General features: G+C 63.0%; 53 protein-coding genes (2 of these 53 running past the window's edge). 14 read left to right on the top strand and 39 right to left on the bottom strand.

Annotated elements, in window-relative coordinates; all coding sequences use genetic code 11:
- From fliM to CAG22_RS06970, 21 genes are all read right to left on the bottom strand, one after another.
- Positions 1 to 753: the 5' portion of a flagellar motor switch protein FliM gene (gene fliM / locus CAG22_RS07070; RefSeq protein ID WP_013973595.1), read on the bottom strand. Its footprint begins 216 nt before the window's first position; the window shows 753 of its 969 coding nt (coding positions 1–753); its start codon is at positions 751 to 753; its stop codon lies beyond the left edge, outside the window.
- 9 nt (positions 754 to 762) lie between these two features.
- Entirely contained in the window at positions 763 to 1260 is a 498-nt protein-coding gene (gene fliL / locus CAG22_RS07065) for a flagellar basal body-associated protein FliL (protein WP_025340078.1), read from the bottom strand.
- A 218-nt stretch (positions 1261 to 1478) separates the two neighbouring features.
- The gene (locus tag CAG22_RS07060; protein WP_085705051.1) at positions 1479 to 2747 is read right to left on the bottom strand and encodes a flagellar hook-length control protein FliK; all 1269 of its coding nucleotides are present in this window, start codon (positions 2745 to 2747) and stop codon (positions 1479 to 1481) included.
- A 72-nt stretch (positions 2748 to 2819) separates the two neighbouring features.
- Positions 2820 to 3167, bottom strand: a complete 348-nt coding sequence (locus tag CAG22_RS07055) for an Hpt domain-containing protein (RefSeq protein WP_025340080.1) — start codon at positions 3165 to 3167, stop codon at positions 2820 to 2822.
- A 48-nt stretch (positions 3168 to 3215) separates the two neighbouring features.
- The gene (locus CAG22_RS07050; protein WP_085705049.1) at positions 3216 to 4907 is read right to left on the bottom strand and encodes a fused response regulator/phosphatase; all 1692 of its coding nucleotides are present in this window, start codon (positions 4905 to 4907) and stop codon (positions 3216 to 3218) included.
- A gap of 8 nt (positions 4908 to 4915) precedes the next feature.
- The gene (locus CAG22_RS07045; protein ID WP_013973600.1) at positions 4916 to 5221 is read right to left on the bottom strand and encodes an STAS domain-containing protein; all 306 of its coding nucleotides are present in this window, start codon (positions 5219 to 5221) and stop codon (positions 4916 to 4918) included.
- A gap of 244 nt (positions 5222 to 5465) precedes the next feature.
- Positions 5466 to 5918, bottom strand: a complete 453-nt coding sequence (gene fliJ / locus CAG22_RS07040; RefSeq protein ID WP_046614584.1) for a flagellar export protein FliJ — start codon at positions 5916 to 5918, stop codon at positions 5466 to 5468.
- A 6-nt stretch (positions 5919 to 5924) separates the two neighbouring features.
- The gene (gene fliI / locus CAG22_RS07035; RefSeq protein ID WP_085705047.1) at positions 5925 to 7283 is read right to left on the bottom strand and encodes a flagellar protein export ATPase FliI; all 1359 of its coding nucleotides are present in this window, start codon (positions 7281 to 7283) and stop codon (positions 5925 to 5927) included.
- A complete protein-coding gene (fliH, locus tag CAG22_RS07030) occupies positions 7273 to 8067 on the bottom strand; it encodes a flagellar assembly protein FliH (protein WP_085705045.1) in 795 nt (264 codons plus the stop codon). Before fliH ends, fliI begins: the two co-directional genes overlap by 11 nt.
- Positions 8068 to 8249: 182 nt before the next feature.
- On the bottom strand, positions 8250 to 9269 hold the full coding sequence (gene fliG, locus CAG22_RS07025) for a flagellar motor switch protein FliG (protein WP_003257289.1): 1020 nt from the start codon (positions 9267 to 9269) through the stop codon (positions 8250 to 8252).
- Entirely contained in the window at positions 9262 to 11040 is a 1779-nt protein-coding gene (fliF, locus tag CAG22_RS07020) for a flagellar basal-body MS-ring/collar protein FliF (RefSeq protein WP_085705043.1), read from the bottom strand. Before fliF ends, fliG begins: the two co-directional genes overlap by 8 nt.
- 15 nt (positions 11041 to 11055) lie before the next feature.
- Positions 11056 to 11388, bottom strand: coding sequence for a flagellar hook-basal body complex protein FliE (gene fliE / locus CAG22_RS07015; RefSeq protein WP_013973606.1), 333 nt, complete (start codon positions 11386 to 11388; stop codon positions 11056 to 11058).
- 209 nt (positions 11389 to 11597) lie between these two features.
- Positions 11598 to 12953, bottom strand: a complete 1356-nt coding sequence (locus CAG22_RS07010; protein WP_085705041.1) for a sigma-54 dependent transcriptional regulator — start codon at positions 12951 to 12953, stop codon at positions 11598 to 11600.
- Positions 12953 to 14170, bottom strand: a complete 1218-nt coding sequence (locus CAG22_RS07005) for a PAS domain-containing sensor histidine kinase (protein ID WP_085705039.1) — start codon at positions 14168 to 14170, stop codon at positions 12953 to 12955. The genes CAG22_RS07010 and CAG22_RS07005 overlap by 1 nt, the downstream gene beginning before the upstream one ends.
- Before the next feature lie 297 nt (positions 14171 to 14467).
- The gene (gene fleQ, locus CAG22_RS07000; protein WP_046614590.1) at positions 14468 to 15943 is read right to left on the bottom strand and encodes a transcriptional regulator FleQ; all 1476 of its coding nucleotides are present in this window, start codon (positions 15941 to 15943) and stop codon (positions 14468 to 14470) included.
- Between the two features lie 166 nt (positions 15944 to 16109).
- On the bottom strand, positions 16110 to 16406 hold the full coding sequence (locus tag CAG22_RS06995) for a flagellar protein FliT (RefSeq protein WP_075045931.1): 297 nt from the start codon (positions 16404 to 16406) through the stop codon (positions 16110 to 16112).
- 14 nt (positions 16407 to 16420) lie between these two features.
- Positions 16421 to 16816, bottom strand: coding sequence for a flagellar export chaperone FliS (gene fliS / locus CAG22_RS06990; protein ID WP_003257284.1), 396 nt, complete (start codon positions 16814 to 16816; stop codon positions 16421 to 16423).
- A 134-nt stretch (positions 16817 to 16950) separates the two neighbouring features.
- Complete coding sequence (gene fliD, locus CAG22_RS06985; RefSeq protein WP_085691644.1) at positions 16951 to 18369, bottom strand: flagellar filament capping protein FliD; 1419 nt, start codon at positions 18367 to 18369, stop codon at positions 16951 to 16953.
- 78 nt (positions 18370 to 18447) lie between these two features.
- Complete coding sequence (locus CAG22_RS06980; protein WP_015271224.1) at positions 18448 to 18807, bottom strand: flagellar protein FlaG; 360 nt, start codon at positions 18805 to 18807, stop codon at positions 18448 to 18450.
- 69 nt (positions 18808 to 18876) lie between these two features.
- Complete coding sequence (locus CAG22_RS06975) at positions 18877 to 19725, bottom strand: flagellin domain-containing protein (RefSeq protein WP_015271225.1); 849 nt, start codon at positions 19723 to 19725, stop codon at positions 18877 to 18879.
- Positions 19726 to 19976: 251 nt separating this feature from the next.
- A complete protein-coding gene (locus tag CAG22_RS06970; protein ID WP_085589029.1) occupies positions 19977 to 20912 on the bottom strand; it encodes a ketoacyl-ACP synthase III in 936 nt (311 codons plus the stop codon).
- Positions 20913 to 21223: 311 nt separating this feature from the next.
- Between CAG22_RS06970 and CAG22_RS06965 the strand changes: the two genes are divergently transcribed.
- From CAG22_RS06965 to CAG22_RS06935, 7 genes are read left to right on the top strand one after another with little or no spacing between them, the layout of a single operon-like run.
- Complete coding sequence (locus CAG22_RS06965; RefSeq protein WP_085589031.1) at positions 21224 to 22342, top strand: DegT/DnrJ/EryC1/StrS aminotransferase family protein; 1119 nt, start codon at positions 21224 to 21226, stop codon at positions 22340 to 22342.
- Positions 22339 to 23082 carry a WbqC family protein gene (locus CAG22_RS06960; RefSeq protein ID WP_170929277.1) on the top strand — a complete coding sequence of 248 codons (744 nt, stop codon included), beginning with the start codon at positions 22339 to 22341 and terminating at the stop codon, positions 23080 to 23082. The genes CAG22_RS06965 and CAG22_RS06960 overlap by 4 nt, the downstream gene beginning before the upstream one ends.
- Positions 23075 to 24055, top strand: coding sequence for a hypothetical protein (locus CAG22_RS06955; RefSeq protein WP_085705037.1), 981 nt, complete (start codon positions 23075 to 23077; stop codon positions 24053 to 24055). The genes CAG22_RS06960 and CAG22_RS06955 overlap by 8 nt, the downstream gene beginning before the upstream one ends.
- The gene (locus CAG22_RS06950) at positions 24052 to 24609 is read left to right on the top strand and encodes a GNAT family N-acetyltransferase (RefSeq protein ID WP_085589037.1); all 558 of its coding nucleotides are present in this window, start codon (positions 24052 to 24054) and stop codon (positions 24607 to 24609) included. The genes CAG22_RS06955 and CAG22_RS06950 overlap by 4 nt, the downstream gene beginning before the upstream one ends.
- The gene (locus CAG22_RS06945; RefSeq protein WP_085589039.1) at positions 24606 to 25385 is read left to right on the top strand and encodes a phytanoyl-CoA dioxygenase family protein; all 780 of its coding nucleotides are present in this window, start codon (positions 24606 to 24608) and stop codon (positions 25383 to 25385) included. Before CAG22_RS06950 ends, CAG22_RS06945 begins: the two co-directional genes overlap by 4 nt.
- Positions 25386 to 25390: 5 nt before the next feature.
- On the top strand, positions 25391 to 26119 hold the full coding sequence (locus tag CAG22_RS06940; protein ID WP_085589204.1) for a bifunctional 2-polyprenyl-6-hydroxyphenol methylase/3-demethylubiquinol 3-O-methyltransferase UbiG: 729 nt from the start codon (positions 25391 to 25393) through the stop codon (positions 26117 to 26119).
- Between the two features lie 2 nt (positions 26120 to 26121).
- The gene (locus CAG22_RS06935; RefSeq protein ID WP_085705035.1) at positions 26122 to 29625 is read left to right on the top strand and encodes a glycosyltransferase family 2 protein; all 3504 of its coding nucleotides are present in this window, start codon (positions 26122 to 26124) and stop codon (positions 29623 to 29625) included.
- Between the two features lie 123 nt (positions 29626 to 29748).
- On the opposite strand, the gene CAG22_RS06930 is transcribed toward CAG22_RS06935, so the two are convergent.
- From CAG22_RS06930 to CAG22_RS06855, 16 genes are all read right to left on the bottom strand, one after another.
- Positions 29749 to 32469 (bottom strand): glycosyltransferase, encoded by a 2721-nt coding sequence (locus CAG22_RS06930; protein WP_085705033.1) that lies wholly within the window; start codon positions 32467 to 32469, stop codon positions 29749 to 29751.
- Positions 32470 to 32523: 54 nt separating this feature from the next.
- Positions 32524 to 36099 (bottom strand): glycosyltransferase, encoded by a 3576-nt coding sequence (locus CAG22_RS06925; RefSeq protein ID WP_085589045.1) that lies wholly within the window; start codon positions 36097 to 36099, stop codon positions 32524 to 32526.
- 76 nt (positions 36100 to 36175) lie between these two features.
- Positions 36176 to 37759, bottom strand: coding sequence for a flagellar hook-associated protein 3 (locus CAG22_RS06920; RefSeq protein WP_085589047.1), 1584 nt, complete (start codon positions 37757 to 37759; stop codon positions 36176 to 36178).
- A gap of 13 nt (positions 37760 to 37772) precedes the next feature.
- Complete coding sequence (gene flgK / locus CAG22_RS06915) at positions 37773 to 39806, bottom strand: flagellar hook-associated protein FlgK (protein WP_085705031.1); 2034 nt, start codon at positions 39804 to 39806, stop codon at positions 37773 to 37775.
- A 12-nt stretch (positions 39807 to 39818) separates the two neighbouring features.
- Positions 39819 to 40973: a flagellar assembly peptidoglycan hydrolase FlgJ gene (flgJ, locus tag CAG22_RS06910; RefSeq protein ID WP_085705029.1), complete on the bottom strand. Its 1155-nt coding sequence runs from the start codon at positions 40971 to 40973 to the stop codon at positions 39819 to 39821.
- An 11-nt stretch (positions 40974 to 40984) separates the two neighbouring features.
- Entirely contained in the window at positions 40985 to 42094 is a 1110-nt protein-coding gene (locus CAG22_RS06905) for a flagellar basal body P-ring protein FlgI (protein ID WP_015271237.1), read from the bottom strand.
- Positions 42095 to 42106: 12 nt separating this feature from the next.
- The gene (flgH, locus tag CAG22_RS06900; protein ID WP_085589051.1) at positions 42107 to 42802 is read right to left on the bottom strand and encodes a flagellar basal body L-ring protein FlgH; all 696 of its coding nucleotides are present in this window, start codon (positions 42800 to 42802) and stop codon (positions 42107 to 42109) included.
- 50 nt (positions 42803 to 42852) lie between these two features.
- The gene (gene flgG / locus CAG22_RS06895; RefSeq protein WP_015271239.1) at positions 42853 to 43638 is read right to left on the bottom strand and encodes a flagellar basal-body rod protein FlgG; all 786 of its coding nucleotides are present in this window, start codon (positions 43636 to 43638) and stop codon (positions 42853 to 42855) included.
- Positions 43639 to 43685: 47 nt separating this feature from the next.
- Positions 43686 to 44426 carry a flagellar basal body rod protein FlgF gene (locus CAG22_RS06890; RefSeq protein WP_015271240.1) on the bottom strand — a complete coding sequence of 247 codons (741 nt, stop codon included), beginning with the start codon at positions 44424 to 44426 and terminating at the stop codon, positions 43686 to 43688.
- 274 nt (positions 44427 to 44700) lie between these two features.
- Positions 44701 to 44886, bottom strand: coding sequence for a hypothetical protein (locus tag CAG22_RS06885; RefSeq protein WP_039612679.1), 186 nt, complete (start codon positions 44884 to 44886; stop codon positions 44701 to 44703).
- A 72-nt stretch (positions 44887 to 44958) separates the two neighbouring features.
- Positions 44959 to 46314: a flagellar hook protein FlgE gene (gene flgE, locus CAG22_RS06880; protein ID WP_075045942.1), complete on the bottom strand. Its 1356-nt coding sequence runs from the start codon at positions 46312 to 46314 to the stop codon at positions 44959 to 44961.
- A gap of 31 nt (positions 46315 to 46345) precedes the next feature.
- Positions 46346 to 47050 (bottom strand): flagellar hook assembly protein FlgD, encoded by a 705-nt coding sequence (flgD, locus tag CAG22_RS06875; RefSeq protein WP_075045943.1) that lies wholly within the window; start codon positions 47048 to 47050, stop codon positions 46346 to 46348.
- A gap of 15 nt (positions 47051 to 47065) precedes the next feature.
- Complete coding sequence (flgC, locus tag CAG22_RS06870) at positions 47066 to 47509, bottom strand: flagellar basal body rod protein FlgC (RefSeq protein ID WP_003257260.1); 444 nt, start codon at positions 47507 to 47509, stop codon at positions 47066 to 47068.
- A gap of 2 nt (positions 47510 to 47511) precedes the next feature.
- Positions 47512 to 47922 (bottom strand): flagellar basal body rod protein FlgB, encoded by a 411-nt coding sequence (gene flgB, locus CAG22_RS06865; protein ID WP_015271243.1) that lies wholly within the window; start codon positions 47920 to 47922, stop codon positions 47512 to 47514.
- 348 nt (positions 47923 to 48270) lie between these two features.
- Positions 48271 to 49098, bottom strand: a complete 828-nt coding sequence (gene cheR / locus CAG22_RS06860) for a protein-glutamate O-methyltransferase CheR (RefSeq protein WP_023661396.1) — start codon at positions 49096 to 49098, stop codon at positions 48271 to 48273.
- Between the two features lie 51 nt (positions 49099 to 49149).
- Positions 49150 to 50079, bottom strand: coding sequence for a chemotaxis protein CheV (locus tag CAG22_RS06855; protein ID WP_013973629.1), 930 nt, complete (start codon positions 50077 to 50079; stop codon positions 49150 to 49152).
- A gap of 77 nt (positions 50080 to 50156) precedes the next feature.
- On the opposite strand from CAG22_RS06855, the gene flgA reads away from it, so the two are divergent.
- From flgA to CAG22_RS06835, 4 genes are all read left to right on the top strand, one after another.
- Positions 50157 to 50909: a flagellar basal body P-ring formation chaperone FlgA gene (flgA, locus tag CAG22_RS06850; protein WP_025340103.1), complete on the top strand. Its 753-nt coding sequence runs from the start codon at positions 50157 to 50159 to the stop codon at positions 50907 to 50909.
- 164 nt (positions 50910 to 51073) lie between these two features.
- Positions 51074 to 51388: a flagellar biosynthesis anti-sigma factor FlgM gene (gene flgM / locus CAG22_RS06845; RefSeq protein ID WP_025340104.1), complete on the top strand. Its 315-nt coding sequence runs from the start codon at positions 51074 to 51076 to the stop codon at positions 51386 to 51388.
- 49 nt (positions 51389 to 51437) lie between these two features.
- Positions 51438 to 51905: a flagella synthesis protein FlgN gene (locus CAG22_RS06840; protein ID WP_085705027.1), complete on the top strand. Its 468-nt coding sequence runs from the start codon at positions 51438 to 51440 to the stop codon at positions 51903 to 51905.
- A gap of 80 nt (positions 51906 to 51985) precedes the next feature.
- On the top strand, positions 51986 to 52729 hold the full coding sequence (locus tag CAG22_RS06835; RefSeq protein WP_025340106.1) for a flagellar brake protein: 744 nt from the start codon (positions 51986 to 51988) through the stop codon (positions 52727 to 52729).
- A gap of 341 nt (positions 52730 to 53070) precedes the next feature.
- Here CAG22_RS06835 and CAG22_RS06830 read toward each other — a convergent pair whose 3' ends face one another.
- Positions 53071 to 54411: an MFS transporter gene (locus CAG22_RS06830; RefSeq protein WP_003257254.1), complete on the bottom strand. Its 1341-nt coding sequence runs from the start codon at positions 54409 to 54411 to the stop codon at positions 53071 to 53073.
- A gap of 247 nt (positions 54412 to 54658) precedes the next feature.
- On the opposite strand from CAG22_RS06830, the gene CAG22_RS06825 reads away from it, so the two are divergent.
- Positions 54659 to 55240 carry a hypothetical protein gene (locus CAG22_RS06825; protein WP_085691651.1) on the top strand — a complete coding sequence of 194 codons (582 nt, stop codon included), beginning with the start codon at positions 54659 to 54661 and terminating at the stop codon, positions 55238 to 55240.
- A 93-nt stretch (positions 55241 to 55333) separates the two neighbouring features.
- Here CAG22_RS06825 and bkdR read toward each other — a convergent pair whose 3' ends face one another.
- Positions 55334 to 55819, bottom strand: coding sequence for a Bkd operon transcriptional regulator BkdR (gene bkdR / locus CAG22_RS06820; protein WP_012273540.1), 486 nt, complete (start codon positions 55817 to 55819; stop codon positions 55334 to 55336).
- Between the two features lie 198 nt (positions 55820 to 56017).
- On the opposite strand from bkdR, the gene CAG22_RS06815 reads away from it, so the two are divergent.
- Together CAG22_RS06815 and CAG22_RS06810 are read left to right on the top strand one after the other, a co-directional pair.
- Positions 56018 to 57250 (top strand): 3-methyl-2-oxobutanoate dehydrogenase (2-methylpropanoyl-transferring) subunit alpha, encoded by a 1233-nt coding sequence (locus CAG22_RS06815; RefSeq protein ID WP_085614551.1) that lies wholly within the window; start codon positions 56018 to 56020, stop codon positions 57248 to 57250.
- A gap of 1 nt (position 57251) precedes the next feature.
- A protein-coding gene (locus tag CAG22_RS06810; RefSeq protein WP_015271253.1) for an alpha-ketoacid dehydrogenase subunit beta crosses the window boundary here: on the top strand, positions 57252 to 57671 show its 5' end (the start). Its footprint extends 639 nt past the window's final position; only the first 420 of its 1059 coding nucleotides appear in the window; it begins with the start codon at positions 57252 to 57254; the stop codon falls past the right edge of the window.

Below are 57671 nucleotides of genomic sequence, written 5' to 3'. Positions count from 1 at the left end.
GTCCTCGCGCAGGGCCTTGACCCAGCGCTCGTCCTGGTCGTCCAGGTCGGACTGGAAACCGGCGTCGAGCATTTCCCGCACCGGCTCGATCATCGAGTACGGCATGGTCACGTGCAGGTCGCCGCCACCGCCGTCCAGCTCGATGTGGAAGGTGGACACCACCACCGCCTCGCTGGGGCCGACAATGTTGGCCATGGCCGGGTTGACCTCGGAGTTCATGTACTCGAAGGTGACCGGCATGATTGCCTGCCAGGCTTCCTTGAGGTCGACGAAGCACTGGTCCAGCACCATGCGCACCACGCGCAACTCGGTGGGGGTGAACTCGCGGCCTTCGATCTTGGCGTGGCGGCCGTCGCCGCCGAAGAAGTTGTCCACCAGCTTGAACACCAGCTTGGCGTCGAGGATGAACAGCGAGGTACCGCGCAGCGGCTTGATCTTGACAAGGTTGAGGCTGGTCGGCACATACAGCGAGTGCACGTATTCGCCGAACTTCATCACCTGCACGCCGCCCACTGCCACGTCGGCGGAGCGGCGCAGCAGGTTGAACATGCTGATACGGGTGTAACGGGCGAAACGCTCGTTGATCATTTCCAGGGTCGGCATGCGACCCCGCACGATACGGTCCTGACTGGTCAGGTCGTAGCTTTTGATGCTGCCAGGCTCGGATGCACTCTCGGTCTGCACCAGCCCGTCGTCGACACCATGCAACAGGGCATCGATTTCATCCTGGGACAGCAGGTCCTGTACGGCCATTGCGGACTCCTACTGCAATACGAAATTGGTGAACAGCAACTGGTCGACGACCGGCTTGCCGACTTCCTTCTGTGCCACTTCCTGAACCACTGCGGTGGCCTTCTGGCGCAGCATTTCCTGCCCCACCGGGCTGCCGGCCAGGGTGTCGAAGCCTTGCCCGGAGAACATCATCACCAGGTTGTTGCGGATCACCGGCATGTGCACCTTGAGGGCGTCCAGGTCAGCCTGGCTGCGCGCTTGCAGGGTGATGCTCACCTGCATGTAGCGCTGGCGGCCGTTCTGGTTGAAGTTGACCACGAAGGCCGGGGCCAGCGCTTCGTAGATAGCCGCTGGCTTGACGTTGCTGGCTGCAGGATCGGCGGCCGGGGCCGGCTCGCTCTTGTGCATGATGAACCAGGTAGCGCCCACCGAAAGGCCGATCGCCAGCAACAGGCCCACTACCGCCAGCAGGATCAGCTTGAGTTTGCCTTTAGTGGCGGGGTCTTTGACTGCTTCGCTCTTCGCCATGCCAATAATCCGTCGTCCATCGGGGGTTCAAGGGAGGATGGCTTGGCTTGAGCAAGTGTTATGCCAGATTTCGCAGAAGGGAGATTTCAGCACGGACAACTGTGCTGGCTTCTTCGCGGGTGAACCCGCTCCCACAGGACCTCCACAGGCTTCGAAGCCTGCACTGTACTTGTGGGAGCGGGTTTACCCGCGAAGAGGCCAGTACAGGCAATCGGGATCTACGCGTAGTAATCGACCGCACTGTCGCCAACAACCACCTGCTGCTCCACAGGCCGGGCGCTATCGACTGCCTCTGCCCCGCCCTGCTCGGCCCGGCGCGCCGCCACCCCGGACAGGTTGCTGCCCTGCGCCTGCCCCTGCTGCTGTTGTTGCTGCCCACGCGACTGGTCGGCCACGTTGACATCCGGCTGTGCCAGCCCCTGCTGGGCAAACAGCTCGCGCAGGCGGTGCACCTGGCTGTCGAGGGCGTCACGCACGCCGGCGTGACCGCTGATGAAGGTGATCTGGGTCGACTGGTCCGTCGCAACATTGACGCGAATGTCCAGGCGGCCCAGTTCTGCCGGCTCCAGCTGGATATCCGCCGACTTTAGGTTCTGGCTGGACAGGTACATGACCCGGTTGACCAGGCCTTCGGCCCAGGCGTTCTGGTTCATCGGCAGCGGTTGGTGCAATGGGCTGGCATTGGCCGGCACGGCATTGGCGGTCTTGGCCGTGGCGGCCTGGGTCAGGTTGGCCAGGCGGTTGGCGAAATCATCTACACGTGTATCGCTGCCAGCGCTCTTGGTGTCTTTCAGGCCATCTTCGAGCAAGCCGGCAAAGGCCTTGTCGCCAGGCTCGCCCGTTTCACCCTCGGCATTCTCGACCAGATTCGCCAAGGTATTGACGGCCATCTGCCCCTCTTCGCCCTGAGCCTGCGAAGGGTCCAGGGCATGCGCCGAGGTCGCTCCCTTGGCCTGGGCGCTTTGTTCCAGCGCCAGGCGCAGGGTAGGCAGGTTGGCCAAAGGGTCGGAGTCAGGGTCGAAGGCTTCCTCGGCGGCCGACTCCTCGGGCAGCTCGGCGGTGACCTGCGCCTGCGCCGCGGCGGCCTGCAACACCGGCGCCACCGCCTCGGCCTGGGCCTGGATCAGTTGTGCGCCAGGCTGGGCGTCGGTGACTTGGCCGGCCACCAGGCTGGCATCGCGCAAGCCGGTGTCGGCCTGGGCCTGGTCGTCGGCTGGCAATTGTTTGCCGTCATCGGCAACCGCGGGTTTGTCGGCAGCGGCTTTCTTGCCGCCCTGCGCCGCCTCGGGCTTGTCCTTGGGCTTGGCCTGAACGACCTTGTCGTCCTGCCCGGCGGCCTTGTCGCGGCCCTGCCGGGCCATCACCTGGCCGAAGCCGTCGCCCTTGTCGCCCGGCGCCTGCAGCGGCTTGTCGGCCTGTGCGGTGGCCGTACGCGAGGTGTTGGCAATGGCGTTGCCTTGCAACAATGGGTTGGGTGCGACAGGCATCGAGCGGTCTCCGCGCCAGAAACAAAAAAATCATACTGCCAGAGACAGGCAAGACTCGCGCCAAGTCGTGTTTCAACCCGCCGAAATGCGCTGCTGCTCACCTCGGTAGAAGCGCTGCACCTCGACGAACTCCAGGTCGATGCGGTTGATCAGGTCCTCGATGCCATACAACGGGGGCCGCCGCGCGCGCTCCTCCAGCTGCTGGCACAGGCTGGCCAATGCAACCGCGCCCATGTTGCTGCTGCTGCCCTTGAAACTGTGGGCCGCGGAGCCGAGCTCTTCGGCACTTTTGGCCGCGTGCAGCTGGCCCAGGCGCCGTTCGGAGTCGTCGAGAAAGGTTTGCACCAACTGCAGGTAGCCATCTTCCATGACCTCACGCAGGTCGCTGAGTACCTTGTGGTCAATATGCATGTCAGTCACTTGTTCACTCCTTGATCAAGCCAGATTATGCCCGAGCCAACCCGTGGCTCACCAGACGAACTCCACATGCGCGCAGCGCCCGCCCTCACTCCAGTGCGCGCTGCTGGCCAGCCGCCGCACCAGGTTCAAGCCTCGCCCGCTCAGCCCCTGCTCCAGCGAGGGCCGGGACAGCACCCGTTGCACATCGAACCCGGCACCACTGTCACGGACCTCGATCATCAGACGCCCGCCGTCGGCTTGCGGTTCAACCTTGAAATCGATGCGCACGTAACCGTCGGTCAGAACCCCAAGACGCCGGGCGCGTTCCTGATAATAGTCGGCAAAGCCCTGTACATCGCGCTTGAGCTGCGAGTCCAGGCCCAGCACGCCATGCTCCAGGGCATTGGAATACAGCTCGCTGAGCACGCTGTGCAGGTTGCCGGTACGCGCGCGCAGGCCATGAATCTCCTGCAACAACTGCACCAGGTACGGCACCGGGTTGAAGCGCTTCAGGCTCTGCCCACGCACCTCGAACCCCAGCGACCAGTCCAGCGGGCTGGAGCGGCCGCTATCAGAGTAGATCATCGGCGCCGGCACCCGCTCCTCGGCGCTGAACATACGAATGTCGCACAGGCTGATGTCATCGCGCGGGCGCCCGCCAAAGCGCTCCAGGGCCTGCATCACTTCGTCGAACAACCGCACCGGGTCCCGGTTGTCGGCCAGCACCTTGCGCAGGCGCTGCACACCAAACAGGCGTTCCTGGTCGTCGGCGGTGTCCAGCACGCCGTCCGACAGCAGCAGCAGGCGCTCGCCCGGTGCCAGCGGCAACACCTCGGTACTGTCATCGAAACGCTCGGCGTCCAGGATGCCCAGCGGCAGGTGTCGCGACGTCAGCACCGACAGCACCTGGCCATCCACTGCCAGGCGATAGCCATCAGGCATGCCGCCGTTCCACACTTCCACCGAACCGCGCTGCATGCTGAGGTTGAGCAGCAGCGCACAACAGAACATGTCCACCGGCAGGATACGTTTGAGCTTGGCATTCATCTCGCGCAGGATCTGCGCCATGCCGTAGCCCTTGGCAGTCATGCCGTAGAACACTTCGGCCAGCGGCATGGCGCCTACCGCCGCCGGCAAGCCGTGGCCGGTGAAATCGCCAAGCAGCACGCGCATGTCGCCGGACGGGGTGAACGCGGCCAGCATCAGGTCGCCATTGAACAGCGCATAGGGCGATTGCAGGTAGCGGATGTTGGGCGCGGCCAGGCAGCCGGAGTGGGCCACCTTGTCGAACACCGCCTTGGCCACCCGCTGCTCGTTGAGCAGGTGGTGGTGGTGCCGGGCAATCTGGTCGCGCTGCTCCAGCACGGTGGCCTGCAGCCGGCGCAGGCGGTCCATGGCGCGTATCTTGGCGCCGAGGATCACCGCACTGTAGGGCTTGGCCATGAAGTCGTCGCCCCCGGCCTCCAGGCAGCGCACCAGGCCTTCCTCCTCGTTCAATGACGTCAGGAAAATGATCGGCACCAGCGCTTCGCCGGCCAGCGCCTTGATCTGCCGCGCCGCCTCGAAGCCATCCATCACCGGCATCAGCGCATCCAGCAGCACCAGTTGCGGGCGCCGCTCGACGAACAGCGCCACCGCCTGCTCGCCGTTTTCCGCGGTGAATACCTGATGGCCCTGACGGCGCACGATCTGCGCCAGCAGCAGGCGGTCGGCGGCACCGTCTTCGGCGACCAGCACGGTCAACGCCTGTTCGGCCGGCATGTCGGCGCTCAACTGATATCGAAGAGTTTTTCGAAATTGGAGATGGCGAGGATCTTGCGCACATCGGAGCTGGCATGCACCACACGCACATCCGACTCATCGCCGCCCGCATGGTCACGCAGCAACAGCAGCATGCCGAGTGCGGAACTGTCGAGGTAGGTGGTGTCCTTCAGGTCGACGACCACCGAATCTGGCCGGCTGGGCTGGCGTTCGTAGGCGTCACGAAATTCCTGATGCTTGCCGAAATCGAAGCGCCCCTTGATCTTAATCGTCAGCTTTTTCCCGTCCTGCGAAAAATCAGTCTCGACTGCCATGCTAGCGATTCCTTCGATGATGGCGGATGCAACTCCTTAAAGGTTTAGCAGGCGATGACGGGGGTGGCAAGCATGCCATTCCCACATGCGGTGCACCCAGTGTAGGAGCGGCCTTGTGTCGCGAAAGGGCCGCAGAGCGGCCCCGGCGATATTTGCTGCGAAGCTGAAATCCTGGGGCCGCTGCGCGCCCCTTTCGCGACACAAGGCCGCTCCTACAGGGTACCGCGCAAGCCCAATGGGCAGCTTAAAGGTGATTCTGCCGCGGCAGGCGTTGTGACAGCTCGTCGAGCAAGCGCTGCTCGCGCTTGTCTTCGGCCCGCCGGGCTTCCTCCTGGTAGCGCTGCACCAGCTTGCGCAAGCCTTCCACCCGGGCATAGGCCTGCTGCCAGGTGCCGCGGGCATTGTTGAGGTTGTTCTGGTGCCAGACCAGGCTCTGGCGCTGCTGGGTCATGGCCGTTTCCAGTTGCCCGAGGAAGCGCTGGTAATTGACCAGCCAGCTACCGTTTACACCCTGCCCGCCACGGTTGATCCACTGCAGTTGGTAGTCTTCGCGAAACCGTTCGAGCTCGGCCAGCTTGGCCTGCGCCGTAGCCACCTGCTGCTGGAACTGCCCAAGGCGCTGGGCCGCCTGGCGCTCGGCCTCTTCGGCCATGTCCACCACCGGCGCCAGGCGCGCGGCACGTCCGGGCAGCGCCATGGCCTATCAACCGCCCGCCGGGGGCGCAAAGATCGCTCCCAACTGTTCGCGGCTTTGCGCCATGCCCACGCTCTCGCGCAGGCCCTGGCGCAGAAACTCCACCAACTTCGATTGCAGGGCAATGGCCAGGTCGGTTTCCGGGTCGCCACCCGCCACATAGGCACCCACGCTGATCAGGTCGCGGCTCTGCGACAGGCGCGACCACAACTGCTTGAACTTTTGTGCCTGGCGCAAATGGTCGGCATCGACCACCTGGGGCATGACCCGGCTGATCGAGGCTTCGATGTCGATGGCCGGGTAATGGCCTTCCTCGGCCAGCCGCCGCGACAGCACGAAGTGACCATCGAGCACACCGCGCGCCGCGTCGGCAATCGGGTCCTGCTGGTCGTCGCCCTCGGACAACACGGTATAGAACGCGGTGATCGAACCACCACCTGGCTCGCCGTTACCGGCCCGCTCCACCAGCTTGGGCAGCTTGGCGAACACCGATGGCGGGTAACCCCGGGTGGCCGGCGGTTCGCCGATGGCCAAGGCGATTTCACGCTGGGCCTGGGCAAAACGGGTCAGCGAGTCCATCAGCAACAGCACGTTCTTGCCCTTGTCGCGGAAGTACTCGGCAATACGCGTGCAGTACATGGCGGCGCGCAGGCGCATCAGCGGCGCATCGTCGGCGGGCGAAGCGACCACCACCGAGCGCTTGAGGCCTTCCTCACCAAGGATATGCTCGATGAATTCCTTGACCTCGCGGCCCCGCTCGCCGATCAGGCCGACGACGATGACCTCGGCTTCGGTGAAGCGGGTCATCATGCCCAGCAACACCGACTTGCCCACACCGGTACCGGCGAACAGGCCCAGGCGCTGGCCGCGACCGACGGTGAGCAGGCCATTGATGCTGCGAATGCCCACGTCCAGCGGCTTGCTGATGGGGTCGCGGTTCAACGGGTTGATCACCGGGCCGTCCATCGGCACCCAGTCCTCGGCCTTCATCCCGCCCTTGCCATCCAGCGCGCGACCGGCGCCGTCCAGCACCCGGCCGAGCATGCTCATGCCCATGGGCAGGCGGCCGCTGTCATCCAGCGGCACCACCCGGGCGCCGGGGGCGATGCCGACAATGCTGCCGACCGGCATGAGGAATACCTTGGACCCGGCAAAGCCCATGACTTCGGCCTCCACCTGCACCGGGTGGTAGCTGTCGTCGTTGATTACCAGGCAGCGGCTGCCGACTGCAGCGCGCAGGCCTTCGGCTTCCAGGGTGAGGCCGACCATGCGCAGCAGGCGGCCTTCGACGATGGGCTGGGCCGGCAGCTCGATGGCCTCGGCGTAACTGCCCAGGCGCTTGCCGAAACTGGTGCGCTCAAGTTGCATCCGGGCTACCCACGGCGCGCTCTGGCAGGCTATCCAGGTCTACCGACATGTCTGGCGCTGCCGGGTGCAGCGAATGATCGTGCAACTGGTCGAACAGTTGTGCCACGGCTTTCTCGATGCGGGTTTCCATGGTCGCGTCGATGCGGCTATGCGCGGTCTCGATACGGCAGCCGCCTGGCAGCAGTGCGCTGTCCTCGAGCAGCCGCCAGCTTTCCTCATGGCGCTCGCGCAGGGCCTTGGCCAGCTCGAAATCCTGCGGGTTGAGATGAATGCGGATATTGTCCGCGCCCATGGGCAGCAGCTTGAGCGCTTCGCGCAGTACCTGGGTGATCTGGCTGGAATCGCCCCGCAGTTCGCGACCGATTACCTGGCGGGTCATGTGAGCCACCAGGTGGACCAGGGTTTTCTCGATCTGCGTGTCCTGCTCGGCGATCGGCTCCATCAGGTTGGTCATCAGCCGGTCGAGGCTCTCCAGCTTGGTCTTCAGTGCCTCTTCGGCTTCCTGGCGGACCTTGAGCTGGGTGCTATGGAAGCCCTCGCGCTCACCGGTGGCGAAGCCTTCGTTGTAGGCCTCCTGGCGGATGGCCTCGAGTTCTTCCAGGGTCAGTGGCTGGACTTCTTCCAGCGGCACTTCCTCGACTTCTTCCTCGATTACCTCGGGTTCCGGCTCCGCTTCGGGCTCAGGCTCCGGTTCCGGGTCGAAGCTGGGCAGCGCCCATACGTCCACGCCCTCGAGGTCGCGGGCGCGGATCAGGTCGCTGGGGTGATGTTCTTTGGTGGACATGTTTTCAGGTACTCAACAAGCCTGTTCGACAAATGCGGGGCCCTGTGGGAGCTGGCTTGCCGGCGATCAAGGGCGAAGCCCTTGCCATACAGCAGCGGTGCCTGGGCCGGCCTCATCGCCGGCAAGCCAGCTCCCACAAGTACCGCACCAGGCCGCAAAATTCATTTGCCTGCCCTGGTGGATCAGATCATTTCCTCGGCACCCTTGCCGCCGAGCACGATCTCGCCGGCCTCGGCCATGCGGCGGGCGATGGTGAGGATTTCCTTCTGCGCCGTTTCCACGTCGCTGACCCGCACCGGCCCCTTGGCCTCCAGGTCGTCGCGCAACAGCTCCGAGGCACGCTTGGACATGTTCTTGAAGATCTTGTCCTTGACTCGCTCGTCGGCGCCCTTGAGCGACACCACCAGCACGTCGGACGAGACTTCGCGCAGCAGCGCCTGGATGCCACGGTCGTCGACGTCGGCCAGGTTGTTGAAGACGAACATCAGGTCTTCGATCTGCTCCGACAGGTCGCTGTCGATCTCGCGGATCGCGTCCATCAGTGCACCTTCCACCGAGCTGTCGAGGAAGTTCATGATGTCGGCGGCGCGCTTGATGCCGCCCAAGGTGGTACGCGCCGCGTTGGAGTTGCCCGAGAACTGCTTCTCGAGGATCTGGTTCAGCTCCTTCAGCGCCGCCGGCTGCACGGTGTTCAGCGACGACACGCGCAGGACGATGTCCAGACGCACCTTGTGGTCGAAGTTGCTCAGCACTTCGCCGGCCTGGTCGGGGTCGAGGTAGGCAACCACGATGGCCTGGATCTGCGGGTGCTCGTAGCGGATCACGTCGGCAACGGCGCGCGGCTCCATCCACTTCAGGCTGTCCAGGCCGCTGGTGTTGCCACCGAGCAGGATGCGGTCGACCAGGCCGTTGGCCTTGTCCTCGCCCAGGGCCTGGTTGAGCATCTTGCGGATATAGGCATCGGAGCCCACGCCCAGGCTGGTCTGGTCGCCGACGATTTCGACGAACTCGCTCATCACCTGCTCGACCTGTTCACGGTGCACATTGCCCATCTGCGCCATGGCCACACCCACCCGCTGCACTTCCTTGGGCCCCATGTGCCGCAGCACCTGGGCAGCATCGGTCTCGCCCAGCGAAAGCAGGAGGATCGCCGCCTTGTCGACGCGGCTCAGCTTGGCGGTAACGGCTCGGTTATCACTCATCGGCGTTGATCCACTCTTTCACGACCTGGGCAACGCGGCCCGGGTCTTCGGCCACCAGGCCTTTGATTGCGTTGAGCTGTGCCTCGTAACCCTCGTTCGGGCTAGGCAGCAGAATGCTTGTCGGGCCACCCAGACTGACGCGGTCGTTGGCCAGTTCGCCATCCAGACCCATCATGCCGCCCAGCTCCATGTCGCTATCCGGGGCAGCCTGCTTGCCGCCCCCTGTAATGTTGTTCAGCACCGGGCGCAGCACACCGAATACCAGCACCAGGATGAACACCACGCCCAGCACTTGCTTGACGATGTCCCAGAACCACGGCTGCTGGTAGAAGGCGATGTCGGTGATCTCTTCGCCGCGGTCGGCGGCGAACGGCACGTTGATCACCGTCACGCTGTCGCCACGGCTGGCATCGAAGCCGACCGCGTCCTGCACCAGGCGAGTGAAGCGTGCCAGGTCCTCGGTGCCCCATGGCGTACGGGTGGCGTCGCCGGTGGCCGGGTCGATCTTGACCTGGTCGTCCACCACCACCGCCACCGACAGGCGGGTCATGCGCCCCTGCTGCTGGCGGGTGTGGCTGATGGAGCGGTCCAGCTCGAAGTTCTTGGTGCTTTGCTGGCGCTTGTCCGACGGGTACGGCGCGAGCATCGGCTGACCGGTGGCCGGGTCCATGATCTGCTGGCCGTTGGCATCCACCAGCGGCTGGCCAGGCTGGATGGCCGCGGCCGGGGTAGCGGCACCACCGGTGGTCTGCGGTGCCGAGGCCGGGCCTGGCGGCTGGTTGCTCAGCGCACCGGGTACACCTTGCGGGCCCTGGCTGCTGGCACGTTGTTCATCGACCGACTGCTCGCTGCGCAGCGCCGGCTGGTCTGGGTTGAACTGCTCGGAGGTGGACTCGACCGCACTGAAGTCCAGGTCGGCGGACACTTCGGCCTTGTAGCGGTCATTGCCCAGCACCGGCTGCAGGATGTTGTGCACCCGCTGGGTGAGCATGCTTTCCACCCGGCGGCTGTAGTCGAACTGTTTGCCTGCCTGGGTCAGGGCGGTGTCCTGGATCTGCTCGGACAGCAGGTTGCCCTTCTGGTCGACCACGGTGACCTGGGACTTGTCCAGTTCCGGCACGCTGGTGGCGACCAGGTTGACGATGGCCATCACCTGCCCGGCTTCCAGGGCACGGCCCGGGTACAGTTCGACCAGTACCGAGGCGCTGGGCTTGCGTTCGTCACGCACGAACACCGAGCTTTTCGGGATGGCCAGGTGCACGCGCGCGCCCTTGACGTTGTTCAGGCTGGACACGGTACGCGCCAGCTCGCCTTCCAGGCTGCGACGGTAACGGGTGGCTTCCATGAACTGGCTGGTGCCCAGGCCCTGCTCCTTGTCGAGCAGCTCGAAACCGACGTTGCCATCGCTCGGTGCCACGCCGGCGGCCGCCAGTTTCAGGCGCGCACGGGAGAGGTCGTCGGCCTTGACCAGCAGAGCACCGGAATTGGGCTCGACGTTGTAGGGGATGTCGGCGGCGGCCAGGGTATCCATGACCTGCTTGGTGTCCATGCCCGCCAGGCTGCCGTACAGCGGACGGTAATCGGGTTGTTGCGACCACAGCACCACGGCAAAGCCGATCGCCACGCTGGCGGCCAGGCCGACCAGAAGGCCGATCTGACGCAGCATGGGCATCTGCGCGATGTTTTCCAGAAACGCCATGCCGAACAGCGGCGGCTTGGCCGCGGGCGGGCCGCTTTTGGCAGGGGGGTTGTCGACGACTGCTTCAGCCATGGTTTACGTCCGTCCTCAAACCGGCATCTGCATGATGTCCTGGTACGCCTGGACCAGCTTGTTGCGTACCTGGGTCAGGGCCTGCATCGACACGCTGGCCTTTTGCGAAGCGATCATCACGTCGGTCAGGTCGACGCCACTCTTGCCGATCTCGAAAGCGTTGGCCAACTGGGTCGAAGCCTGCTGCGTCTCATGCACCTTGCCGATGGCCTGGCCGAGCATGTCGGCAAAGGTACTTTGCCCGGGTGCCAACTCGGGGGCGGCGGCCACCTTGGGCAGCGACATGGCATCGGCCTGCATGGCCCGCATGTCCAACATCAGACGATTGAATTCAACACCTTGGCTCATGACCCTTCTCTCTCCTGCGGCCGCATTTTTTTGACAGTGATGCGGCGGATAGCCAACCTAAAGCAACAAAGGTGCCAGCCTATGTATGCCAGACAATCTGGGGCCGCTTCGCGCCCCATCGCCGGCAAGCCAGCTCCCACAGGTACAGCGCGGGGCTCTGTGGGAGCTGGCTTGCCGGCGATGGGCTGCGCAGCAGCCCCTTTCGATCTTCAGCCGAACAGGCTGGCCTCGACGTCAAACCCGGCATCGCGCATCTGCGCCAGCTTGTAGCGCAGGGTACGCGGGCTTATCCCCAGGCGTTCGGCCGCCTCTTTGCGGCGGCCGCGCTCGGCGCGCAGGATGTCGATGATCATCTGGTACTCATGGCGACGCATGTCATCGCCCAGTCCGCCAGGCTCGGCCAGCACCTCAGGTGATGGCTCGATGCCAGCTGACAATGGAATGGCGCCTGCCAGACAAAAATCCGCCGCCTCGATCACCCCGCCCTGCTGCAGGATCAGCGCCCGCTGCAGGGCGTTGTCCAGTTCGCGTACGTTGCCCGGCCAGGCATACGCCTGCAGGCAGGCTCGGGCCTGGGGCGACAGCTGCACCGGGGCGTGCTTCATCTTCGCCACGTGACGCGCCAACAGGCGCTCGGCCAGTTGCAGGATGTCACCCGGGCGTTCGCGCAGCGGGCGCCAGGCCAGGGGGAACACCGACAGGCGGTAGTACAAATCTTCACGGAAACGCCCGGCCGCCACTTCGCCAGCCAGGTCACGGTTGGTGGTGGCCAGCACGCGGATATCCAGGCTGATCGGCTTGCGCCCACCCACCCGCTCCACCTCGCGCTCCTGCAGCACGCGCAGCAGCTTGGCCTGCAAGGCCATTGGCATTTCCGAGATTTCGTCGAGCAGCAAGGTGCCACCTTCGGCCTGCTCGAACTTGCCGGCCTGGGCAGCGATGGCGCCGGTGAAGGCACCCTTCTCGTGGCCGAACAGGGTGGCCTCGAGCATGTTGTCGGGGATGGCAGCACAATTGATCGCCACGAAGGGCTGCGCCGCCCGCGGCGACTGCTGGTGAATGAAGCGCGCCAGCACTTCCTTGCCGGTACCGGATTCGCCGGAAATCAGCACGGTCGAGTCACTGCGCGCCACCCGCGTGGCCAGCTCCAGCAATTGTCGACTGGCCGTCTCGCAGGCCACCGGGCCTTCCTCCTCAGCCACGCGCCCGGCGGCATGCCGCTCGACCAGACTGAGCAAGGCCTTGGGCTCGAATGGCTTGACCAGATAGTCGGCAGCCCCTTGGCGCATCGCCTCGACGGCGCGCTCCACCGCGGCATGCGCGGTCATCAGCAACACGGGCAGTTGCGGTTGCTGGCGGCGCAGCTGGGCCAGCAGTTGGTGCCCATCCATGCCAGGCATGTTCACATCGCTGACTACCAGGCTGAAGGCCTCCTCCAGTACCGCTTCCAGCGCTTCTTCGGCACTGCCCACCGCCTGGTAGGCGAAGCCGCCGATTTCCAGGGTATCGCCCAGCGCCTGGCGCAATACGCGGTCGTCCTCGACCAGCAGCACCTTGATCGCCATTACATGCCCTCCGCCAGTTGCCCGTCGATCAACGGCAGCTCCACCCGCACACAGGTACCACGGCCAACCTTCGAGCGCAGGCGCAGCGTACCCTGGTGCGCACGCACCACAGCCTTGACCACGGCCAGGCCCAGGCCGGTGCCAGTGGCCTTGGTGGTCAGGAACGGCTCGCCCAGGCGGCCGAGCAGGTCGGCATCGATGCCACTGCCGGCGTCGCTTACACATAGATGCAGGCTGCGCTCGCGGCGGAACAGGTGCACCTTCAGTCGCGCCGGGCCGTCGCTGGCTTGCAGCGCATTTTCGATCAGGTTGAGCAATGCACCAACCAGGGTGTCGCGGTTGCACAGCAGCTCACCCAGGTGGCTGTCACACTGCCAGCGCACGGCGTGCCCTTGCACATGCGCCTGGGCAGCCTGCTGCAGGGCCTGGAACAAGGCTTTTGGCGTGACTCGATCATTCAGCGGCAGCTCGCCACGGGCGAATACCAGCATGTCGCGCACCTGGTGTTCCAGCTCGTGCAGGCGCTCTTTCAGGGTCCCGGCAAAGCGCTGGCGGGTTTCCGCACTCAGGTCTTGTTCGGGATCAGCCAGGTGGCTGGCGTAGAGCATCGCCGCCGACAGTGGCGTGCGGATCTGGTGCGCCAGCGAGGCGACCATGCGCCCCAGCGAAGACAGGCGCTCGTGGCGGGCCAGCTGGTCTTGCAGGCGACGGGTTTCGGTCAGGTCGTTGAGCAACACCAACTGGCCAGGCTCGGCATCCAGCGAGCGAGTGGCAATGGACAGACGGCGGCCGTCGCGCAGCGAGACTTCGTGACCGTCATCCTTGCGCGGGGCAAAGCTGCGGGCGATCACCTGGCGCCACAGCTGGCCGACCAGCGGCTCGCCGAGCAGTTCGCAGGCGGCCGGGTTGGCTTCGCGTACCAGGCCCTGACCATCGATCACGATCACCCCGCCGGGCAGCAGGTCCAGCAGGTTCTGCAGGCGGTTGGCCAGGCGTTCCTTTTCGCTCAGTTCATCGATGCGCTGGGCGCTGACCACCGCCAGCTCGCCCTTGAGTTCGCTGACCCGGGCTTCTAGCAGGCTGTAGGACTGGCTCAGCTGGGTGGATACCTGACTGAACAGGGCGAAGGCCTGCTCGAGACCCTGACGGCTTTCCTGCTCGATCGGGGTTTGCCCCTGCGGATCGGGGGCTAGGGATACGTGGGCGGCCTGGGGCATCTTGCTCTCTCGCGTGGCTGACCGTCATAAAAACGGTGTGTTGCCAGCGGTGTAGCAATAGCCGTGCCGGAGATAGGGATTTGGGTTGGCTGTGCCGGCCTCTTCGCGGGTGAACCCGCTCCCACAGGTACCGCGCAGGCTTCAAGCCTTGCGCAGTACTGGAGACTTTGGCTCCCTGTGCCGGCCTCTTCGCGGGCTTGCCCGCTCCCACAGGGATATCACTGAATTCAAGCTGTGCATCGATCCTGTGGGAGCGGGCGTGCCCGCGAAGAGGCCGGTACAGGCAACCGCCAGGCGTCAATCCTCCGCCTGCTCCTCGCCGCCCTGGCGGCTCATGCCGTACTTGCGCATTTTCTCGACCAGGGTGGTACGACGAATGCGCAAACGTTCAGCCGCGCGCGCAACGATACCGTTGGCATCGTCCAGCGCCTGCTGGATCAGGCCCTGCTCCAGGCTACCCAGGTAGTCCTTCAGGTCCAGGCCTTCAGGTGGCAGCATGGCGTGGTTGCTGAAGTTCGGCGTATGGCCGTTGATCGCCACGCGCTCTTCCAGGTCGCTGCGCAGGCTGTCGACCATCTGCTCGTCTTCGTCATCGACGTAACGGAATTTCTTCGGCAGCTCGGACACGCCAATCACCCCGTACGGGTGCATGATCGCCATGCGCTCGACCAGGTTGGCCAGCTCGCGAACGTTGCCCGGCCAGCCGTGGCGACACAGCGACATGATCGACGCGGAGTTGAAGCGGATGGACCCGCGCTTCTCGTGCTCCATGCGCGAGATCAGCTCGTTCATCAGCAGCGGGATGTCTTCCACCCGCTCACGCAGCGGCGCCATCTCGATGGGGAACACGTTCAGGCGGTAGTACAGGTCTTCGCGGAACGTGCCCTCCTCGATCATGGTCTCGAGGTTCTTGTGGGTCGCGGCAATGATGCGCACATCGATGCTCTGGGTCTTGTTGCTACCCACGCGCTCGAAGGTACGTTCCTGCAGCACGCGCAACAGCTTGACCTGCATCGGCAACGGCATGTCGCCGATTTCGTCGAGGAACAGGGTACCGCCGTTGGCCAGCTCGAAACGCCCGGCACGGCTGGTGATCGCCCCGGTGAAGGCGCCCTTCTCGTGGCCGAACAGTTCGCTTTCCAGCAGCTCGGCCGGGATCGCGCCGCAGTTGACCGGCACGAACGGCGCTTCGCGGCGCTTGGAATGGTAGTGCAGGTTGCGCGCGACCACTTCCTTGCCGGTGCCGGACTCACCCAGGATCAGCACACTGGCATCGGTATCGGCCACCTGCTGCATCATCTGCCGCACGTGCTGGATGGCACGGCTGGTACCGACCAGGCTGCGGAACAGGTTGGGTTCGCGCTGGCGGCCACGCTCGCGCGCCTGGTCGTACATCTCGCGATAGACCTGGGCACGGTGCAGCGAATCCAGCAGCTGGCTGTAGCTTGGCGGCATTTCCAGGTTGGAAAGCACCCGGCGGCGAAGGTCTTCCGGGAACTCCGCAGAAGAAATTTCACCTAAAAGCAGAACCGGAAGGAACTCATCCCACCCAGCCACTGTCTTAACGAGCCCAAGCACACTGCCCGGGGCGTTTACAGTGCCGATAAGCACGCACAGCACTTCGCGACTCGAAGACAATGGCTCGACCACCTGCTGCCAGTCCTGGCTGGAGCAAGCGAGGTTTTCTTCGCCGAGGAAGTTAAGCACCACCGCCAGGTCGCGGCGGCGTGCGCTGTCGTCGTCGATCAGCAGAATCTTGGTTTCACGCCACATGCAATAGCAACTTCCCTAGTCATATCGGCGCCCGAGGGCGTGCTCGACATCATTCCGACTGAATGGTCAGTGTTCGGACGTCTGAAATTCGAAAACAGCCACTAGTAAAGTCAAAAAAAACCAGCCAGTCAAATTAATGGCGCATGGCTTTTGGCAACATCTGTGGTCAGGTGAATAGATGGTATACCTTTGCCGCGTTCTTCGCCTGACGGATTTTCGTCATTTCATCCACCAAGGATTGACGTTCGCCACTTGCAACATCGATTAGTTGACGGTATACGGCCAACAACTGCTCAAGGCTGGCACTGACATCGGCCTCGTTGCCTTTAGCCTCGCTCACCATGTCACCGATGCGCAAGCGGCATTCCAGGTCCAGCTCACCCACCGCTTCCCAGTTGCGCTCGGCCAGCGCCGCCAGCAACATTTCCCGAGTCTGCTCGATCCGGGCGATTACTTCGTTCATGTCATCCTCCTTTATCAGGAAGCCGACGACTGATCGCCGATTGCGTCCCAACCTTCCTTCACAGTGATCAGCAGGCGCGCGACCTCGTCGATGATGGCCGGGTCACCCTTGACGTTGGCCTCGATCAGGCGGCGGCTCATGTACATGTACAAGCTGTCCAGCTCAGCCAGGCTGTCGGCATGGTTTTCCAGGTCCAGGCCTTCACGCAGGCCGCCGATGATGTCGATGGCCTTGCCGATGAGGATGCCCCTTTGCGCGATGTCGTTGCGGGCAATGGCGCCCTTGGCCTGCGCCATGCGATCAAGGCCGCCCTGCATGAGCATCTGCACCAGGCGGTGCGGGCTGGCTTCGGACGTCTGCGCTGCGCCGTTGACTTTCTGGTACTGCCGAAGGGCCAACATCGGGTTCATGGATCTGCCTCGTTGCTGCGGTAAAAAGTTGCTTGTACCTGCTGTATCGCCTGTACGTCAAAAAACTTTAGGGAAAAAGCAAAAAGCCCGGGGCGTCTCGCGGACGCCGCCGGGCTTTTGGCATGTTCAGCCGATCAGGATTTCTTGGCCTGGGCGTTGATCGCTTCGAAGATCGAGGTGATCTGGTCGGCCTGGGCTTTCATCTTGCCCAGGGCGGTGTCCAGGGCCACGTACTTCTTGGTCAGCGATTCGGTCAGGGACTCGGTGCGGCGATCAAGCGCGGCCTGCTGGTTGGCCAGTTCCGAGACCGCCTTGTCGAGGTTCGACTTGCGCGTTGCAAGGCTGCCATCGGTCTTGTTGTAAGGGTCGATGGCCTTGTTCATGCGCTCGAAGATGCCGTCGGTGCCGGTGAACAGCTCCTGCACTTCCGGGCCGAGCTTCTTGTCGTTCATCGCCGCGGTGAACTTGCTGCTGTTGAATTCGAGCGTGCCATCTTTCTGGGTGTTGATACCCAACTGGCTCAGCGTGGTCAGCTGGTCGCCGGCCCCCACCTCACTCAGCACCTTGCGCACATCACCCAACAGAGAGCGGGTGGTCGGGTCGTTGGTGAGCGGGCCGAGCACCAGCTTGTCATCGTCATCACGGCTGGTCGACGTCAGCGACGTGATCGCCTTCTGCAGCGTATTGTAGGCATCAACGAAGCTCTGGACCGACTTCTTCAGGCCATCGTTGTCCGCCGCAACAGTGACCGCGGTCGGCGTACCAGTGCCGACGCCGCTGGCCTTCGGGCTGACCCCGGTCAACTCCAGGGTCATGCCGCTGATGGCGCTATCGAGCGTGTTGGAGGCACTCTTGACCTTCAAGCCGTCGATGGTCAGTTCAGCGTCCTGGGCCTTGGCAGTGATGAAGCCCGCACCGGTCCCGGACATCTGCGTGGTGCCATCGATTGCCAGCTCGGCGATACCGCTCAGGGAAATGTCAGTCCCCGCACCTGTGGTAGTCGAGCTGAGCACCAGGCGCGAGCCGCCTTCCTCGTTGACGATGTTGGCGGAAATGCCGTTGGCGCTCATTTCCTTGTTGATCTGGTCGCGCACACTTTGCAGCGTCGCGCCACTGGCCACGTCCAGATTGTAGGTCTTGCCGTTCTGGCTGATGGTAAGCTGGCCAGCACTGATCGGGCTGGTGGCACCACCGCTGAACTGCTGGCTGGCCACTTTCGAGCTGGTGGCCAGCTTGTCCACCACGATGTCATAGCTACCCGCTACCGCCGAGTTGCTCGACTTGACCTTGACCACGGACTCGTTGGCCGAGGTCGCTGCATAGGCGTTGAACGACGGCGCATCCTTGTTGTTGAGCGCCTTCATGGCGTCCTGGAATGCCGTGAGGGCACTGCGCAGCGAGCCGATACCCGAAATCATCGCAGTGTTGTTGCTGGTTTGCCGAGTGATCTGCGCCTGTTTGGCGGATGTATCGGCCTTGACCAACGCGGTCACGATCTCGGTAATGTTGAGACCAGAACCCAGGCCTGTACTGGAAGTAATCGGGCTTGCCATGCTGTAGTCCCTCTCATCAACGCGTCAACCCGCTCCTGCGGGACAGACATGCTTCACTTCATTGGTGTTCGCCGCCAACTATACCTTGGCGTCGAACAGAACACTTTTGACATCGCTCAGGCTGTGAGCGATCCGCAGGGCCTCTTCCGAGGGCAACTGGCGAATCAGTTCACCACTGTCGGTAGCGATGACTTTGACCACGATCTTGCCGGATTCTTCATCCGTGGAAAATTCCAGATTGCGCTGCGACGCCTTCAGGAACTTTTCGATCTCCGAAACGGCATGTTTGACCTTGTCGGCATCCTGCACCGCCTTGGCGTCTTTCTTGTCGTCTTCGGGTTTTACGTTTTCCGTCGACCGGGCAACCGGTTTTTCGGCAACCTGCTCGGCCGGACGTGCGGCCGGATAAGACAGGTTCAGCTTGACGCTCATGTCCATGCCCACCACCTCGCAATGAAAAGGCGGGGAAGTGCCTTACCAGCACTTCCCCGCCAGCAACCAGGCAGATTAGCCCAGCAGCTTCAGTACTGCCGACGGCAGCTGGTTGGCCTGGGCCAGAACCGAGGTGGAAGCTTGCTGCAGGGTCTGCTGCTTGGTCAGCTGGGCAGTTTCAGCAGCGAAGTCGGTGTCCTGTACACGGCCACGAGCAGCTTCGGCGTTTTCGTTGATGTTTTGCAGGTTGTTGATGGTGCTGGTCAGACGGTTCTGCGCGGCACCCAGGTCAGCACGGTTGCTGTTGATGGTTTGCAGAGCGGCGTCGATGGCCGAAACAGCAGCGCTGAAGTTGGCTTCGGCGGTGGTGGTGTCGGAACCCTGAATGTTGATCGAGGAAGTGACGCCCAGGTCCGAAGCGGTGAACTTGGCGCTCAGGTCGATGGTGATCTGGTTGGCGGAACCGGTGTTGGAACCAACCTGGAAGGTCATGACCGAAGCCGAACCGTCCAGCAGGTTCTTGCCGTTCAGCTGGGTGCTGTTGGCGATACGGGTCAGTTCCGAAGCCATCGACTGGAATTCTTTGTCCAGAGCGACACGGTCGTTGGTGCTGTTCGAGTCGTTTCGGGACTGAACGGCCAGTTCACGCATACGCTGCAGGATGTTGGTCTGCTCTTGCATCGCGCCTTCAGCGGTCTGGGCGATGGAGATACCGTCGTTGGCGTTTTTGATAGCCATGGTCTGACCACGGATCTGCGAGGTCATGCGGGTAGCGATCTGCAGGCCGGCGGCGTCGTCTTTGGCGCTGTTGATTTTCAGGCCGGAGGACAGACGGGTCATCGAGGTGCTCAGCGCATCGGAAGCACGGTTCAGGTTTTTCTGAACGCCCAGAGAGGTGGTGTTGGTGTTAACAGTCAAAGCCATGACGAATTCCTCGTTGGATTGGGTACTACGGCTTCCGGCCTTGGCAATTCGCCGGGTGTGGCACAGAGAACCTTCGTAATGTTTATCGTCGTCAGGGCAGTTTGCTTTAGGGCGATTTCTCACTTTTTTTGCTGGCATCCGGCCATCCCAATGAAATCAAGGGTTTGACGCCAGAAAACCATCATCAGAAACGAAAGAAGCGCGGCCCGAGGCGGGCAGCGCTTCTTTGATAACGCAAGGGTGACGCTCGATCAGCCGTTGCGCTCGATGATCGCCGAACCCCAGGACAGGCCGACGCCGAAGCCACTGAGCGCAACGCGCTTGTGCTGCGAGTTCATCACGTGCTTTTCCAGCAGCAACGGGATGCTCGACGACACGGTATTGCCGGTCTCGACCATGTCCTTGACGAACTTCTGCTTGTGCGCGCCCTCGTCGAAGCGCGCAGACACGGCATCAACGATCGCCGCGCTGCCCTGATGCAGGCAGTACAGGTCGATGTCCTCGGCGCGCAACTGGCTGGCCTCGAGCAACTGCTGCAGGTGCGCAGGCACTTTGACCAGGGCGAAGTTGTAGACCTGACGGCCGTTCATGAAGAACTTGCCGTCGGTGGTGCGCAAGTGCTCGGCACCTGCACCATCGCTGCCGAACAGCGATTTGCCGAGCTGCCAGGCAGCATCCTCGCCCATCCAGGTCGCGGTCGCGGCATCCCCGAACAACATGGTCGTGTTGCGATCCTCGGGGTCGACGATCTTCGAATAGGGGTCGGCGGTAATCAGCAGGCCATTCTTCAGGCCCGCTGCTTCCATGAAGCCCTTCATCGCATACAACCCATAGACGTAGCCGGAGCAGCCCAGGGAAACATCGAACGCCGCGACATGCGTCGAAAGCCCCAGCTTGTGCTGGACGATCGCGGCCGTATGCGGCAGGCCTTCGGCATCACCATTCTGAGTGACCACGATCACCGCATCGATGGCCGCCGGGTCAAGCGATGGATTGGCAGCGAACAGCGTCCTGGCCGCCTCGACGCACAGGTCAGAGGTTTCCTGGGCCGCATCCTTGCGCGGCAAGAAGGTCGAACCGATCTTGCCGAAGATGAAATCCTGATCCTTGCCGAATTTCGCACCCTGAGCGTAGTTATCCACGCCTTCTACAGGTACGTAACTGGCGATGCTTTTGATGCCAATCATTGTGGCTTCCCGATGGAAATGGCAAAAATTCGCAGGTAACGCGGCCATGGCTGCCAGAACTTGCACCCCACGGCGACGGGACTACCCACAGACTCAATAGATTAAAGATGCACGTTTCGACTGCCAAGTCACGATCAACGACAGATTGAACACAATCATACCAATGGAGAAGGTTGGCCGACTTCTTGCTATCAACCCATCAACCCGGTGCCGGCCGTCGGTTTCATGGCGAAACCTCGTCTGCGCACGTTGTACAGCGGCAGGGTCCAGCTTGCCCTGCTTCTATAACCGAAAAAACGAGCAGTGCCGCCATGGCCAAACCGATCACCGTAACCAGCCCTCTCCTGCCTCCCCTGGAAGAGTTCCTTCCTTATCTGGAGAGTATCTGGGAAAGCAAGCGCCTGACCAATGCAGGGCCGTTCCATCAACAGCTGGAAAGTGAGCTGGCCGAATACCTGGGCGTCAAGCACATATCGCTGTTCTCCAATGGCACCCTGGCGCTGGTGACAGCGCTGCAGGCGCTACGCGTGACGGGCGAAGTCATCACCACACCCTACTCCTTCGTCGCCACAGCCCATTCGCTTTTGTGGAACAACCTCAAGCCAGTCTTCGTCGACATCGATCCGCGTACCAACAACCTGGACCCACAACGCGTCATCGAAGCGATCACCCCTGAGACCACGGCAATTCTCCCGGTCCATTGCTATGGCATCCCTTGCGACATCGGTGCCATCCAGGAGATCGCAGACACCTACGGCCTGAAGGTGATCTATGACGCCGCCCACGCCTTTGGTGTACGCCAGGACGGGCGCAGCATTCTCGACAATGGCGACCTGTCGATCCTCAGCTTCCACGCCACCAAGGTATTCAACACCTTCGAGGGCGGTGCAATCATCTGCCAGGACGAAAAGCTCAAGCGCCGTATCGATTTCCTGAAGAATTTCGGCTTTGTCGATGAAACCGTGATCATGGCCACCGGCATCAACGGCAAGATGAACGAGATCCAGGCAGCGTTCGGTGTGTTGCAACTGCGCCACATCGATGATGCCCTGCAGCGCCGTCGCCAGGTCTTCGAGCGCTACCGCCGGGCCCTGGAAGACGTTGACGGTATCTCCCTGCTGCAACAGCCGGAAGGGCTCGACTGGAACTACGCCTATTGCCCCATCCTGATCGATGAACAACGCTTCGGTATCTCGCGCGATGCGCTGTACCAGCGCTATCGCGACCAGGACATCCTGGTGCGCCGTTACTTCTACCCACTGATCTGCGAATTCCCCATGTACCGGGGCCTGGCCAGCTCCAATCTGGAACGCCTGCCCAACGCCCTGAGGATCTCGAGCCAGGTGCTGTGCCTGCCGATCTATCCGGACCTGGACGTACCATCCCAGGAACAGATCATCGATATCCTGCTGCAGGCTCGCCAGGCATGACCCCACAGACCGCCCCCCGTTCGCCCGGGCGTCATCGGGTTGCCTTGATGCAGCCGTACTTCCTGCCATACCTGGGTTATTTCCAGCTGATCGCTGCTGCGGATCACTTTGTCCTCTATGACAATGTGCAATTCATCAAGAACGGCTGGATCGAGCGCAACCGTTATCTGCTCGACGGCGAAGCCAAGTGGTTTCGTATCGCCCTGGCCAAGGCCAGCCATACCCAGCACATCATGCAGCGGCGCATTGCCGAACAGTTCGAGCTCGCCGACCTGCTCAACAAGCTCGACTTCGCCTACCGCAAGGCGCCCCGTCGCGCGCCGGTGATGGCCTGGCTGGAAGCGCTGCTCACCCCGTCCGCTGACAGCATCGCAACGCTTGATGAGCGCCTGCTCAAGGCCTGCTGCACGCTGCTCGGCATCGACACACCGATATCACGCGCAAGCGCGCTGCCCATCACCGGCGAGGCCTCGAGCCAGGAGCGGGTCATTCAGATCGTTCAGGCGTGCGGCGCAACCCATTACCTCAACCCGATCGGTGGCGGGCACTTGTACCAGGCCGAGGCATTCCAGCAAGCCGGCATCACCCTGGAACTGCTTGGCGCCACGCTGCCCCCATATTCCCAGGGCAGCGACAGCCAACCCTTCGTTGCCGGGCTGTCGATCCTCGACGCCTTGATGTTCCAGGAGCCAGAAGTGGTGGGTGCCTGGGCCAGACTCGGAGAAATCCAAAGTGCCTGAGGCCATAGGCGGCTATTTCGAACTGGAACTGCGCAGCGGCCAGCACCCCTACCCACAAGCCAAGGCGTTCAACAGTGCCCGCTCGGCCTTTCGCGCCTTGATGCAGGCACGTGATCTGCGCCGTGTCCACCTGCCCCACTATATCTGCGCCGTCCTTGAACAAGCGCTGGCCGGCCTGGACATCGAAGTGTGCCGCTACACGCTGGACGCCGAACTCTCCCTGGCCGCCCTGCCTGACGTGGCTGCCGACGAAGGTCTGTTGTACGTCGACTACTTCGGGCTCAAGGCCGACTACGTCCGCCGGGTGCTCGTGCCCCGCTACGGGCAGCAATTGATCATCGACAACTCCCAGGCATTGTTCAGCCAGGCATTGCCAGGCATTGCCACCCTCTACTCGCCGCGCAAGTTCGTCGGTGTGGCCGATGGTGGCTGGCTGGTCAATGGCCCCGCCCGGATGCCCGAGGCACAGCCCAGCGCTTCGCGCTACCGCTTCGCGGCACTGCTCGGAAGGCTCGAGCAGGCGGCCGAGCAGCACTACAACGAATATCAGGCAAATGAGGCAGCACTGGCCGAGCAAGGCGTTCGAGCCATGTCTGCCAGCACCGCGCGCATCCTCGACAGCATCGACTATGCAAGCGTGGCTGACCGGCGCCGCAACAATCTGAGCCTGTTGCGCGAGCGGCTGGACGGCTGCAATCGCTTCAGCGCCTGGCCCGGCGAGCTGCCTGCAGCCCTGTGCTACCCGCTGCTGCTCGATTCGCCTGCCCAGGCAAACCACCTGCGCAGGCACCTGCTCGACCAAGCCATCTATGTTCCCTGCTACTGGCGGGAACTGATCGACAACCCGACGACACCCGCGCTGGAGCGGCATCTGGCCGAATGCCTGTTGCCACTGCCGATGGACCAACGCTACGGGGCCACGGACATGCACCGCCTGGCCGACGCCGTCATCCTGCATATGAGGACACCATGAGCATCAATGGCCAACGCATCGTGCTCAGAGCACTGGAACTCGAAGACCTGCCCATGTTGCACCGCTGGTCCAACGATGAAGCCCTGTGGAGCCTGCTGGGCGGCTGGCACTTCCCCGTCTCGCGCGAAGCTCAGCGGGATTGGCTGCTAGGCCTCAAGGGTGACCCGCTTAATCAACGCTTTGGTATCGAGGTCGCCCAGCACGGCCTGATCGGCACGGCCAACCTGGTGGGGATCGACTGGAAGAACGGCACGGCAGAGCACGGCATGATGATCGGCGACAGTTCACTGCGCGGCCAAGGCTATGGCACCGAGGTGATCAGCACGGTCATGCGCTACGCCTTCGATGAGCTGGGCCTGCATCGCCTGTGGACGACCATCATCGAATACAACGAAGCCTCCCTCGCCACCTACACGCGCAAGGTGCCGTGGTCCATCGAAGGGGTCCAGCGCCAGTGGTACTATCGAAAAGGGCAACGCTGGGACCGGATCCTGCTCGGCGTCACCGCCGAAGACTATCGCCACTGGCGCGATGAGCAGGAGCAAGGCCGATGAATGCACTGCACGAAACCCTGCAGCGCAATGGCTACGCTTGCGTACCCGACCTGATCGCCCAACCGCTGCTCGACCATTTGCGCAACGACCTGGCCACGGCCATCGAGCGATGCCGCCAGGTACAACTGGAAAACGGCATCACCCAGCGCACGGAACAGACGGCCCACCACATCATCACCCGTGACAGCCACTTCCCTGAACTGCTGGCCAGGTTCGCCGACTGGGGGCTGGTCGACACCCTCGCGCACATGCTCGGCGGTGTGCCGATACTCAACTCCTTTGGCGGCTTGAACAACCTGAACAGTACCGATGCCTACGTTCGCAACGTGCACCGTGATGTCCGTTCGTGGTCTGCCGAGAACATGCAGATGGCCCAGGCCCTGGTGCTGCTGGACGACTTCACCGCCGACAACGGTGCAACGCTGTTCCTGCCGGGTTCACATGGCGCCCCGCACAAGCCCACCGACGCCATTTTTGAAGCCCAGGCGCATACGGCCCTGGGCCACGCAGGCTCGATCTATCTGTTCGATTCGCGCATCTGGCACGCCGCCGGGGTCAACCGCACCACCCTGCCCCGCCGCTGCCTTACCCTGACCTTCACCCGCAGCCATTTCAAGCCGCAATTCGACTACTGCCGGGCGCTCGGCGAAGCCTTCTGCGTCTCGCAACCGCCTGCGGTCCAACAACTGCTCGGCTGGTATGCCCGTACCCCGACAACCCTTCATGAGTGGTACCAGCCTGAAGATCAGCGCTTTTACCGCAAGAACCAGGGATGAGCCCCATGACCACACGCGACTACAACAAAGAGTTCCAGGACAACGCGCACCGCAGCTATTTCTATGATTTCGATGCGCGGCTCAGGGGCTACATGCTGGACACCTTCTCGCCCTGGCTGGTCAACGGCCCGGCGCTGGAGATGGGCTGCTTCGAAGGCGCCTTCACCGCCCTGTTCGCCAAGCGCTTCCCCGACCTGACGGTGATCGAGGCGGCCAGCGACCTGATCGAGGTGACGCGCAAGCGTGTCGATGCGCCCATCCAGTTCATTTGCAGCACGTTCGAACAAGCCCAGGTCGAACCGCGTTACAGCAACATTTTCCTGATCCACACGCTGGAACACCTGGACGACCGCCGTGGCGTGCTGGAGCGTGTGCGTGGCTGGTTGGCGCCCGGCGGTCGGCTGTTCATCGCCGTCCCCAACGCCAACGCACCATCGCGCCAGATCGCGGTGAAGATGGGTCTTATCGAGCACAACAGCGCCGTCACCGAAGGCGAGCGCCTGCACGGCCACCGCGTGACCTACAGCCTCGACACCCTTGAGCAGGAAGTACGTGGCGCCGGCTGGACCGTGCGCCAGCGAGGCGGCGTGTTCTTCAAGCCTCTGGCCAACTTCCAGCTGGACAAGGCCCTGCAGAGCCAACTGATCGACGATCGATTCATGGATGCCTGCCAGGCCCTCGGCATGGTCTACCCGGACCTGTGCGCCAGCGTCTACGTCGTCTGCGAGAACTGAACATGACCCCTGCAAGCCTGCACGGCAAGCCGCGCCACCCCTATTACATCTGCGCACCCGATTACCGCGAAACCTCTTCCGGTGTGTGCGTGCTGCATTACCTTTGCCACGCCCTGAACCTGGCAGGTCATGAAGCCTACGTGACTCATTGCAAGGTCAACCCAGCACTGCGCACGCCGATCCTCACCGATGAGATCCGCCTGCGCCACATGGCCCTTGGCCTGGCCCCCATCGCGGTGTACCCGGAAGTCGCCGATGGCAACCCGATCGGCGCACCGATCGTGGCCCGCTACATCCTCAACCGTGAAGGCTTCCTGACCGGCAGGGCCATCGATGCCCGGGAATCGGACCTGTTCTTCTACTACACCCAGGATTTTCGCGGTAATGCCAAGAGCGACGACCTGCTGCTGCTGCCGGTAATCGACTCGGAACTGTTCTCGCCACCTGCCGAGCCGATCGAACGTCGCGGTCACTACCTCTACCTCAATCGCTTCGACAAGACCAAGGTCGACTACTCGCTGCTGCCGGACGACATCGAAGTGCTGAGCCTGGCCAACCCGAAGACACTTGCGCAACTGGCGCAGATCTTCCGTCAGGCCTCGGTGCTGTACAGCTACGAGATTTCCGCCACCTGCACAGAAGCCATGCTGTGCGGCTGCCCGGTCATCTACATGCCAGGCGGCCATGTCACGGCCCAGCCATTCGTCGAACAGTTCGGTAACGCCGGTTCGGCCTTGTACCACGAGCCCGGGGGGCTGGAGCGCGCCCGTGCAAGCGTGATGCAAGCGCGTATGCGCTGGCTGGATATCGAGCGGGCCTTCTGGCCGCAACTGCAGCGGTTCATCGATACCACCCAGCGCGCGGCGGTGCGCCACGTTGTGCAAAGCCAGGTGCCTTCAGTCAGGGACTGGCTGCTGCAGCGCCAACTCACCCCCGTGCAGCAGCAGCTGACCGACGCACGTCGCCAGCAACTGTCGGGGCTGACCAGCCTGACCTTGCTGGTACGTGATGAAAAAGGCGATGCCGCCGCACTTCAGGACACGCTCGACAGCATCGCCTGGTGGCGCACGTCGTCCTCCATCCGCCTGAGCACCGTGGTGCTCAGCACCCGGACAGCGCCACCAGCACTTGCCGCAGGTGTGCGCTGGCTGCATTGCACGGCCCCGGGCGCCCTCGAACTGAACGAGGCCCTGCAAAGCGAAGACAGCGACTGGATGATGCTGCTCGACGCTGGTGACGAGATCCTGCCGTCCGGCGCCCTGATGCTGGACCTGGAACTTGCCGGTGCCGAAGGCTGCCGCATGCTGTACTGCGATGGCATGTTCCGCTCCGCCGAAGGCCCTGGCGCCGTATTGCGCCCAGGCGTCAACCTCGACTACCTGCTGAGCCTGCCGCTGGCCATGGCGTCCCACTGGCTGGTACGGCGAACCTTGGCGCTGCAGGTCGGCGGCTACGACCCGAGCCTGCCACGTGCATTGGAACTGAACCTGACCCTGCGCCTGATCGAACAGGACGGCCTGGCCGGCATTGCTCACCTCGATGAAGCCTTCATCGTCAGCAACACCCCTTTGATCGAAGACAACGCCGACGAGCGAAATGCCATCAGCCGACATCTGGCCAACCGCGGCTACGTCAACGCGCAAGTGCTGGAAAGCCCCGCTCGCCATTACCACATCAAGTACGGTCATGCGCAGCAACCGCTTGTATCGATCGTTATCCCGACCCGCGACAACCTGGCCCTGCTGCAACGCTGCGTGGAAAGCCTGCTGGAAAAGACAGGCTACCCACATTTTGAAATCATCCTGGTCGACAACGACAGCCAGGATCAGCAGACCCATGACTGGCTGAACAACATGGCCATGATCGGCCAGGACCGCCTGAGCGTGCTGCGCTACCCTGGGCCGTTCAACTTCAGCGCCATCAACAACTTCGCCGCAGGGCAGGCCCGCGGTGAATACCTGGTCTTGATGAACAACGATGTGGCTGTGCTCGACGGGCATTGGCTGGACGAACTGCTCAACCACGCCCAACGCCCTGAAGTCGGCGCGGTCGGGGCCAAATTACTGACACCTGCAGGGCGTATCCAGCACGCCGGGCTGATCGGCGGCCTGCATGGCCCTGCCGGCAGCCCATCGCTGGACCAACCCGCCAACGCCAGCGGCTACCTGCAGCGCCTGCACGTCGACCAGAGCATGAGCGCTGTCAGTGCAAGCTGCCTGATGGTCGATAAAGCGCTTTACCTGGCTGCCAACGGCATGGACGAAGAACACTTCCAGGTCACCTGCAACGATCTCGACTTTTGCCTGAAGCTGGTCGAGATGGGCTACCTGAACGTCTGGACGCCGCATGCCACGCTGGTTCATGAAGGGGGCGCCAGCTGGGCACAAGTGCGCAAACTGCCGCAGATGCGCGAACGCTTCGCCCAGGATCAGCACAATGCCTATGCCAAGTGGCTGCCCCAGCTGGCCAACGATCCGGCACACAACCGGCACCTTTCCCTGCATGGCAGCGGCTTTGAATTCGAGCGTTTGATGGAGCTGAGCTGGCGGCCGTTGTGCTGGCGGCCGCTGCCCGTGGTGCTGGCCTGCCCGAGCCAGGACGAGCATGCTGCGGCGCAACTGCAAGCGGCATTCAACAACCTGCGTGACGCAGGGCAGATCGACGGCTGCGTTAGCGATCGCCTGCTCAGCCCGGTCGAAGTGCAACGCCTGCGCCCTGACGTGATCGTGCTCCAGCACGCCTGCGACGCTCGCCGGCTGCCGCGCCTGAGCCAGATGCTGGGCCTGTCGTCGGCGTTCAAGATCCTTCAGGTGACTGCCCTGCCGAACACCGCCGCAGAACGCGACACCCTCGAGCAAGCGGCGCGCATGGTGGACCGCATCGTGGTCTGCAGCCAGGCACTGGCCAACAATCTCGAGGGCCTGCATGACGATATCCAGGTCATCGACAACCGACTCGATGGACAATGGGCAGACCTGCCGCGACCTGTTCGACTCGAAGGCAAGCCTCGCCTCGGCTGTGCCTTCCTCGACAACGATCCGGCCACGGCCGAACTGGCCGAGCAGGTGGTTCGTCACTGGACCTCACGCGTGGACTGGGTACTTTGGGGAGATGTACCGGCACACCTGCAACAGCATGCCCGCGAACTGCACCCGGCACAGGTACAGCATTCGCCCAGGCTGCTGGCCAGCCTGAACCTTGATGCTGCCCTGCTGATTCGCAGCGACAGCACCCAGGCTGCATACGACGACGCTTTGGCACTGATGCAACTCGGCGCCTGCGGCTATGCGGTGGCCTGCAGCGACGTAGCCACCCTGCCCGCCAGCCTGTGCGTCACACGTGCGGTCAATGAAGTATCGGCCTGGAACGACGCCATCACTGCCTTGGTCGACGATGAGCCAACCCGGAACCACCAAGGCGCGGCACTGCGTGCGCAGGTGGGCCAGGCAGCCATGGCTGACGCAGCCTACCTGCAGAGGCTGGCGGCGGCCTGGCTGCCAGGTTGATCGATGGTGGCTGAGTCGCGCACTCAGCCGCCACTGCCGCCAGGCAATGAAAAATCCGCTACCCACGACAGGTAGCGGATTTTTTTTGCCGCATTGCCAGACGACGCTGGCCGAATGCCTGGCTCAGCGCTGACGCGCAGGACTCAGCGCATCACTGGCCCAAGTGCTGGCAAACGCGTCAGGCCAACGCGCCTGCAACACGCCACAGGCCACCGGGTCGGCCACGTTCGGCGCATCGTCGAACAGCTGCGCCACAGGCGTCCAGGCCACCAGCAAGCCCGCCGCCGCCGCCGCCAGGCAGACGTCCAGGTCGAACGCCCGTAACGGCTGAAGGCCACCGCAATGGTCGAACAGATCACGGCGGAGCAACATGCAGTCGGCAGAAACCGCGGCGCAGTTGCGCACCGACGCTGGCCAGCGTGCCTTGCCGCAATCCATCACCGACATGCCCAGCCATGGCTGGTGCAGCACCGGCCCCTGCAACAAGTCGAAGCCAGCATGCACAACCGTGCCGTCGCGCGCGAGCAGACGAGCGCCGACGACACCTACTTCAGGCCTGAGCCCCTCGTTGAGCAACCCTTCGATCCAGGCCGGCGAAATCACTTCGCAGTGCTCGGCAAGCAGCAGCAGGTATTCACCCCGAGCCTGTTCCGCCGCCAGGTTGAGCAACGCCTCACGCCCGCTCGCCGTGCCTGCCAGCAGCACGACACGCTGGCCAAACCCTTGCAGCGCGGCAGCGGTAGCTTCGGCGTGTTCGGAATTACAGGCAACCCGTAGCTCGTAGCGCGGGTAACGGGTGCGCTGCAGGACGCTGGTCAGGCAAGCCTGCAAACGCTGCACGTCACCTTCGGCGGCCACCAGAATGCTCACCAGCGGTGTGGCCGAATGGCGGAAGTCCACCACCAGGCCAGCATCGCCCTGGTCGTGCACTTCACCACGGTAACCCAGCAGCGTCAGGTGCCGCTTTAGCGTAAGCAGCGCATCGGCCTGCAGCGCCGGCGTCGCCTGGCTGCCCACCACGAGGTATTCGTCCATGTGTGCCAGGCCGCCCTGCCCATGCTGCTCCACCAGGCGCAACAGCAAGTCGAACTCCAATGCATGGCGGCAGGTTTCGCTGTAGCCACCCAACTCCACCACGGTCTCGCGGCGCACGCACCAATGCCGCGACATCAGCCCCGGTTGTGCACGCAGCAGGTCGAGGTTGCTGCCTGGGCGAACCACGCCATGCAGGCGGCCCTCGGTGTCACGCTGCACTTCATTGGCACAGACCGCCTGGCAACCCGGGGCTTCGGCCAGCTCCTGCTGCAAGCGCAGCAAGCCACCGCTGACCAAGGTATCGCCGGCCTCCAGCAACATCAGCCAATCGCTGCTCAGTTGGCGCACTTGCTGGTTGAGGTGGGTGACCCAGTTGCTTTCATTGACTTGCACGAAATGCAGGGTATCGCGGGCGGTGGTGATCGCCGGCGGCTTGCCACCCTTGAGCACCACCAGTTTGAACTGGCGCAACCCGCTGGCCAGCAGGCTGTCGAAGGTCGCCTGCAACGCCAGGTCGTCGTCGCCCAGATCGGCAATCACGAAGGTGACCTGCGCCCCCGGGCGCTTGTTCAGTTGTGCCAACAGGCGCTGCTGTACGGCCCTGTCCGGCGTGGCAGCGGCCAGCGCGTCAAGCACCTGGCCAGACCTCGTACTGCGCAACCAGCCGTTGCCATCGATACCGGGCACCGCCTCCAGGCGCGCAAGCCAATCACCCAGTTCGCGGGCGCGCTCACCATCGTCATTGTCGGTGAGGGTCGGTACCAGGCGCTGGCAGACCTCCAGGTTGAACAGGCCCAGCGCCAACGCTTTCCAGTAACGCTGCTGCAAGGTTGCGGCGGTGTCGTTGGGGTGCACCTGCAACAACTCGCGCTGGCGCACCCAGGTGCCCTCCAGCGCCTGGCGGTGGGCTTGCCCGGTCGGCCAGGCATGGCAGAGGAATTCCAGCGCGCTCAGGCGCTCGAACAGCGCGCCATTGTAGTAAGGCAACTCGACATACTGCCGCGGCTCGAAAATTCGCTCCGGTTCGCCGATCACCGTGCCCCATGGCGAGGTGAACAGCAAAGGTGCTTCGCCCTGGTCGTAGGTCGCGCGCACAAAACGATTGAGTACGGCAAAACCAGCCTCGTCATTGCACAGCTCGCCCCCCCATTCGCGCAGCAGGCGCACGGTACGGGTCAGCTGTTCGTCGCGAGCCACGGGGGTCAGCTTGCTCGGCGCGAACTCGCAGACCACATCGGTCTGCGCCAGTTGCGCGATTCTGCCTGCGGCGACCAGGGCGCAAGACAAGGCCACACGCCAGCCAGCGAAATCCAGCTCGCCTGGCAAGGTGTCGAGCAGCGCCTGCACTGCCCCGACCCGCAGCACCGCACGCCAGGCCTGCTGACCAGCCATGGCGTACTGGCGCAGGCGTGTGCGCGCACTGTCATCGGCTGCGGCCTCGAAGGCCGAGCCCATCTTGTGGTAGGCAACCTGGGCATTGCCCGGCGCATAGCCCAACGCGTAGCCCTGAGCGCCCTGCACCTGAGGTTGCGCATGCAAGCAGGCAGCGGCCTGCTGCAGGGCCGACGCCAACACGAAATCGGCATCCAGGGCCAGGGTCACGAACGGAGTGGCGACCTGTTGCAAGGCCAGGGCCAGGCGAGCGCTGCACTGCGCGCCCGCGGTGTCCGCCTGCAGTGGCTCCAGGGCCAGGCAGGGAATGCCCGCCTGGCGATAGTAATGGATGGCTCGGGCACGATGGTCCGGCTGTTCATGCCCAAGCAGGACGACGGTCACTTGGTTGTGCGACCCGATTACGGTTTCGGCCATAGGGCACCTGTTCATGTTGTTGGTCTGGCGCCCGACGGTGGCAGGCCCCAAGGTTCAATCCGCCAGCCAGGCGTTGGCCCACTGTTGCAGGTGGTGTGGCATCAGCACGTAGTCCCGCAGCACCGTTTCGCGCAGGGCATCACCCTGGCGGTAGCTGGCCTGGGGGTCGGCCAGGTGCATGCGGATCGCATCCAGCCATTGTTCCGAGGTGTTGTCGCGCACCCGCGTGCAAGGCAGGTAGCCGTCATAGGCCTTGGTGTCGGTGCAGATCACCGGGAAGCCGCACGCACCATACTCAAGCAGGCGCAAGTTGCTCTTGCAGTCGTTGAACAGGTTCTGTTCGAGCGGCGCCAGTGCCAGGTCAAGGTTCAGGCTGGCCAGCTTCTGCGGGTACGACGCCAAGGGCACGCCTTTGTGGAATTCCTTCACATAAGGCCGCAAGGCATCCGGGCACATACCGAAGAATACCCAGTCGACCTCGTCGGCCAGGGCCTTGATGACGTCCAGCAACAGCTCCAGATCGCCCCGGTGGCTGGTGCCCCCCGCCCAGCCCACGCGCGGCCGCGCGCTAGTCTGGCGCTCGCTGGCCAGCCCGGCCCACAGCGGGGCGGCAAGCATGTTGGGGACTACACGGATATCGTGGTGCATGCTCGACAGTGCATCGGCCAGCGGCTGGGTCGACACCACCACCCGGTCGCACAAGGCAATACCCTGGGTGACCAGCTCGCGCATGTTGGCCGGTATGTTCCGCGCATGGGCGTTCTTTTCCGGCACCTCGATGATGTAGTCGTCGATCTCGTAGATGCGTCGGGCGTTCGACAGGCGCTTGAAGCGCGTCATTTCATCGATCGAATTGACCGTGTAGCGACACTGCAAGATCATCACGTCGGGCTTCTCGCGCTCGATCTCGATCATCTCCGGAGTACTGTAATCAAGCCGCCCCTGGATCCAGCCAGCGCGCTCCAGCTCGGTGAACGGCTGTGCCACCCGGTAGTGACCGACCGCCGAAGTGTTGATCGGCAACGCCAACACCGACGGCAGCACACGGCTGATGAACGGGTCCCAGCCACGACGCTGTCCGGCATCGAGGTTGAAGCTGGCCATCTTCAGGCTCAGGTTGCGGTTATAGGCAGGGTCGCGGGCAACCTTGGCCAACCAGCGTTCATGGAAGATGTCCTTGTCCAGCACCTTGCGCTGGCTGTCGGTCCGCACGTCGCGGGTCGAAGCGAAGCGAACGAGCACTGCATGGGGCGTCCACACCGCCAGATAGCCTTGTTCGCGGATGCGCAGGCAGAGGTCGGCGTCCTGCAGGCCGCCCTTGAGGCCCTGCACATCGAAACCGCCCAGCGCGGCGAACAGCTCGCGGCGCACCAGCAGGCAGTCCAGGCTCAGCGCGCTCCAGTTCTGCACGGCATTGAGCCGGAGCATGTAGCCGCCGCTGTCAGCCGGCATGCCAACGAACGGGCTGCTGACGCCGCCATGCAGCCCCAGGACCAGCCCGGCGCCAAAGATCTCGCCGCTTTGGGTACATAGCTTGGGCGCCACCACGCCGACCTCCGGGCGCTGGGCCTGGGCCATCAACTGCTCCAGCCAGGGCCGGTCGAAGGCGGCGCAGGCGCTGTCGAGCATCAGCAGGTAGTCGCCACGGGCAGCCTCGCTGGCCTGGTTCAACTGCACCAGCTGGCTGCCGCTGGCCACCTCGATCACCCGCAATTGGCTGCTGCCCAGCCCCTGCATGGCCTGCAGCCATTGACGCAGGTCGGCAGGCGTATCCGGCGAGGCGATCAGCAGCACCTCGAAATGGCCATACCGGGTGTGTTCGAACACGGACTCGACACAACGCATCGCCGCGCTCAGGTCGTCCCCGAGCGTAACCAGGATCGAGACCAGGGCTTGCTCCGGGTGCCGGTACGCCACCTGGCACAACGACATGCCTTCGGCACCGACAACCTCGGCATCGACGCCCAGCCGCTGCAGATGGGCCCGCACCACGCGTGGCGCCTGCTGTGCGCAGCGCGGGTCGTGCAGCCACTGGCCAAAGTCGTGCTGGCAATGCACCAGAAGTTCGTCGATGTGCTCGATGACCTGCAAGCCCTGGTGTTCCGCCAGGCGCCACAGCAGGTCGTGGGGTGCAAGGGTATCGAAGTCCGGGTCGAAGCCGCCGACCTCGCGCAGCGCCGTACAGTTGAATGCCAGTACGCGCCCTACATATGGCAGGCTGCGCATCAGGTCGAGGTTGAAGTCCGGCTTGAAGATGGGTGTTGTCGGGCGCAGCCCGTCATGGCTACCTTCGTCGACATAGATGCAGGCCCGCTCGCGAAGTGCCATGCGCTCGCCCATGATCGCCAGAGCATGGGGCACCAGGCGATCGCCAGCGCGCAACAGCAGTATCCAGTCGGCATCGTCGGCACGCGCCAGGCGCGCCTGCAGCTGGGCCAGGCCATTACCCTGAACGAGCATGCGTTCAACCGCGACCGGGTGGCCTGCCAATTCCAGCGTCGCCGGTGCCAGCAGCCAGGTGCCAGCTGCCGAACAGGACTGCGCGGCAAGGCTGTCCAGGGTCGCGCGCAGGGCCAGTTCCTCACCCGCCTCGGCCCAGATCACCGGGACGATACGCGGCTGCCGGGGCCACTGTTCGAAGCGCTTGGGCAACGCCTTGAGCTGTGCAGCCGACAGGTCACGGCACTCCAGCCACTGGGCATACACCTCTTCAAACGACAGGCAGTCAGTGCCAACCTGCTGCGCCTGGCGGGCCTGCTGTGCCCCGTACAGGCGGTTGAGTTCGTACTCGTCCCACTGCGCACCCTGCTCGCCCTGGTACCGCTCCAGCGACAAGTAGCGCACCCAGCCACTGGCCGGTGCGGCCTCGCTTGCCCGCGCGGCCAGCATTGCCTTTATCCAGTCGGTCTCGATGGGGAAGGCCAGGGTCATGCCTGCCTGGTGGCTCAGGCGCGCAGGGTGCAGACGCTCCATGCTGAGGAAGCGTGACAGGTGCCCCAGGTTGCCTCGGCGCATGAGGCAAATGTACAGCGCCATGTCCAGGCGCGCGGCAAACCCGCTGCCCTCCTGCACCAACGCCGGCAGGAACTCGGCCACCAGGTCACGGCGCATCAGTGCATGGCTGAGGCCACCGAACAGGTTGGGGGCGTTCGTCTCCAACGCTTCGAGCAAGTCGCTGCCCTTGACTACCGCATCCTCCGGGCACATCACCGCATTGAGCATGCGCGGCGGTAGCAAGGCATCGTCGGCCGCGCACAGCATGCGCTGGCAGATGGTCATGCTGACATCGGCATGCTGTTCCATGACCGCGGCCTGCAGGCCGACACATTCGGGGAACAGTCGGTCGTCGTCGCAGAGAAACTTGATCAGCGGCCCTTCAGCATGCTCCAGGCACGCCAGCAGGTTGCGGGCGAACCCAAGGGTCTGCGGATTGCGCACGTAGCGCACCGGCTTGCCGGTCTCACCTACCACCTCGTCGACGATACGCTGGATCTCCAGGCCCCGGCTGTCATCGCAGACCAGCACCTCCAGCGTCGAGTAATCCTGGTTGAGCGCGCTGAGCAACGTGGCGCGGAAGAACTCGGGGTTGAAGGCTGGAATGGCGATGCTGACGAGGGTCTGTTGATTCACGGCGAAGACCTTGAAGAGGTGGCGTGGCCAGCTCCGAATGGGCTGGCACACGCCGGATGACGCGAGAGAGGTGAAATCAGATGTAGTTGACCAACGACAAGCTGGCGACCTTGGCATAGGCCTGCAGCGACGCTTGCAGCATGTTGGTTTGCATCTGCAGGCGCAGCATCACTTCAGCCGGGTCGCTTTCGCGGATAGAGCTCTGGGTCTTGGTGTTCTCGGTGCTCAGCGCCTCGTTGGTTTCGGACTGCACATCCAGCGCCTGGCCACGGCCACCGATCGCACTGACCGACGACGACACCTGGTTGGTGGCGCTGGCGATGTTGCCAACGGCCGAATCCAGCGCGGCGAGGAAGTTCTGCCGGGCCACCGGGTCGTTGTCCACCGGGCTGGTCAGCGCGGTACGCAGCTTGCCGATGGTGTCGAGGATGTTCTGGGTCTGGTGGGTATCGACCTTTACCGCAAACGAGTCCCCGGCATTCGGTGCGCCGGACAGCTCGAAGCTGACCCCAGCCGCGGTGGCGGTGGTGCCGTTCGGCCCGCCCAGCGCACCCGATGCCACCGGGCGGCTGTCAGCAGTGACCGGCGCGGCGTACAGCTCGAAGGTGCTGCTGCCGGTGAACTTGAGCACCGCGCCACCGCCCGGGAAAGCGGCCTTGTAGGCAGCCTGATCGGTGATGGTCGCGCCCGTCACCTGCTCGGAGGAGGTATTGCCAGGGCTGCGTGTGCCGGAAACCTCATCGGCCTTGGAACTCAGGCTGAACGTATGCCCTGCGATAGCGGCATCTTCATTACCCTTGTCGCCGTCCTTGAAGGTGATGTCCAGGCGCAGATCGACACCGCGGAAGCTGATGCTGGTGTTGTCGCCATTGGGGTCGAACTTGCCGCCCTGGCTGGCCTCGAGCGTGACGTCATTGCCGTCGACGTCGGTGATCTTGTATTCGGTGCTGCTGAGGAATTCGATGCTGTACGGCTCGCCACTGCGGAAGCGATCGTTGTACAGGCTGTTGCCGGAGACCTGGCCGTTGGACAGGCTGACGCGGCCATCGTCGGTGGCCGGCGCGGTCAGGCTGGTCTGGCTACGGCTGGTGTTGAGCGCCTGCTCGAAGGCGTCGTAGCCGGTTTCATTGGCCGCCAGGCTGAGCATGTCACCCACCTGCAGGTTGAGCTTGCCCTGGTCGCCCTGGTAGCTGTAGGTGCCATCGGCATTGCGCGCGTAAGGCGGGGTATCACCCTTGGAGCCGGAGAAGATGTACTTGCCGTTCTCGTCCTTGCTGTTCATCAACGAGAACAGCTGGTCTTCCAGCGACGCCAGTTCATCGGCGTTGGCCTTGCGGTCGGCATCGGTGAACGTACCGTTGCCAGAGCTCACCGCCAGCTCGTTGACCCGCTGCAGGATGGTGCCAATGGAGTTCAGGGTGCTTTCGGCAGTGCCCAGGGCGTTACGTACGTTGACGATGTTGCCGCTGTACTGCTTCAGCATGTTCTGCTGTTGTTCCAGTTGCAGCAGACGCGCCGCCCCCACCGGGTCATCCTTGGCCGAACGCACGCGAATGCCATCGCTTGCCTCCTGCTGGCTCTTCACCGTCTTGGCGAAGTTGCTCTGGTAGTTGGCCTGGTTGGTGTTGTAGAACTGCGAAGTAGAGATGCGTACGCTCACGATCTACGGCTCCTTAAAGACTGTTGATCAGGGTGGCGAAGGTTTCCTGGGCCGCCTTGATGATCTGCGACGACGCGGTGTAGTACTGCTGGAACTTGACCAGGTTGCCGGTCTCTTCATCGATCGACACACCCGACAGGCCGTTACGGCTTTCCACTGCTGAGGCATGCAAGGCAGTGGTGGCATCGCTGTCCATCTGTGCCTGGCCGGCCTTGCCGCCAACGTTGGAGACCAGCTTGGCGTAGGCATCGGTGAAGCTGATGCCCTTGCCGTTGGCGCCAACCTCGACCGTGGACTTGGTCTGCAGGTCGATCACCGACAAGGCGTTGCGGTTGTCCGCCGAACCTGCGCCGGTCAGCGCCACGGTATAGCTGTCGCCGTTCTTCGGCGCGCCGGAAACGCTCATCTCGAAGGTGAAATTGCCGCCCAGCGAATTGCCGCTGCCATCGACCATCGGCACCGACAGCTGCAACTTGTTCTCCTGGCCCGGCACGATGGTGCCGCTGCCGATCTCGGTACCCTTGGCGTCGTACATCTTGTAGGCCTGGGGCGAACTGGTGTCATCGCCGAACACCAGCTTGACCGGGGTCGAATACTTCAGGCCAGCCTGCATTTGCGAACGCTGGGCGGCATCGTAGATGTCCATCTCCGAGGTCAGCGTCGGCTGGGTGATGACGCCGGTACCTTTGTTGCCCGACCCACTGGTGGCGGTCAGTGGCGAAGCCAAGGCCAGGCGCTTTGGGTCGGTCAGGACAGTGTCGATGCCGGCGGCCGCATTGCGGGTCGGGGTGATCTTGAAGCTGTCGCCAGCACTCAGGCCGCCACCATTGAGCGACAGGGTGAACCCGTCGATTACCGGAGGCGGCGTGTCGGTGAGGTCGAAACTGCCCATGTCGGTGCCTTCCGGCAACTTGCGCACGCTGTAGCCAGTGGCGCTGGTGAAGGTCACCTGGTAATCGCTGGTGCTCAGCTTGCCGGTGTCCTTGATGGTCACATCGAGGTTGCCGGAGCCGGCGCTGTTGCCGGTCTTGGCGACACTGCGCTGGCTGATGGCCGCGGCGCTGTTGATATCGCCGAACAGGGTGGCACCGAAGTCACCGTTCTTGTCGATGCCTTGGGCCAGCTGGCTGTTGATCGCATCGGCTACTACCAAGGCCACGCGACCGAGCTCGTTGAGCGCCGGGTCGAGGGTATCCTTGCGGTAGCGGATCAGGCCGCCGAGCTCACCACCGGTCGTGGTGCTGGTGATGTCCATCTTGGTCGAGCCGCGATTGAGGATCAGGCTCATGCGGGTCGGGTCGGTGGCGCTCGGCTGCACGCCGATGGTCTGGGTGGTGTTGCCCAGCACCAGGGCCTGGCCGTTCTTCAGGTAGATGTCGTAGTTGCCGTTCTTCTGCTCTACAACATCGGCACCGATCAGCGCCGACAACTCGCGCACCGCGCCGTCGCGCTGGTCGAGCAGGTCGTTGGGCTGGCCATTGACGGCCGTCATCTTGGAGATCTGGCCGTTGAGGTCGGCAATCGACTTGGTCAGCGCGTTGACCTTGTCAGCGATCGACGCCATGTTGGCATTGATGTCGCTGTTCTGCTGGTTGAGCTGCGCCGACAGGGTGTTGAAGCGCTTGGCCAGGGACTGCGCGCTGGTCAGCAGCAGTTGGCGCGAGGCGTCCTCGGTCGGCTTGGCCGCAGCATCCTGCATGGCGCTGAAGAAGCTTTTCAATGCAGCAGTGATACCGGTGTCGCTGCTCGACAGGGCGGTATCCAGCGGCGTGATCTGGTTCAGGTACGAGGTGGCATCGCTGCTCAGCGAGGTGGTGCTGCGCAGCTGGTTCTCGAGGAACGCGTTATAGACCCGGCGCACATCCGCCAGGGTAGTACCGCTGCCGATGAACACCTGGCCGACTTGCTGCCCGCCCTTGGTCTTCTGCACGTTCTGCTGGCGCGAGTAGCTTTCGACATCGGCGTTGGCGATGTTGTTACCGAGGGTGTACATCCCCGATTGCGCGGCGCCAAGCCCCGACATACCAATGTTGATCAGACTCGCCATGGTTCCATGCCCTTAAAGTTTCGTTGCGGTACCGAGCATTGCGTAGTGCTCGTACGACTTCATCTGTCTTGCGATCTGCGAGATCTTGCTGGCGTAATTCGGGTCGGTGGCGTACCCGGCCTTTTGCAACTCTTGCACGAACTGTTCTGGTTTATCGGCGGCCTTCACCGCATCTTGATAGCGCGAATTGTTCTGCAGCAGGCTGACCAGGTCGTGGAAGCTGTCCTGGTAGGAATCGTAGGAACGGAACGCCGCCGTCTCCTTGACGAACTGGCCATCGCGGAACTCGCTGGTGATCGCCCGCGCCTCGCCACCTTCCCAGTTGCCGGTTGCCTTGATGCCGAACAGGTTGTGGCTGCTGCTGCCATCGGTGTTGCGCATGACCGACTTGCCCCAGCCGGTTTCCAGGGCGGCCTGCGCCACCAGGTAGCGTGGGTCGATACCGATGCGCCTGGCTGCCTGCTCGGCCATCGGCAGCATGGTGGCGACGAATTCGTCGCTGTCGGCAAAGGCTTTTTTCGGTGCCAGCGGTGGCTGGGCCACGGCGAGCCCGAGGATGCGCAGGCCGTTGTCCGGCACGGCGAAGGCCTTGGCCACTTGCTGGCCGTCACGGGCCGGCACGGCTGCGGTATTGGTGCTGGCCGCCGACGGCACGATGCCGGCCATCAGGCGGTCGGTGAGCTTGCTCGGCAGCGCCAGGCGTCGTGAATTGAGCGCGGCGACGTCGTTGCGGGTGGCAGTCGACTGCGCGGCATGCACGGGCTCGGCCACCTTGTTGCCCCACAGCGTCGGGGCATTGCCCTCGATACGCGGAAACGGGCTGGTGTTGGCCGGTGTGCCCTTGTTCTTCGACAGCTGGCGCACCAGTACGTCCTGCAGCCCGATGCCGCCACCTTCGCGGGACATGCTCACGGCCAGCTGCTGGTCGTACATGTCGCGGTACTGCTTCACCGTTTCGGTGTTCATCGGGTTGTCGTCGGCAAGCACATCGCTGGCCTTGCGGGAGGCCTTGAGCATTTCGCTGATGAACAGCGACTCGAATTCCTGGGCCACCTTGCGCACGTTGGCGTCGCTGTCGCGGTCGCCATGCTTGAGCGAGCTCAGGCGGTTGAGGTCGGTGTAGGCGCCGCTGTCGGCGCTGCCGGAAACCAGGCTTTTGCTGTTCATCCGCGCCGTCCTCAGATCACGATCAGGTCGGCCTGCAGGGCGCCGGCCTGTTTCAGGGCTTCGAGGATGGCCATCAGGTCGCTGGGCGCTGCGCCCACCTGGTTCACCGCACGGACGATTTCATCCAGCGTGGTGCCCGGGCCGAACTTGAACATCGGCTTGGCTTCCTGCTCGGCGTTGACCCGCGAACGCGGCACCACGGCGGTCTGGCCATTGGAGAACGGCCCCGGCTGGCTGACGATCGGGTCTTCGGTAATGGTCACGGTCAGGCTGCCGTGGGTCACCGCGGCCGGCGACACCTTGACGTTCTGGCCGATGACGATGGTGCCGGTGCGCGAGTTGATGATGACCTTGGCGACTGCCTGGCCTGGGTCGATCTCGAGGTTTTCGAGGATCGACAGATAGTCCACGCGCTGGCTCGGGTCCATCGGCGCAGTGACCCGCACCGAACCGCCGTCCACGGCCTGGGCCACGCCCGGGCCGAGCAGGTCGTTGACCTTGTCGACGATGCGCTTGGCAGTGGTGAAGTCGGGGCGGTTGAGGTTCAGGGTCAGGCTGTTGCCCTGGTTGAAGCCGCTCGGCACTGCACGCTCGACGGTAGCACCGCCCGGGATACGACCGGCCGACGGAACGTTGACGGTGATCTTCGAACCGTCACGGCCCTCGGCATCGAAGCCGCCCACCACCAGGTTACCCTGAGCCACGGCATAGACGTTGCCATCGATACCCTTGAGCGGGGTCATCAGCAGGCTGCCGCCGCGCAGGCTCTTGGAGTTACCGATCGAAGACACGGTAATGTCCACCACCTGGCCTGGCTTGGCGAACGCCGGCAGGTCGGCATGCACCGACACTGCCGCAACGTTTTTCAACTGCACGTTGCCGGAGCCGGCCGGCACCTTGATGCCGAACTGCGACAGCATGTTGTTGAAGGTCTGCAGGGTGAACGGCGTCTGGGTGGTCTGGTCACCCGTGCCATTGAGCCCCACCACCAGGCCGTAACCGATCAGCTGGTTGGAGCGCACGCCAGAAATGCTGGCGATGTCCTTCAGGCGCTCGGCCTGGGCGCCGAAGGCACAGGACAGGAGCAGGGTTGCGGCAATCAGCTGCCTCACGTTGAACATGGTCATCCGTACTCAGAAAGGCCAAAGCGGGCTGATGAAGAAGCGGTCCAGCCACCCGGGCTGGCTGGCATCGGCGAACGAGCCGGTACCGGAATAGGTGATGCGCGCGTCGGCCACGCGAGTGGACGGCACGGTGTTGTCGGTGGCGATGTCGTCGGCGCGGATCATGCCGGCAATGCGCACCAGCTCTTCGCCGGTGTTCAGGGTCAGCCACTTCTCGCCGCGCACGGCGATGATGCCGTTGGGCAGCACTTCGGCCACGGTCACGGTGATGGAACCGGTCAGGGTGTTGCCCTGAGTGGCCTTGCTGTCGCCCTTGGTGGCGCGCTCGCCGCTGTAGCCGGCCTCCAGCGACAGGTCACCGCCGCCGAACGGGTTGTTGGTGTTGGGCGTAGTGCCGAACAACGATGTCAGGCCGATGTTGGCGTTGCTGTTTTTCTGGATCTGCGAGCCGGCGTTCTTGCTGGCCGATGTGCGCTCGTTGAGGGTGATGGTGATGATGTCACCCACCCGGAACGCCTTGCGGTCGCTGTACAGGTTCTGCTCGAAACCGGCCTGGTAGATCGAACCGTTGTTGGCCGCTGCCGGCAACGGGGTGCGCGGCAGTACCGGCGCGTAGTACGGGTCGTTGGGCTTGGGCGTCGGCGCGACGCAACCTGCCAGCAACACCGCCCCCCCCAGGGCGAAAACGGACAACAGACGATTCATGACGCTTACCTCACGGGTGCAACGGAGTGACGGGGTTAGAGCTGCCTGCTTCAGAGCTGTTGAGTAACGAACGACAGCATCTGGTCAGCAGTGGAAATGACCTTGGAGTTCATCTCGTATGCACGCTGGGTGGTGATCATGTTCACCAGCTCTTCCACGGTGCTGACGTTGGAGTTTTCCAGGGTCTGCTGCAGGGTGGTGCCGAAACCGTTCAGGCCCGGGGTGCCGACTTGCGGCGCGCCACTGGCGGCGGTTTCGAGGAACAGGTTGTCGCCAATCGCCTGCAGGCCGGCCGGGTTGATGAAGTCGGCGGTCTGGATGTTGCCGATCACCTGCGCAGCCGGGTTGCCGGCGGTGGTGATCGACACGGTGCCGTCCTGGCCGACGGTGAAGGTCTGCGCGTCGTTCGGCACGACGATGGCAGGCTCCAGCGCGAAGCCGTTGGCGGTGACGATCTGGCCGTCGGAGTTCAGGTGGAAGGTACCGTCACGGGTGTACGAAACGGTGCCGTCCGGCTGCAATACCTGGAAGAAACCACGGCCGTTGACCGCCATGTCCAGCGGGTTTTCCGTGGTCTGCAGGCTGCCGGTCTGGAAGTTCTTCTGGGTGCCGACAATGCGCACACCAGTACCGACCTGCAGGCCGGAAGGCAGCTCGCTGTCCTGGGTGGACTGCGCGCCCGGCTGGCGTTTGATCTGGTACAGCAGGTCCTGGAATTCGGCGCGATCACGCTTGAAGCCGGTGGTCGAGACGTTGGCCAGGTTGTTGGAGATGACCGTCAGGTTGGTGTCCTGGGCGGACAGGCCGGTTTTAGCGACCCAAAGAGCCGGAAGCATGTAAGTTCTCCTCGTGCGCCTGTTTTACGGCACCCGTTCAAAAGTGATTAGCCGATTTGCAAAACACGCGCCATGGCTTCGTCGCCTTCCTTGGCCGCGTTCATCATCTTGACGTGCAGTTCGAATTGACGGGACAGCGCCAGCACCGAGGTCATTTCTTCCACGGCGTTGACATTGCTGCCTTCCAGGAAGCCCGACACCACCCGCACGTTGACGTCGGCGTCTGCCGGTTGGCCGTCGCGGGTATGGATCAGACCATCCAGGCCCTTGGTCAGGCCTTTGGTATCGGGGTTGACCAGCTTGATGCGGTCGACTTCGGCCATCACGCGCGGGTCTTCCCCCATGGAGCGGATGCTGATGGTGCCATCGGCGCCGACTTCGACCTTCTGCTCTGGCGGAATCGCAATCGGGCCGCCGTTGCCGATCACCGGCATGCCGTTGCCGGCACGCAGCACACCGAGGGCATCGATGTTCAGGCTACCGGTGCGCACGTAGGCTTCACTGCCATCGGGCGCCTGCACGGCGATGAAGCCCTTGCCGGTCACCGTCACATCCAGATCGCGGCCGGTTTCCACCATCGGACCTTCGCTGAAGTCAGTGGCCGGGCGCTCGGTCATGGCAAAGGCGCGCGACGGAAAGCTGTCACCGAACACCGGCATCGAGCGAGCCTGCTCCAGGTCTCGCTGAAAACCGTTGGTGGAAATGTTCGCCAGGTTGTTGGCGTGCGCCTTCTGCGCCAGCGCATTCTGGCTGGCACCGGTCATGGCCACGTAAAGCATCTTGTCCACAGTCATCCTCCATTGCACTGGCGGTCGTTTGCCGCTCGCCGTTGCTATGCGAGCTAGAAAGCAAGTTCCGAACCAACTTTGCGAAATCATGAAAAAGCCCGTGGATACGGGCTTTCGAGGGAGCAGTTGGCATGTTGGACGCCGGTTATCCGGCGCCTGGTTGCCGATGGCGGCAAACCTGTACCGGCCTCTTCGCGGGTGAACCCGCTCCCACAGGTACTGCGCGACACCTGTGGGAGCGGGTTCACCCGCGAAAAGGCCAGTACAGGTTTATTCAAGGCTCGCGGCAACCACCATTGCTGTAGGGGCCGGCGAACTTCTTCCAGCCATCCCCCGGCGGCCATTGCGAGCAGACCAGGCGCCCATCCACCTGGCTTTCCCAGCGCCACCAGGGCGCGGTACCGGCCTGGGCCTGGTACAGGCAGAAAGCAGCGACCAATGTGACAACCAGCCTTTTCATGACCCCTCCGGCAAAGACGACGAACCCCTTCATGACAAAGGGGTTCGCCCACATACACTCAGCCAGCGACCATCAGGCCATCTGGATGACGGTCTGCATGATGGTGCTTTCTGTGGAGATGGTCTTGGCGTTTGCCTGGTAGTTGCTCTGCGCCTTGATCAGCTCTACCAGCTCCTGCGTCAGGTTCACGTTCGAGCCTTCCAGCGCGTTGGACTCGACGCTGCCCAGGGTACCCGTCTTCGGTGCATCGATGCCCGGGATGCCGGACGTGTAGGTTTCGGTCCAGCGGGTACCACCAATCTGCTGCAGGCCCTGCTCGTTGGCGAAGCTGGCCAGGGCCACCTGGCCAATGGCACGGGATTGCTGGTTGCTGAAGCTGGCGAACAGCACACCGGTCGAGTCGATGCTCAGGCTCGACAGGATACCGGTCGCGTAGCCGTCCTGAGACTGCGACATGCGCGCGGTCTCGGTGTTGTAGGAGGTAGTGCTGTTCATCGCCAGGCGCATGCCATCGGCATTGCCCACCGCGCCATTGGAAATCCAGTTACCCGCAGAATCTTCCACCGCCGGCACCCAGCCAGTCATGGTGAAGGTGTTGTTGGTCACGGTGAACGACGAGCCCGCCGGGTGGCCGGTATTGTCCGCAGTCATGCTCTTGACCGAGCCATCGCTGTTGAAGCTGATGGTGCCAGTCAGCGGCACGGTGGAGGATGGGGAAAACGGGTTGCGCCCATCGACCAGGGTGTACATGGTCCACTCATTGGTGCCAGTCTTGCGATAGAACTGCTCCATGGTGTGCTCGTTACCCTGGCTGTCGTACACCTTGGTCGGGAAAGACTTGGTGTAAGTCGTCTGATCGGAAGGATCGAACGGCAGGTTCGGCACCATCACGCCAGTGCCATCGTCCACTTCCAACGGGATATCGGCGGCCGAAGAATTCAGGTTGATACCCTGGTCGATCAGGGACGTTGCCTTTGGCTGCAGCGACGATGTATCGATCTGCAGATCGGTGAGCACGCCCTTCTGGATCTTGCCAGTCGAGTCGGCGGCATAGCCCTGCAGGCGCAAGCCGTCCGAGGTAACCACGAAGTTGTCCTTGCTAGCCTGGAAAGCACCCGCACGGGTGTACACGCGCGAGCCGTTATCGGACAGCACGAAGAAGCCCTGCCCCTGAATCCCCATGTCCAGCACGTTGCCGGTGGTGTTGACGTCACCCTGGGTGAACTGCTGGGAAACCGCTGCCAGGCGCACACCGTTACCCACCTGGTTCTTGCCCACACCCAGGCGGTTGGAACCTGCATAGACATCGGCGAACTCGGCACGCGACGACTTGAAGCCGTTGGTGTTGACGTTGGCGATGTTGTTGCCGGTGACATCCAGCTGCTTGTTTGCTGCGTACAGACCGCTAAGGCCGATATTGAAAGACATGAATTCGCTCCTTTTGCCGCTCTAGCGGGCCTTAGATACCGATGGTTTGCACGTCGGAGAGGGACACTTTGCCAACACCGGCGAGGTTGAGCACCATTTCGCCGGCGGCACTGAAACTGACGCTGGTCACCTTGGCTGGCAACAGCGTGTTCATCTGCACCGACTTGCCATCCACCGTAGTGGTGGCAGTGAAGGTGTAAGTACCAGGGTCGACTTTCTGGCCACTGCTGTTGGTACCGTCCCAGATGAAATCGGCGTAACCGGCTTTCTGCTCGCCCAGCTCGATGGTCTTGACGGTATTGCCGTCCTTGTCCTTGATGGTGATCTTCGCTTCGCCGATGGCTTGCGGCACGACGAACTGCGCATTGAAGCTTTCTGCGGTGTCGACCACGGCCTTGTCGTTCTGCACCACCACCGAACGCCCGACCAGCGACGACGCCTGCAGGGCCTGGGACGAGGCCATGGCGCTGGTGATGGAGTTGACCGATTCGTTAAGCGAGGTAATGCCTTCCAGGCTGCTGAACTGCGCCAGCTGGGCAACGAACTCACCGTTGTCCTGTGGGTCCAGCGGGTTCTGGTGCTGCATCTGGGTGACCAGCAATTGCAGGAACGCGTCCTTGCCGAGCGAGTCGTTGCCGGTCTTGGAGGCGGTGTCCGTGGTCTTCTTGGTGCTGGTGCCTACACCCGACGCCGCGAGCACGTCGTTGAGGTTCACACCGTTGGTATCGATTGCCATGGTCTGGTTTCCTTATCACTGACCGAGGGTCAGGACCTTCTGCATCATCGCCTTGGCCGTATTCATCAACTCGGCGTTGGTCTGGAACGCGCGGCTGGCGGAGATCATGTCAGCCATTTCCTCGACCACGTTGACGTTCGGGTAATAGACGTAGCCGTCCTTGTTCGCCGCCGGGTGGTTGGGCTCGTAACGGGCCTCCAGGTTGCTCTGGTCCTCGACGATGCCTTTTACCTGCACGCCCTGCCCTGCCTCGCCCTGGTCTTCGAACAGCGACTGGCTGCCGCCGGCCTGCGCGTCCTGGAAGGTGGTGGCGAACACCGGGTGGCGGGCGCGGTAGGTCTGGTCGATGCTCGAGGACACGGTCTCGGCGTTGGCGATGTTGGAAGCAACGGTGTTCAGGCGCGTGTTCTGCGCACTCATGCCGCTACCGGCAATGTTGAAGACACTGGAAAGGGACATGGTCATTCTCCCCGCAGGGCCGAAACCAGCCCTTTGAATTTACTGTTGAGCAAGGTGAAGCTGGCCTGGAAGCCGACGGCGTTTTCGGTGTAGTTCGATTGCTCGATCTGCGCGTCCACGGTGTTCTGGTCGATCGACGGCTGCGTTGGCGTGCGGTACTTGAGGGTATCGTCGGCCATGGCCAGGCCCTCGGCCTCGATATGGCGGCTGTTGGTACGATCGAGGCTGAAACGGCCGCCACTCTGCTGCTTGTCGCTTTCGGCAGCGAGCACCGAGGCGAAGTCCATGTCGCGCGCCTTGTAGTTGGGCGTGTCGGCGTTGGCGATGTTGTTGGCCAGCACTTCGGCGCGCTGGGCGCGGAAGCCCAGGGCCTTTTCGTGAATACCAAGCGCCTTGTCGAAGCTGATGCTCATGTCGGGGAAACCTTCGGAGGTTGACCGGAATATCGTTGGGCAAGGTATAGCAAGGGCTGTGCCAACCAACAGAAAGCCCGGAAATACGGGCTTGCGGGGCAAGGTGCTGTCAGAGTGATGCCAGAAAAGCGGCAAAGGCCTTCCGCCTTGGGCGGCGAAAGCGGCAATTGCCGGGCGGCAAAAGCGGCAAAACAAAAATTTGACGTCAGCATTTCTCCTGCGCCGGCCTCTTCGCGGGCACGCCCGCTCCCACAGGTATGGCGCCAGCCTGTGGGAGCGGGCATGCCCGCGAAGAGGCCGGCGCAGGCAAACAAAAAGGCCGGCAACTTTCGCTGCCGGCCTTTGTGCTTACTTCGCCTGGTAGATAATCCCCGGACTGCACTGCACCATCTGGTAATGGTCCGGCAGCCCGTTCAGCGCCTCGGAAGCCCCGAGGAACAGATACCCACCCGGCTTCAACGTACTGTGAATACGCAACAGGATGTCCTTCTTCACCTGCGCCGAGAAATAGATCAGCACGTTACGGCAGAACACCACATCGAACTTGCCCAGGCTGGCATAGCTGTCGAGCAGGTTGAACGAGCGGAACTCGACGCGGCTGCGAATCGCCGGCTTGACTGCCCAGCGCCCCGGCCCCTTGGTTTCGAAGTAGCGCTGCAGGCGCTCCTGGGACAAGCCACGGGCAATCGCCAGGCTGTCGTACTCGCCGGTCTTGCAGTTGGTCAGCATGGTGCCGGACAGGTCGGTGGCCACGATTTGCGCGCCCATCTTCAACTGGCCGAGGTTGCTGCGCTCGAACTCGTCGATAGCCATCGAGATGGAATACGGCTCCTGCCCCGACGAACAGGCCGCCGACCACATGCGCAGGCGCTGGCCAGGGTTGTTGCGGATGAACTCGGGGATGACCTTGTTCTTCAGCACCTCGAACGGGTAGGTATCGCGAAACCACAGGGTCTCGTTGGTGGTCATGGCATCGACCACCTGCTCGCGCAAGCCGCCGCGCGGTTGGGCCTGGATGCGCTGCACCAGTTCGCCCAGGCTCTTGATGCCCTGTTGCTCCATCAGCTTGTTGAGACGGCTGGAAACCAGATACTGCTTATTCTCGCCCAGCAGGATGCCACAGGCTTTCTCCAGGAAGACCCGGAACTGTTCGAAATCCAAATTACCCGTAGACACTACTGCCGCCTCTTTTCAATCACTGGTGCCGGGGGCCTGCCCCCGGCTGCTTCAATGCGCTGCCTTGATCCGGTCGACCACCCGCTGGGCCAGGTCGTCCGGCTTGAACTTGGCCAGGAAGTCATCGGCACCGACCTTCTTGACCATCGCCTGGTTGAACACCCCGGAAAGCGAAGTATGCAGGCAGATGTGCAATTTTTGCATGCGTGGGTCACTGCGGATCTCTGCCGTTAGCGTATAGCCGTCCATTTCTGGCATTTCAATGTCCGAGATCATCATCAGGAACTCTTCTTCCGGCTTCTTGCCCTCATCCACCAGCTGGCGCAGGTAGTTCAGGGCCTGACGGCCGTCATTGAGCGCCACCACCTCGACCCCCACGGTCTGCAGGCAGCGGCTGACCTGCTTGCGCGCCACCGACGAATCGTCGACGGTGAGCACCCGCAGCAGCACGGCCTTGTCCTGCACCTCGGCATCGATCACCCCGGCCGACACCGACTCGGACGACGGCGCCACTTCGGCCAGCACCTTCTCCACATCGATGATCTCGACCATGCGGTTGTCCACCCGGGTAACCGCGGTCAGGTAGTGGTCGCGGCCGGTGCCCTTGGGTGGCGGATGGATTTCTTCCCAGTTCATGTTGACGATGCGCTCCACCGAGTGCACCAGGAAGCCTTGGGTCTTGGTGTTGTACTCGGTGATGATCACGAAACTGTTGCGCGTGTCTTCCTGCAGCGGCCGCAACCCGGTGGCCATCGACAGGTCGAGGATCGGGATGGTCGCCCCGCGTATATTGGCAACACCGCGCACCACCGGGTGCGCCTTGGGCAGCAGTGTCAGCGCAGGGCATTGCAGCACTTCCCTGACCTTGAATACGTTGATGCCGTAAAGCTGCTCGCCATTGAGGCGGAACAGCAGCAATTCCAGGCGATTCTGCCCCACCAGCTGCGTGCGCTGGTTGACCGAATCCATAACACCTGCCATGCCAGACTCCTTTATGTTTCAGCCTTTCGTTGCAACTCAGGTAGCGAGTCGGCACGGGCTTTGCTTTTTTGAGCGCCATGTACACGAAAACGACATTTTTCCGACGATTGACGCGCCTGCTGACTGGCTCGCTGGCCATGCTGTGCCTTCTGGTGCCCGGCGTTCGCACGGTAGCGGACGCGTTTACCTTGCCTGAACAGCTTATCGGTGTCACTCAAGGGTTTCTTGAATTCAGCGTCGAAGATTATCTGGCAACCACCCAGACCGCCGGCCGTTACGAGATCCAGGTCAACCCGCTGGACCCGCGCCTGCGCATGCCGCTGTGCAGCCAGCAACTGGACGCCTCGCTGGAAAGCCCGGCCCAGCCGCTGGGCCGCGTCACGGTAAAGGTGCGCTGCGAAGGCACGGCGCCATGGACCGTGTTCGTGCCGGCCACCGTGCGGCTGTTCCGCGACGTGGTGGTGGTGACCCGGCCGCTCAAGCGCGACAACGTGGTGGGCGAAGGCGACGTGGCCCTGCGCGAGCGCGATGTCGGCACCCTGGGCCAAGGCTTCTTGACCGAACTGGAACAGGCGGTGGGCATGAAGATGCTGCGCCCCACGGTGATCGACCAGGTACTCACCCCGCAACACCTGGAACAGGCCGAGGTGGTGCGCAAGGGCGACCACGTGGTGATCATCGCCCGCAGTGGCAGCCTGAGTGTGCGCATGCCCGGAGAAGCCCTGAGCAAGGGCGGCCTGAGCGAACAGATCCGGGTGCGCAACCTCAATTCCAAACGGGTGATCAAGGCCAGGGTGACCGGCCCCGGCCAGGTCGAGGTAAGTATGTAGCCAGCCCATTGATTTGCGCTGGCGGTGAGGAACCGCTTTTCCTAAACTGTGTCAGAAAACGGGTTCGCGAGCTTGCTGACAGGCGGCTATGCATTTGTGCCTAAAGTTTCTTTCGGGTTGGCCGAAAACAAGGCAAGCGTCCAAATACCCAGAGGTTTCTGATCATGGTCATCGACTTCAGTCGTTTGAATAACTCTCCGTCCGTCACGGGCGGCGTGCGCGGCAACACCGCGAACGGCAGCGCCGAAAAACCGGCAGCCAGCCAGGAAGCGGCAACCGCCACCAGCGCCAGCGGAGAAGCGGTACACCTCAGCCAAGAGGCCCAGCAGTTGCAGAAGATCAGCGACAAGCTGCGCGACGAGCCAGTGGTCAACAGTGCCCGTGTGGCCCAGTTGAAACAGGCGATCGCCGACGGCAGCTACCAGGTCGATGCCGGCCGGGTCGCCAGCAAACTGCTCGATTTCGAAGCTCAGCGCTGACCGTTCGGCGCGCTGACTTCACGGACGCTAGAAAAGCCAAGAGTTAGCCATGCACGACACCACCTTGCTGCAACTGATCGAAGATGACATTGCCCCGATGCAGGAACTGCTGGACCTTCTGCAAAAGGAAGCGATCGCCCTGCATGGCCGCGACATGGCGCCACTGGAGAATATCCTGGCCCGCAAGCAGTCTTTGATCGTGCTGCTGGAGCAGCAAGGCCTGCGGCGCAACAACCTGCTTGTCAGTCTTGGCCTGAGCCCTGATCGCGCCGGAGTGGAGGCCGTGGCGGCACAATCGCCGAACGGTGAACTGCTGCTGCAGCAACTCGATGTGATCAGCCAGTTGATGCAAGCCTGCCAGCAGCTCAACGAGACCAATGGCCGGATCATCCAGGTGCAGCAACACGTCACCAACAACCAGATCCGGATCCTCATGGGCGGCGATTCTCCGTCGCTCTACGACAGCCGCGGCAGCACCTCGCCACTGGCCAAGCCACGGGCGCTCAGCCAAGTGTGATTTTTTCTATCAAGGCACGGAACATACTGGCAAAATGCCGTTAATTGCGTGTGTCGCTTTTGCCTGGAGAACGATAAGCCGTGTTCAATGAATCCGATGCCCCGCAGCCGCCAAAGGTGCTGAACACCCCTTTGGAGATTGCGGCCAACTTGCGGCAGCTGCAGGAAAGCCACGACCCCCTGATCATCACCTTCCACGACCGCAGCCAGCGCTTCCAGAGCTACGTGGTGCACGTGGACCGTGAAAGCAACACCCTGGCGCTGGACGAGATGATCCCGCGTGACGGTGAAAAGTTCATCGAGAACGGCGAACACTTCCGCGTCGAAGGCTTCCACGATGGCGTGCGCATCGCCTGGGACTGCAACCACGAGCTGAAGATCAGTGAAGTCGACGGCCACCGCTGCTACCGCGGCGCCATGCCTCTGGAAATGACCTACCACCAGCGCCGCAATGCCTTCCGCGCCGCGCTGAAGCTGTCGCAGCTGGTCGATGTCATCCTCGATGGCGCCCACCTCAAGGGCAACGGCGCCCTGCGTGGCAAGCTGCTGGACATCTCCGCCACCGGCTGCAAGCTGCGCTTCGAAGGCAATGTCGAGGATCGCCTGCAACTGGGCCAGGTGTACGAGCGTTTCAAGGCTGGCAACCCGCTGGGCCTGGTCGACACCATGGTCGAGCTGCGCCACCTGCACTATGAAGAGCGGATCAACACCACCTTTGCCGGCGTGCGCTTCCATAACCTTACCGGGCAGGCGCAGCGCAAGGTCGAGAGCTTTGTGTACCAGTTGCAGCGTGAAGCGCGGCGGTTCGACAAGGACGACTATTGATCGTCGGCCGAGTACAAAAACGCCACCTATCAAGGTGGCGTTTTCATTTGTGCTTCTCCTGTGCCGGCCTTTTCGCGGGCACGCCCGCTCCCACAGAACTGCACATAACTCATTGAATTAGCAGGGACTCTGTGGGAGCGGCTTTAGCCGCGAACACCGGCGCAGCCGGTGCCATGCACCGCGTTGGATTCTTCGCGGCTAAAGCCGCTCCCACAGGGTACGCGTACTGCTTGCGGATTCAGTTATCTACGCGACAGCTCTCCCACAGGTACAACGCAAGCCTTGAGCCCGGCGCAACTTCATGTGGGAGCGGGCGCGCCCGCGAAGAGGCCGGCACAGGCCTACACCGACTTGCTGACCTCACCTTCCGGCTCAGGCTCCTTGTCAGCCCCCTTCTCTTCCGCCTCGGTATCCTCCGCCGCCACCGGCGCCTGCATCACCTCCTGTACCGTCTGCTCATCCACCCGTGGGTCCAGCGCCGCCGACAGTGGCGAACCGGCAGCCGGCATGGCAACGTGGCCCAAAGGCGCATCCTGCACCTGGTGCAGCCCAGTGACCGCCTTCGGCCGAATGCGCCACACCAGCACCAGGGCAAAGAACACGAAGAAGGCATACAGCATCTGCGGGCCCAGCACCTTCATCAGCACGCCTGCCGCCAGCGGCCCGATACAGGCACCCACGCCGTAGGTCACCAGCAGCATCGCGGTCAGCGACACCCGCCGTTCGCTTTCCACATGGTCGTTGGAAAACGCCACCGCCAGCGGGTACAGGCAGAACTGCAGCAACGAAATCACGAAGCCTATGCCGAACAGCAACTCCAGCGGCACGCTGGGCAGCATCGCCAGCGGCGCCGAGGCCAGCGCCAACCCCACCGCCACGCTGCGGATCAGCACGGCCCGATCGTAGCGGTCAGACAACCAGCCCAGCGGCCACTGCACCAGCAGGCCGGCAAAGATGCAGCTACCCATGAACAGACCGACCTGCTCGGTAGTCATACCCTGGCTGGAGGCATACAGGGGCGCCAGACCATAGAACGAGCCGACGATCAGCCCCGAACCCAGCACCGTGCTGAGCGACTGCGGCACGCGCTTGATGAAGAACTTCGGCTCCATCGGTGCCGGGCGCAACGGCGCCGGGTGAATGCGCCGGGTCATGGCGACCGGTACCAGGCACAGGGTGAAACACATGGCCACCAGCATCAGCAGCTCCAGGCCAAGCTGTGGGTGCACCACCAGGATCAGCTGGCCGAGCACCAGGCCCAGGTACGAGGCGATCATGTAGCCGCTGAACACCGCGCCGCGATGCTTCACGTCGGCCTGCTCGTTCAGCCAGCTCTCGATGACCATGTACTGGCACATCATCCCCAGGCCGACGATCATTCGCAGCCCGACCCAGGCCGGCAACCAGCTGGTCAGGCCATGGCCGAGCACCGCCGCGCCGACGATGCCGGCGCAAGTGGCATAGGCGCGAATGTGCCCTACCCGGCCAATCAACCGGTGGCCGACCTTGCCGCCTACCGCCAGGCCAAAGTAGTTGGCCGCCATCAAGGCGCCCACCCACAGGCTGTCGACATGATCGGCTGCCAGGCGCAGGGCCAGGTAGGTACTGAGCAGGCCCGAGCCGATCAACATCATCAGCGCGGCGAAATACAACGACTGAAACGGCTTCCATATATTTCGCATAGGTCCCTTGCGGCTCCCGGGTCAGGTGGCGATGGGTTGCAGCCAAGCATAAAAGCAAAATTGCTGCGGCGCAGTCCCCTGCCTGACAAATCGTGAATCAAGGGCGCGTCCAGTGTCGGTCATGTCGTGATCATGCACTTGCATCATCGGACCAAGCTGCGCTCCAAGCGTTTCCATCTCATTGTTCACCAGCCGAAGGGTTAGCTTGCCTCGTCCCATCCCGGGAGCAACTGAGACTGGAGGTTACATGATCAAAGCTGATTTCACCGCCGAACTGCATACCCATGCAGGCCGAGTGGTAGTTGCAGAATCATCCGTCGGGCAACACCCATTCACATGGCTGGATGAGGACGGCTGGTTGTGCGTCGATAATCACCGAAAGGCGCATGCGCGGGACGAGATCGTACGTATCGCGTTCGATTTCAAGTACATCACATCGGAGAAGGGACGGGACCTCTACTACATCTCGTGCAACAACCACTGGAAATTCGCAGGCGCGAGGCTTGAGCAAAATTCCAGAGGCTGGCTCGGCCTGTATGGGACAGGCGTGATCGGCAGAGTCACGGACGCCGTGGCGAACTTCAAGCCGCAGCTGGCAGGGCTTGGCGACTACTGGAAAATCGATACACAAGATTATTGGAATGGCGACCTGAACAGCGCCGATAGCGTTCCGTTCTACCTACGCGACAAACACGGCCATCGTGTTGCATCGACAAGGCCTGAGGATGCATCCACAGACCTGTCCCTCACCTTTGACAGATTTCTGAATGCAAGCGCAACGCCGGGAGAGATACTCACGTTCTACCTGGAGAACATCCGGCTAGCCTGAAACCCGGCATCACTGCGAAGGCCCTGTCAGGAGGTGCCCTGCCTCTCAGAACCAAAGAGGCATTGCCAAGGCCAATCATCAGTCAGGCCACACCTATTCCCGCAAGGTCATGCCATTGGCCGGCAGCGGCAAGGCCGTCTTGTAGCGCACCTGCTTCAAGGCGAAACTGGAACGGATATTGGCCACCCCTGGCAACCGCGTCAGGTAATCCAGGAACCGTTCCAGTGCCTGGATACTGGGCAGCAGTACCCGCAGCAGGTAGTCCGGATCGCCCGTCATCAGGTAACACTCCATCACCTCGGGCCGTTCGGCAATTTCTTCCTCGAAACGGTGCAACGACTGCTCGACCTGTTTTTCCAGGCTCACATGGATGAACACGTTCACGTCCAGCCCCAACGCCTCGGGCGACAGCAAGGTCACCTGCTGGCGGATCACCCCCAGTTCTTCCATGGCCCGCACCCGGTTGAAGCAGGGCGTGGGGGACAGGTTCACCGAGCGGGCCAGCTCGGCATTGGTGATGCGGGCATTTTCCTGCAGGCTGTTGAGAATGCCGATATCGGTACGATCGAGTTTGCGCATGAGACAAAATCACCGGTTTTTTGTGTTTATGCGGAATGTTTATCTGCCCTGCTCGGCAAAGGCAATCAACTTGAGAGAAAAATTCTCCTGCCGGCCCACTAAGATGTAGGGGACGCTGACCTACCAGTCACAAGCCGGTACTCAGCGGCGGCCGCTTCAGAGCTCACAAAAACAAATACCCGAGCGAGCGTAAAAAGCATGAACGAGTACGCCCCCCTGCGTTTGCATGTGCCCGAGCCTACCGGCCGGCCAGGCTGCCAGACCGATTTCTCCTACCTGCGCCTGAACGATGCAGGTCAAGCCCGTAAACCCCCAGTCGATGTCGACGCTGCCGACACCGCGGACCTGTCCTACAGCCTGATCCGCGTGCTCGACGAGCAAGGCGACGCGCAAGGCCCGTGGGCCGAAGACATCGACCCGCAAGTTCTCCGTCAGGGCATGCGCGCTATGCTCAAGACACGGATTTTCGACAGCCGCATGGTGGTCGCCCAGCGCCAGAAGAAGATGTCCTTCTACATGCAGAGCCTGGGTGAAGAAGCCATCGGCAGCGGCCAGGCCCTGGCGCTGAACCGCACCGACATGTGCTTCCCCACCTACCGCCAGCAAAGCATCCTGATGGCCCGCGACGTGTCGCTGGTCGAGATGATCTGCCAGCTGCTGTCCAACGAGCGCGACCCGCTCAAGGGCCGCCAGCTGCCGATCATGTATTCGGTACGCGACGCCGGTTTCTTCACCATCAGCGGCAACCTGGCGACCCAGTTCGTGCAGGCGGTCGGCTGGGCCATGGCCTCGGCGATCAAGGGCGATACCAAGATCGCCTCGGCGTGGATCGGCGACGGCGCAACCGCCGAGTCGGACTTCCACACCGCCCTCACCTTCGCCCACGTGTACCGCGCCCCGGTGATCCTCAACGTGGTCAACAACCAGTGGGCAATCTCCACCTTCCAGGCCATCGCCGGTGGCGAGTCGACCACCTTCGCCGGCCGTGGCGTGGGTTGCGGCATTGCCTCGCTGCGGGTTGACGGCAACGACTTCGTCGCCGTGTACGCCGCCTCGCGCTGGGCCGCAGAACGCGCCCGTCGCGGCCTGGGCCCATGCCTGATCGAGTGGGTCACCTACCGTGCCGGCCCGCACTCGACCTCGGACGACCCGTCCAAGTACCGCCCGGCCGATGACTGGAGCCACTTCCCGCTCGGCGACCCGATCGCCCGCCTGAAGCAGCACCTGATCAAGATCGGCCACTGGTCCGAGGAAGAACACCAGGCCACCACTGCCGAGCTGGAAGCCGCGGTGATCGCCGCGCAGAAGGAAGCCGAGCAGTACGGCACCCTGGCCAACGGTCACATCCCGAGTGCCGCCTCGATGTTCGAGGACGTGTACAAGGAAATGCCCGACCACCTGCGCCGTCAACGCCAGGAACTGGGGGTTTGAGATGAACGACCACAACAACAGCATCAACCCGGAAACCGCCATGGCCACCACTACCATGACCATGATCCAGGCCCTGCGCTCGGCCATGGATGTCATGCTCGAGCGCGACGACAATGTGGTGATCTACGGCCAGGACGTCGGTTACTTCGGCGGCGTGTTCCGCTGCACCGAAGGCCTGCAGAACAAGTACGGCAAGTCCCGCGTGTTCGACGCGCCGATCTCCGAGAGCGGCATCGTCGGCACCGCCGTGGGCATGGGTGCCTACGGCCTGCGCCCGGTGGTGGAAATCCAGTTCGCCGACTACTTCTACCCGGCCTCCGACCAGATCGTTTCCGAGATGGCGCGCCTGCGTTACCGTTCGGCCGGCGAGTTCATCGCCCCGCTGACGCTGCGCATGCCCTGCGGTGGCGGGATCTATGGC

The sequence above is a fragment of the Pseudomonas sp. B8(2017) genome, assembly GCF_002113575.1.
Taxonomy (GTDB): domain Bacteria; phylum Pseudomonadota; class Gammaproteobacteria; order Pseudomonadales; family Pseudomonadaceae; genus Aquipseudomonas; species Aquipseudomonas putida_Z.
Note: the sequence above shows the minus strand (reverse complement) of the source record. Positions and strands in the feature narration are given on the sequence as shown.

Coding starts and splice junctions, on each gene's coding strand:
- CAG22_RS06825 (WP_085691651.1), top strand. CDS start 54,659: ATGATCAAAGCTGATTTCACCGCCGAACTGCATACCCATGCAGGCCGA.
- CAG22_RS06950 (WP_085589037.1), top strand. CDS start 24,052: ATGAGCATCAATGGCCAACGCATCGTGCTCAGAGCACTGGAACTCGAA.
- CAG22_RS06840 (WP_085705027.1), top strand. CDS start 51,438: ATGCACGACACCACCTTGCTGCAACTGATCGAAGATGACATTGCCCCG.
- fliF (WP_085705043.1), bottom strand. CDS start 11,040: ATGGCTGAAGCAGTCGTCGACAACCCCCCTGCCAAAAGCGGCCCGCCC.
- flgA (WP_025340103.1), top strand. CDS start 50,157: ATGTACACGAAAACGACATTTTTCCGACGATTGACGCGCCTGCTGACT.
- CAG22_RS06830 (WP_003257254.1), bottom strand. CDS start 54,411: ATGCGAAATATATGGAAGCCGTTTCAGTCGTTGTATTTCGCCGCGCTG.
- CAG22_RS07060 (WP_085705051.1), bottom strand. CDS start 2,747: ATGCCTGTCGCACCCAACCCATTGTTGCAAGGCAACGCCATTGCCAAC.
- CAG22_RS06945 (WP_085589039.1), top strand. CDS start 24,606: ATGAATGCACTGCACGAAACCCTGCAGCGCAATGGCTACGCTTGCGTA.
- flgD (WP_075045943.1), bottom strand. CDS start 47,050: ATGGCAATCGATACCAACGGTGTGAACCTCAACGACGTGCTCGCGGCG.
- flgB (WP_015271243.1), bottom strand. CDS start 47,922: ATGAGCATCAGCTTCGACAAGGCGCTTGGTATTCACGAAAAGGCCCTG.
- flgG (WP_015271239.1), bottom strand. CDS start 43,638: ATGCTTCCGGCTCTTTGGGTCGCTAAAACCGGCCTGTCCGCCCAGGAC.
- CAG22_RS06940 (WP_085589204.1), top strand. CDS start 25,391: ATGACCACACGCGACTACAACAAAGAGTTCCAGGACAACGCGCACCGC.
- CAG22_RS06935 (WP_085705035.1), top strand. CDS start 26,122: ATGACCCCTGCAAGCCTGCACGGCAAGCCGCGCCACCCCTATTACATC.
- fliG (WP_003257289.1), bottom strand. CDS start 9,269: ATGAGTGATAACCGAGCCGTTACCGCCAAGCTGAGCCGCGTCGACAAG.
- CAG22_RS07050 (WP_085705049.1), bottom strand. CDS start 4,907: ATGCCGGCCGAACAGGCGTTGACCGTGCTGGTCGCCGAAGACGGTGCC.
- fliS (WP_003257284.1), bottom strand. CDS start 16,816: ATGAACCCGATGTTGGCCCTTCGGCAGTACCAGAAAGTCAACGGCGCA.
- CAG22_RS06930 (WP_085705033.1), bottom strand. CDS start 32,469: ATGGCCGAAACCGTAATCGGGTCGCACAACCAAGTGACCGTCGTCCTG.
- flgM (WP_025340104.1), top strand. CDS start 51,074: ATGGTCATCGACTTCAGTCGTTTGAATAACTCTCCGTCCGTCACGGGC.
- flgK (WP_085705031.1), bottom strand. CDS start 39,806: ATGGCGAGTCTGATCAACATTGGTATGTCGGGGCTTGGCGCCGCGCAA.
- fliH (WP_085705045.1), bottom strand. CDS start 8,067: ATGTCCACCAAAGAACATCACCCCAGCGACCTGATCCGCGCCCGCGAC.
- flgH (WP_085589051.1), bottom strand. CDS start 42,802: ATGAATCGTCTGTTGTCCGTTTTCGCCCTGGGGGGGGCGGTGTTGCTG.
- CAG22_RS06970 (WP_085589029.1), bottom strand. CDS start 20,912: ATGATTGGCATCAAAAGCATCGCCAGTTACGTACCTGTAGAAGGCGTG.
- flgJ (WP_085705029.1), bottom strand. CDS start 40,973: ATGAACAGCAAAAGCCTGGTTTCCGGCAGCGCCGACAGCGGCGCCTAC.
- CAG22_RS06980 (WP_015271224.1), bottom strand. CDS start 18,807: ATGGACATGAGCGTCAAGCTGAACCTGTCTTATCCGGCCGCACGTCCG.
- CAG22_RS07045 (WP_013973600.1), bottom strand. CDS start 5,221: ATGGCAGTCGAGACTGATTTTTCGCAGGACGGGAAAAAGCTGACGATT.
- CAG22_RS07010 (WP_085705041.1), bottom strand. CDS start 12,953: ATGGCGATCAAGGTGCTGCTGGTCGAGGACGACCGCGTATTGCGCCAG.
- fliD (WP_085691644.1), bottom strand. CDS start 18,369: ATGGCAAGCCCGATTACTTCCAGTACAGGCCTGGGTTCTGGTCTCAAC.
- fliE (WP_013973606.1), bottom strand. CDS start 11,388: ATGAGCCAAGGTGTTGAATTCAATCGTCTGATGTTGGACATGCGGGCC.
- CAG22_RS06815 (WP_085614551.1), top strand. CDS start 56,018: ATGAACGAGTACGCCCCCCTGCGTTTGCATGTGCCCGAGCCTACCGGC.
- CAG22_RS06995 (WP_075045931.1), bottom strand. CDS start 16,406: ATGAACGAAGTAATCGCCCGGATCGAGCAGACTCGGGAAATGTTGCTG.
- bkdR (WP_012273540.1), bottom strand. CDS start 55,819: ATGCGCAAACTCGATCGTACCGATATCGGCATTCTCAACAGCCTGCAG.
- CAG22_RS06885 (WP_039612679.1), bottom strand. CDS start 44,886: ATGAAAAGGCTGGTTGTCACATTGGTCGCTGCTTTCTGCCTGTACCAG.
- fleQ (WP_046614590.1), bottom strand. CDS start 15,943: ATGTGGCGTGAAACCAAGATTCTGCTGATCGACGACGACAGCGCACGC.
- CAG22_RS06855 (WP_013973629.1), bottom strand. CDS start 50,079: ATGGCAGGTGTTATGGATTCGGTCAACCAGCGCACGCAGCTGGTGGGG.
- fliI (WP_085705047.1), bottom strand. CDS start 7,283: ATGCAACTTGAGCGCACCAGTTTCGGCAAGCGCCTGGGCAGTTACGCC.
- fliJ (WP_046614584.1), bottom strand. CDS start 5,918: ATGGCGCTGCCCGGACGTGCCGCGCGCCTGGCGCCGGTGGTGGACATG.
- flgE (WP_075045942.1), bottom strand. CDS start 46,314: ATGTCTTTCAATATCGGCCTTAGCGGTCTGTACGCAGCAAACAAGCAG.
- fliL (WP_025340078.1), bottom strand. CDS start 1,260: ATGGCGAAGAGCGAAGCAGTCAAAGACCCCGCCACTAAAGGCAAACTC.
- CAG22_RS06960 (WP_170929277.1), top strand. CDS start 22,339: ATGACCCCACAGACCGCCCCCCGTTCGCCCGGGCGTCATCGGGTTGCC.
- CAG22_RS06975 (WP_015271225.1), bottom strand. CDS start 19,725: ATGGCTTTGACTGTTAACACCAACACCACCTCTCTGGGCGTTCAGAAA.
- flgC (WP_003257260.1), bottom strand. CDS start 47,509: ATGTCCCTTTCCAGTGTCTTCAACATTGCCGGTAGCGGCATGAGTGCG.
- CAG22_RS06965 (WP_085589031.1), top strand. CDS start 21,224: ATGGCCAAACCGATCACCGTAACCAGCCCTCTCCTGCCTCCCCTGGAA.
- CAG22_RS07005 (WP_085705039.1), bottom strand. CDS start 14,170: ATGCCCCAGGCCGCCCACGTATCCCTAGCCCCCGATCCGCAGGGGCAA.
- CAG22_RS06905 (WP_015271237.1), bottom strand. CDS start 42,094: ATGTTCAACGTGAGGCAGCTGATTGCCGCAACCCTGCTCCTGTCCTGT.